This is a genomic window from Sulfitobacter sp. R18_1 (assembly GCF_017743915.1).
Classification (GTDB): Bacteria; Pseudomonadota; Alphaproteobacteria; order Rhodobacterales; family Rhodobacteraceae; genus Sulfitobacter; species Sulfitobacter faviae.
Window position 1 is genome coordinate 54,578 of the sequence record NZ_JAGHRG010000001.1, and the last position, 51,138, is coordinate 105,715.

76 protein-coding genes are annotated in these 51,138 nt (G+C 49.7%); 33 read left to right on the top strand and 43 right to left on the bottom strand.

The annotated features are described in order from the left end of the window. The first annotated feature begins 145 nt into the window (after window positions 1-145). Window positions 146-448, top strand: a complete 303-nt coding sequence (locus J7392_RS00345; RefSeq protein WP_247744441.1) for a helix-turn-helix transcriptional regulator — start codon at window positions 146-148, stop codon at window positions 446-448. Here J7392_RS00345 and J7392_RS00350 read toward each other — a convergent pair. The 3 genes from J7392_RS00350 to J7392_RS00360 form a co-directional block, all read right to left on the bottom strand. Continuing rightward, window positions 432-962, bottom strand: coding sequence for a hypothetical protein (locus J7392_RS00350; RefSeq protein WP_209215591.1), 531 nt, complete (start codon window positions 960-962; stop codon window positions 432-434). The genes J7392_RS00345 and J7392_RS00350 overlap by 17 nt on opposite strands. Before the next feature lie 8 nt (window positions 963-970). Then, window positions 971-1,432 carry a hypothetical protein gene (locus tag J7392_RS00355; protein WP_209215592.1) on the bottom strand — a complete coding sequence of 154 codons (462 nt, stop codon included), beginning with the start codon at window positions 1,430-1,432 and terminating at the stop codon, window positions 971-973. A 173-nt stretch (window positions 1,433-1,605) separates the two neighbouring features. Continuing rightward, entirely contained in the window at window positions 1,606-1,902 is a 297-nt protein-coding gene (locus J7392_RS00360) for a hypothetical protein (protein ID WP_209215593.1), read from the bottom strand. Window positions 1,903-2,108: 206 nt separating this feature from the next. Between J7392_RS00360 and J7392_RS00365 the strand changes: the two genes are divergently transcribed. After that, on the top strand, window positions 2,109-2,432 hold the full coding sequence (locus tag J7392_RS00365) for a helix-turn-helix transcriptional regulator (RefSeq protein WP_209215594.1): 324 nt from the start codon (window positions 2,109-2,111) through the stop codon (window positions 2,430-2,432). 757 nt (window positions 2,433-3,189) lie between these two features. Here the strand turns inward: J7392_RS00365 and J7392_RS00370 are convergent. From J7392_RS00370 to J7392_RS00380, 3 genes are read right to left on the bottom strand one after another with little or no spacing between them, the layout of a single operon-like run. Next, window positions 3,190-3,450 carry a hypothetical protein gene (locus tag J7392_RS00370; protein WP_209215595.1) on the bottom strand — a complete coding sequence of 87 codons (261 nt, stop codon included), beginning with the start codon at window positions 3,448-3,450 and terminating at the stop codon, window positions 3,190-3,192. Window positions 3,451-3,461: 11 nt separating this feature from the next. Next, complete coding sequence (locus J7392_RS00375; protein ID WP_209215596.1) at window positions 3,462-3,701, bottom strand: hypothetical protein; 240 nt, start codon at window positions 3,699-3,701, stop codon at window positions 3,462-3,464. A 17-nt stretch (window positions 3,702-3,718) separates the two neighbouring features. Further along, window positions 3,719-4,051 (bottom strand): hypothetical protein, encoded by a 333-nt coding sequence (locus J7392_RS00380; RefSeq protein ID WP_209215597.1) that lies wholly within the window; start codon window positions 4,049-4,051, stop codon window positions 3,719-3,721. Between the two features lie 203 nt (window positions 4,052-4,254). Between J7392_RS00380 and J7392_RS00385 the strand changes: the two genes are divergently transcribed. From J7392_RS00385 to J7392_RS00440, 12 genes are all read left to right on the top strand, one after another. Continuing rightward, window positions 4,255-5,130 (top strand): hypothetical protein, encoded by an 876-nt coding sequence (locus J7392_RS00385; RefSeq protein WP_209215598.1) that lies wholly within the window; start codon window positions 4,255-4,257, stop codon window positions 5,128-5,130. A gap of 69 nt (window positions 5,131-5,199) precedes the next feature. Next, on the top strand, window positions 5,200-5,739 hold the full coding sequence (locus J7392_RS00390) for a YgjV family protein (RefSeq protein ID WP_209215599.1): 540 nt from the start codon (window positions 5,200-5,202) through the stop codon (window positions 5,737-5,739). A gap of 73 nt (window positions 5,740-5,812) precedes the next feature. Next, a complete protein-coding gene (locus J7392_RS00395) occupies window positions 5,813-6,793 on the top strand; it encodes a metallophosphoesterase (RefSeq protein WP_209215600.1) in 981 nt (326 codons plus the stop codon). A gap of 309 nt (window positions 6,794-7,102) precedes the next feature. Next, window positions 7,103-7,339 carry a hypothetical protein gene (locus J7392_RS00400; RefSeq protein WP_209215601.1) on the top strand — a complete coding sequence of 79 codons (237 nt, stop codon included), beginning with the start codon at window positions 7,103-7,105 and terminating at the stop codon, window positions 7,337-7,339. Then, entirely contained in the window at window positions 7,339-7,611 is a 273-nt protein-coding gene (locus tag J7392_RS00405) for a GIY-YIG nuclease family protein (RefSeq protein WP_209215602.1), read from the top strand. The genes J7392_RS00400 and J7392_RS00405 overlap by 1 nt, the downstream gene beginning before the upstream one ends. A 2-nt stretch (window positions 7,612-7,613) precedes the next feature. Further along, window positions 7,614-8,030: a hypothetical protein gene (locus tag J7392_RS00410; protein ID WP_209215603.1), complete on the top strand. Its 417-nt coding sequence runs from the start codon at window positions 7,614-7,616 to the stop codon at window positions 8,028-8,030. Window positions 8,031-8,033: 3 nt separating this feature from the next. Then, the gene (locus tag J7392_RS00415; protein WP_209215604.1) at window positions 8,034-8,363 is read left to right on the top strand and encodes a DUF4326 domain-containing protein; all 330 of its coding nucleotides are present in this window, start codon (window positions 8,034-8,036) and stop codon (window positions 8,361-8,363) included. Next, entirely contained in the window at window positions 8,363-8,845 is a 483-nt protein-coding gene (locus tag J7392_RS00420) for a hypothetical protein (RefSeq protein ID WP_209215605.1), read from the top strand. Before J7392_RS00415 ends, J7392_RS00420 begins: the two co-directional genes overlap by 1 nt. A gap of 34 nt (window positions 8,846-8,879) precedes the next feature. Further along, on the top strand, window positions 8,880-9,938 hold the full coding sequence (locus J7392_RS00425; protein ID WP_247744442.1) for a transposase: 1,059 nt from the start codon (window positions 8,880-8,882) through the stop codon (window positions 9,936-9,938). A gap of 82 nt (window positions 9,939-10,020) precedes the next feature. Further along, entirely contained in the window at window positions 10,021-10,413 is a 393-nt protein-coding gene (locus J7392_RS00430; protein ID WP_209215607.1) for a hypothetical protein, read from the top strand. Further along, window positions 10,413-10,673, top strand: a complete 261-nt coding sequence (locus tag J7392_RS00435; protein WP_209215608.1) for a hypothetical protein — start codon at window positions 10,413-10,415, stop codon at window positions 10,671-10,673. Before J7392_RS00430 ends, J7392_RS00435 begins: the two co-directional genes overlap by 1 nt. Before the next feature lie 66 nt (window positions 10,674-10,739). Next, complete coding sequence (locus J7392_RS00440) at window positions 10,740-11,051, top strand: hypothetical protein (protein ID WP_209215609.1); 312 nt, start codon at window positions 10,740-10,742, stop codon at window positions 11,049-11,051. A gap of 60 nt (window positions 11,052-11,111) precedes the next feature. Here J7392_RS00440 and J7392_RS00445 read toward each other — a convergent pair whose 3' ends face one another. Both J7392_RS00445 and J7392_RS00450 read right to left on the bottom strand, forming a co-directional pair. Next, window positions 11,112-13,709 (bottom strand): S8 family serine peptidase, encoded by a 2,598-nt coding sequence (locus J7392_RS00445; RefSeq protein WP_209215610.1) that lies wholly within the window; start codon window positions 13,707-13,709, stop codon window positions 11,112-11,114. Window positions 13,710-13,878: 169 nt separating this feature from the next. After that, a complete protein-coding gene (locus tag J7392_RS00450) occupies window positions 13,879-14,376 on the bottom strand; it encodes a hypothetical protein (protein ID WP_209215611.1) in 498 nt (165 codons plus the stop codon). A 218-nt stretch (window positions 14,377-14,594) separates the two neighbouring features. Here J7392_RS00450 and J7392_RS00455 point away from each other — a divergent pair, with 218 nt between their 5' ends. Then, window positions 14,595-15,137, top strand: a complete 543-nt coding sequence (locus J7392_RS00455; protein WP_209215612.1) for a hypothetical protein — start codon at window positions 14,595-14,597, stop codon at window positions 15,135-15,137. A 380-nt stretch (window positions 15,138-15,517) separates the two neighbouring features. Here the strand turns inward: J7392_RS00455 and J7392_RS00460 are convergent, their stop codons facing one another. The 9 genes from J7392_RS00460 to J7392_RS00500 form a co-directional block, all read right to left on the bottom strand. Next, window positions 15,518-15,823, bottom strand: coding sequence for a hypothetical protein (locus tag J7392_RS00460; RefSeq protein ID WP_209215613.1), 306 nt, complete (start codon window positions 15,821-15,823; stop codon window positions 15,518-15,520). A gap of 62 nt (window positions 15,824-15,885) precedes the next feature. Then, window positions 15,886-16,242 (bottom strand): aminoacyl-tRNA hydrolase, encoded by a 357-nt coding sequence (gene pth2, locus J7392_RS00465; protein WP_209215614.1) that lies wholly within the window; start codon window positions 16,240-16,242, stop codon window positions 15,886-15,888. A gap of 3 nt (window positions 16,243-16,245) precedes the next feature. Next, the gene (locus J7392_RS00470) at window positions 16,246-16,611 is read right to left on the bottom strand and encodes a hypothetical protein (RefSeq protein ID WP_209215615.1); all 366 of its coding nucleotides are present in this window, start codon (window positions 16,609-16,611) and stop codon (window positions 16,246-16,248) included. Window positions 16,612-16,844: 233 nt separating this feature from the next. After that, window positions 16,845-17,318, bottom strand: coding sequence for a hypothetical protein (locus J7392_RS00475; protein ID WP_209215616.1), 474 nt, complete (start codon window positions 17,316-17,318; stop codon window positions 16,845-16,847). A gap of 131 nt (window positions 17,319-17,449) precedes the next feature. After that, complete coding sequence (locus tag J7392_RS00480; RefSeq protein WP_209215617.1) at window positions 17,450-17,653, bottom strand: hypothetical protein; 204 nt, start codon at window positions 17,651-17,653, stop codon at window positions 17,450-17,452. Window positions 17,654-17,723: 70 nt separating this feature from the next. Next, complete coding sequence (locus tag J7392_RS00485) at window positions 17,724-18,398, bottom strand: AAA family ATPase (RefSeq protein ID WP_209215618.1); 675 nt, start codon at window positions 18,396-18,398, stop codon at window positions 17,724-17,726. 20 nt (window positions 18,399-18,418) lie between these two features. Next, on the bottom strand, window positions 18,419-18,613 hold the full coding sequence (locus J7392_RS00490) for a hypothetical protein (protein ID WP_209215619.1): 195 nt from the start codon (window positions 18,611-18,613) through the stop codon (window positions 18,419-18,421). 129 nt (window positions 18,614-18,742) lie between these two features. Then, the gene (locus J7392_RS00495; RefSeq protein ID WP_209215620.1) at window positions 18,743-19,201 is read right to left on the bottom strand and encodes a hypothetical protein; all 459 of its coding nucleotides are present in this window, start codon (window positions 19,199-19,201) and stop codon (window positions 18,743-18,745) included. Window positions 19,202-19,276: 75 nt separating this feature from the next. Next, window positions 19,277-19,489: a hypothetical protein gene (locus J7392_RS00500; protein WP_209215621.1), complete on the bottom strand. Its 213-nt coding sequence runs from the start codon at window positions 19,487-19,489 to the stop codon at window positions 19,277-19,279. 438 nt (window positions 19,490-19,927) lie between these two features. Between J7392_RS00500 and J7392_RS00505 the strand changes: the two genes are divergently transcribed. Together J7392_RS00505 and J7392_RS00510 are read left to right on the top strand one after the other, a co-directional pair. Continuing rightward, window positions 19,928-21,112 carry a hypothetical protein gene (locus J7392_RS00505; RefSeq protein ID WP_209215622.1) on the top strand — a complete coding sequence of 395 codons (1,185 nt, stop codon included), beginning with the start codon at window positions 19,928-19,930 and terminating at the stop codon, window positions 21,110-21,112. A 1-nt stretch (window position 21,113) separates the two neighbouring features. Continuing rightward, window positions 21,114-21,596: a hypothetical protein gene (locus J7392_RS00510; protein WP_209215623.1), complete on the top strand. Its 483-nt coding sequence runs from the start codon at window positions 21,114-21,116 to the stop codon at window positions 21,594-21,596. Window positions 21,597-21,601: 5 nt separating this feature from the next. On the opposite strand, the gene J7392_RS00515 is transcribed toward J7392_RS00510, so the two are convergent. The 3 genes from J7392_RS00515 to J7392_RS00525 all read right to left on the bottom strand — a co-directional run bounded on the left by J7392_RS00515 (window position 21,602) and on the right by J7392_RS00525 (window position 25,005). Then, the gene (locus tag J7392_RS00515; RefSeq protein WP_209215624.1) at window positions 21,602-23,329 is read right to left on the bottom strand and encodes a serine protease; all 1,728 of its coding nucleotides are present in this window, start codon (window positions 23,327-23,329) and stop codon (window positions 21,602-21,604) included. Between the two features lie 540 nt (window positions 23,330-23,869). After that, window positions 23,870-24,592, bottom strand: coding sequence for a hypothetical protein (locus J7392_RS00520; protein ID WP_209215625.1), 723 nt, complete (start codon window positions 24,590-24,592; stop codon window positions 23,870-23,872). 137 nt (window positions 24,593-24,729) lie between these two features. After that, window positions 24,730-25,005 (bottom strand): hypothetical protein, encoded by a 276-nt coding sequence (locus J7392_RS00525; RefSeq protein ID WP_209215626.1) that lies wholly within the window; start codon window positions 25,003-25,005, stop codon window positions 24,730-24,732. A gap of 295 nt (window positions 25,006-25,300) precedes the next feature. Here J7392_RS00525 and J7392_RS00530 point away from each other — a divergent pair, with 295 nt between their 5' ends. Continuing rightward, on the top strand, window positions 25,301-25,699 hold the full coding sequence (locus tag J7392_RS00530; RefSeq protein WP_209215627.1) for a hypothetical protein: 399 nt from the start codon (window positions 25,301-25,303) through the stop codon (window positions 25,697-25,699). 26 nt (window positions 25,700-25,725) lie between these two features. On the opposite strand, the gene J7392_RS00535 is transcribed toward J7392_RS00530, so the two are convergent. The 8 genes from J7392_RS00535 to J7392_RS00570 form a co-directional block, all read right to left on the bottom strand. Continuing rightward, window positions 25,726-26,193, bottom strand: a complete 468-nt coding sequence (locus tag J7392_RS00535) for a hypothetical protein (protein ID WP_209215628.1) — start codon at window positions 26,191-26,193, stop codon at window positions 25,726-25,728. Between the two features lie 22 nt (window positions 26,194-26,215). Continuing rightward, window positions 26,216-26,695, bottom strand: coding sequence for a hypothetical protein (locus tag J7392_RS00540; protein ID WP_209215629.1), 480 nt, complete (start codon window positions 26,693-26,695; stop codon window positions 26,216-26,218). A 91-nt stretch (window positions 26,696-26,786) separates the two neighbouring features. Then, window positions 26,787-27,104, bottom strand: coding sequence for a hypothetical protein (locus J7392_RS00545; RefSeq protein WP_209215630.1), 318 nt, complete (start codon window positions 27,102-27,104; stop codon window positions 26,787-26,789). After that, complete coding sequence (locus J7392_RS00550) at window positions 27,101-27,277, bottom strand: hypothetical protein (RefSeq protein ID WP_209215631.1); 177 nt, start codon at window positions 27,275-27,277, stop codon at window positions 27,101-27,103. The genes J7392_RS00545 and J7392_RS00550 overlap by 4 nt, the downstream gene beginning before the upstream one ends. Further along, window positions 27,270-27,440, bottom strand: coding sequence for a hypothetical protein (locus tag J7392_RS00555; protein ID WP_209215632.1), 171 nt, complete (start codon window positions 27,438-27,440; stop codon window positions 27,270-27,272). Before J7392_RS00555 ends, J7392_RS00550 begins: the two co-directional genes overlap by 8 nt. Before the next feature lie 247 nt (window positions 27,441-27,687). Beyond that, window positions 27,688-28,116 (bottom strand): hypothetical protein, encoded by a 429-nt coding sequence (locus J7392_RS00560; RefSeq protein ID WP_209215633.1) that lies wholly within the window; start codon window positions 28,114-28,116, stop codon window positions 27,688-27,690. A gap of 472 nt (window positions 28,117-28,588) precedes the next feature. Continuing rightward, a complete protein-coding gene (locus J7392_RS00565) occupies window positions 28,589-29,299 on the bottom strand; it encodes an OmpA family protein (RefSeq protein ID WP_209215634.1) in 711 nt (236 codons plus the stop codon). Beyond that, a complete protein-coding gene (locus J7392_RS00570; RefSeq protein ID WP_209215635.1) occupies window positions 29,292-30,245 on the bottom strand; it encodes a hypothetical protein in 954 nt (317 codons plus the stop codon). Before J7392_RS00570 ends, J7392_RS00565 begins: the two co-directional genes overlap by 8 nt. Window positions 30,246-30,320: 75 nt before the next feature. Between J7392_RS00570 and J7392_RS00575 the strand changes: the two genes are divergently transcribed. The 4 genes from J7392_RS00575 to J7392_RS00590 all read left to right on the top strand — a co-directional run bounded on the left by J7392_RS00575 (window position 30,321) and on the right by J7392_RS00590 (window position 33,213). Beyond that, window positions 30,321-30,827: a hypothetical protein gene (locus tag J7392_RS00575; protein ID WP_209215636.1), complete on the top strand. Its 507-nt coding sequence runs from the start codon at window positions 30,321-30,323 to the stop codon at window positions 30,825-30,827. A gap of 88 nt (window positions 30,828-30,915) precedes the next feature. After that, a complete protein-coding gene (locus J7392_RS00580) occupies window positions 30,916-31,239 on the top strand; it encodes a hypothetical protein (RefSeq protein WP_209215637.1) in 324 nt (107 codons plus the stop codon). A 119-nt stretch (window positions 31,240-31,358) separates the two neighbouring features. Further along, complete coding sequence (locus tag J7392_RS00585; RefSeq protein ID WP_209215638.1) at window positions 31,359-32,534, top strand: hypothetical protein; 1,176 nt, start codon at window positions 31,359-31,361, stop codon at window positions 32,532-32,534. A 94-nt stretch (window positions 32,535-32,628) separates the two neighbouring features. Then, window positions 32,629-33,213, top strand: coding sequence for a hypothetical protein (locus tag J7392_RS00590; protein WP_209215639.1), 585 nt, complete (start codon window positions 32,629-32,631; stop codon window positions 33,211-33,213). A gap of 91 nt (window positions 33,214-33,304) precedes the next feature. Here the strand turns inward: J7392_RS00590 and J7392_RS00595 are convergent, their stop codons facing one another. From J7392_RS00595 to J7392_RS00610, 4 genes are all read right to left on the bottom strand, one after another. After that, on the bottom strand, window positions 33,305-33,529 hold the full coding sequence (locus J7392_RS00595) for a hypothetical protein (protein WP_209215640.1): 225 nt from the start codon (window positions 33,527-33,529) through the stop codon (window positions 33,305-33,307). Between the two features lie 59 nt (window positions 33,530-33,588). After that, window positions 33,589-34,137, bottom strand: coding sequence for an exonuclease domain-containing protein (locus J7392_RS00600; RefSeq protein ID WP_209215641.1), 549 nt, complete (start codon window positions 34,135-34,137; stop codon window positions 33,589-33,591). Window positions 34,138-34,146: 9 nt separating this feature from the next. Continuing rightward, window positions 34,147-34,464, bottom strand: coding sequence for a hypothetical protein (locus J7392_RS00605; RefSeq protein ID WP_209215642.1), 318 nt, complete (start codon window positions 34,462-34,464; stop codon window positions 34,147-34,149). Window positions 34,465-34,574: 110 nt separating this feature from the next. After that, window positions 34,575-35,699, bottom strand: a complete 1,125-nt coding sequence (locus J7392_RS00610) for an RNA ligase family protein (RefSeq protein ID WP_209215643.1) — start codon at window positions 35,697-35,699, stop codon at window positions 34,575-34,577. A gap of 131 nt (window positions 35,700-35,830) precedes the next feature. On the opposite strand from J7392_RS00610, the gene J7392_RS00615 reads away from it, so the two are divergent. The 5 genes from J7392_RS00615 to J7392_RS00635 all read left to right on the top strand — a co-directional run bounded on the left by J7392_RS00615 (window position 35,831) and on the right by J7392_RS00635 (window position 38,210). Further along, window positions 35,831-36,181: a MazG nucleotide pyrophosphohydrolase domain-containing protein gene (locus J7392_RS00615; protein WP_209215644.1), complete on the top strand. Its 351-nt coding sequence runs from the start codon at window positions 35,831-35,833 to the stop codon at window positions 36,179-36,181. Window positions 36,182-36,328: 147 nt separating this feature from the next. After that, window positions 36,329-36,652, top strand: coding sequence for a hypothetical protein (locus J7392_RS00620; RefSeq protein ID WP_209215645.1), 324 nt, complete (start codon window positions 36,329-36,331; stop codon window positions 36,650-36,652). Window positions 36,653-36,723: 71 nt separating this feature from the next. Then, entirely contained in the window at window positions 36,724-37,029 is a 306-nt protein-coding gene (locus J7392_RS00625; RefSeq protein WP_209215646.1) for a hypothetical protein, read from the top strand. Window positions 37,030-37,173: 144 nt separating this feature from the next. Then, the gene (locus tag J7392_RS00630) at window positions 37,174-37,992 is read left to right on the top strand and encodes a hypothetical protein (protein ID WP_209215647.1); all 819 of its coding nucleotides are present in this window, start codon (window positions 37,174-37,176) and stop codon (window positions 37,990-37,992) included. Between the two features lie 65 nt (window positions 37,993-38,057). After that, entirely contained in the window at window positions 38,058-38,210 is a 153-nt protein-coding gene (locus J7392_RS00635; RefSeq protein ID WP_209215648.1) for a hypothetical protein, read from the top strand. A gap of 158 nt (window positions 38,211-38,368) precedes the next feature. Here J7392_RS00635 and J7392_RS00640 read toward each other — a convergent pair whose 3' ends face one another. From J7392_RS00640 to J7392_RS00655, 4 genes are all read right to left on the bottom strand, one after another. Then, on the bottom strand, window positions 38,369-38,614 hold the full coding sequence (locus J7392_RS00640; protein ID WP_209215649.1) for a hypothetical protein: 246 nt from the start codon (window positions 38,612-38,614) through the stop codon (window positions 38,369-38,371). Window positions 38,615-38,803: 189 nt separating this feature from the next. After that, window positions 38,804-39,919, bottom strand: coding sequence for a glyoxalase superfamily protein (locus J7392_RS00645; protein WP_209215650.1), 1,116 nt, complete (start codon window positions 39,917-39,919; stop codon window positions 38,804-38,806). Window positions 39,920-40,160: 241 nt separating this feature from the next. Next, a complete protein-coding gene (locus tag J7392_RS00650; protein ID WP_209215651.1) occupies window positions 40,161-40,529 on the bottom strand; it encodes a hypothetical protein in 369 nt (122 codons plus the stop codon). Between the two features lie 131 nt (window positions 40,530-40,660). Then, on the bottom strand, window positions 40,661-41,038 hold the full coding sequence (locus J7392_RS00655; RefSeq protein ID WP_209215652.1) for a hypothetical protein: 378 nt from the start codon (window positions 41,036-41,038) through the stop codon (window positions 40,661-40,663). Between the two features lie 130 nt (window positions 41,039-41,168). Here J7392_RS00655 and J7392_RS00660 point away from each other — a divergent pair, with 130 nt between their 5' ends. Further along, on the top strand, window positions 41,169-41,465 hold the full coding sequence (locus J7392_RS00660; RefSeq protein ID WP_209215653.1) for an HU family DNA-binding protein: 297 nt from the start codon (window positions 41,169-41,171) through the stop codon (window positions 41,463-41,465). Here the strand turns inward: J7392_RS00660 and J7392_RS00665 are convergent. Continuing rightward, window positions 41,462-42,130 (bottom strand): hypothetical protein, encoded by a 669-nt coding sequence (locus J7392_RS00665; protein ID WP_209215654.1) that lies wholly within the window; start codon window positions 42,128-42,130, stop codon window positions 41,462-41,464. The genes J7392_RS00660 and J7392_RS00665 overlap by 4 nt on opposite strands. A gap of 572 nt (window positions 42,131-42,702) precedes the next feature. On the opposite strand from J7392_RS00665, the gene J7392_RS00670 reads away from it, so the two are divergent. After that, window positions 42,703-42,882, top strand: a complete 180-nt coding sequence (locus J7392_RS00670) for a hypothetical protein (protein ID WP_209215655.1) — start codon at window positions 42,703-42,705, stop codon at window positions 42,880-42,882. Between the two features lie 105 nt (window positions 42,883-42,987). On the opposite strand, the gene J7392_RS00675 is transcribed toward J7392_RS00670, so the two are convergent. Next, window positions 42,988-43,314, bottom strand: a complete 327-nt coding sequence (locus J7392_RS00675; RefSeq protein WP_209215656.1) for an H-NS histone family protein — start codon at window positions 43,312-43,314, stop codon at window positions 42,988-42,990. Window positions 43,315-43,640: 326 nt separating this feature from the next. Between J7392_RS00675 and J7392_RS00680 the strand changes: the two genes are divergently transcribed. Then, complete coding sequence (locus J7392_RS00680) at window positions 43,641-44,531, top strand: hypothetical protein (RefSeq protein ID WP_209215657.1); 891 nt, start codon at window positions 43,641-43,643, stop codon at window positions 44,529-44,531. A 140-nt stretch (window positions 44,532-44,671) separates the two neighbouring features. After that, entirely contained in the window at window positions 44,672-45,232 is a 561-nt protein-coding gene (locus J7392_RS00685; RefSeq protein WP_209215658.1) for a hypothetical protein, read from the top strand. Between the two features lie 217 nt (window positions 45,233-45,449). On the opposite strand, the gene J7392_RS00690 is transcribed toward J7392_RS00685, so the two are convergent. Then, a complete protein-coding gene (locus J7392_RS00690) occupies window positions 45,450-45,821 on the bottom strand; it encodes a hypothetical protein (protein WP_209215659.1) in 372 nt (123 codons plus the stop codon). Between the two features lie 153 nt (window positions 45,822-45,974). Between J7392_RS00690 and J7392_RS00695 the strand changes: the two genes are divergently transcribed. After that, window positions 45,975-46,355: a hypothetical protein gene (locus J7392_RS00695; RefSeq protein WP_209215660.1), complete on the top strand. Its 381-nt coding sequence runs from the start codon at window positions 45,975-45,977 to the stop codon at window positions 46,353-46,355. 211 nt (window positions 46,356-46,566) lie between these two features. On the opposite strand, the gene J7392_RS00700 is transcribed toward J7392_RS00695, so the two are convergent. Genes J7392_RS00700 through J7392_RS00715 form a run of 4 tightly spaced genes read right to left on the bottom strand, consistent with a single transcriptional unit; the run spans window position 46,567 to window position 49,925 of the window. Continuing rightward, window positions 46,567-47,352, bottom strand: coding sequence for a hypothetical protein (locus J7392_RS00700; protein WP_209215661.1), 786 nt, complete (start codon window positions 47,350-47,352; stop codon window positions 46,567-46,569). Window positions 47,353-47,402: 50 nt separating this feature from the next. Then, on the bottom strand, window positions 47,403-48,260 hold the full coding sequence (locus tag J7392_RS00705) for a protein phosphatase 2C domain-containing protein (RefSeq protein ID WP_209215662.1): 858 nt from the start codon (window positions 48,258-48,260) through the stop codon (window positions 47,403-47,405). Between the two features lie 16 nt (window positions 48,261-48,276). Further along, complete coding sequence (locus J7392_RS00710) at window positions 48,277-49,158, bottom strand: hypothetical protein (protein ID WP_209215663.1); 882 nt, start codon at window positions 49,156-49,158, stop codon at window positions 48,277-48,279. A 20-nt stretch (window positions 49,159-49,178) separates the two neighbouring features. Continuing rightward, on the bottom strand, window positions 49,179-49,925 hold the full coding sequence (locus tag J7392_RS00715) for a DUF262 domain-containing protein (RefSeq protein ID WP_209215664.1): 747 nt from the start codon (window positions 49,923-49,925) through the stop codon (window positions 49,179-49,181). Window positions 49,926-50,108: 183 nt separating this feature from the next. Here J7392_RS00715 and nadE point away from each other — a divergent pair, with 183 nt between their 5' ends. Next, window positions 50,109-51,098 carry an NAD(+) synthase gene (gene nadE, locus J7392_RS00720; protein ID WP_209215665.1) on the top strand — a complete coding sequence of 330 codons (990 nt, stop codon included), beginning with the start codon at window positions 50,109-50,111 and terminating at the stop codon, window positions 51,096-51,098. Window positions 51,099-51,138 lie beyond the last annotated feature (40 nt).

Below are 51,138 nucleotides of genomic sequence, written 5' to 3' on the forward strand. Positions count from 1 at the left end.
GCTTTGGCGTTGGAGGTTGCCGACTGGCCTTGCAAGCTAACAATAAAATTGCACTCAATAAGTGGGCGCAATACGCAATAAATTTATTGTGCTCCCCATGAAAGGGTGAAAGAATTTCATCAGTAATTGGACCGGAGTAATGTGTATGACTAGGCTTCTAGTAGATCAGAAGAATGATGACAGCACTGTCGTGGTCGCTGAGAGGCTTAAGGCTATCCGCACGGTGACTGGTCTGAATAAGAAGGGTTTCGCGGAAAGGGCTGGCATTACCGAGCAAACCTACGGCCCGTTTGAGAATTCGAAGCGTGAGCTATCACTCTTGGCAGCTAAGAAGCTTCGGAAAACGTATGATCTGTCCTTGGACTTCTTATATTTTGGCGTAATCTCAGATTTGCCATCTCGATATATCGAATCTTACTTGAAAACAGAAATTACGGACGATCCTTAGTCGGAGGCTTTGGAAGTGTTTCGTAGTCCACGAGAATTTTCGGAACTTCAAGTACGGTCTGCATAAAGTGATCCGTATCCTTGAACTTCGGGATAACGCTCCATTGTGAGATTTCACCAATCTCCACCGTTGGGTTTCTATCAGCTTCTTCATCGAGAACGACCGGGTAGTTCAAGAAGTCTTTGATAAGCTGGCGCATCCAATATCGGGCTCCATAATTGCTATCAAAATATGACACGTCATGAGGCGCCCAACCCTCTGCGGAATCCGACCTGTATCGGGTCCAGATGCTGCCCTCTTCGCTAAAGACAACATCGTAGAATTCGTCTTCGCTCTCGACAGCTGGGTCATCCCGCAGTTGAATTTCAACAGACATGAGAACCGCCTGACGTTCTTCCGGGTCACCAGCTAGAAAGACCTCATAGGAAGCCTTCAAGCTCTCTACGAGGTCTTCGATCTTCTGATCTACATCTTCTATGCCAATTGGCTTCAGAGGATCCTTATGATCAGGCATCTCCCACATTAGGGGGACGGAAATGAAGCCGTGTTGTCAGCTTCTTCATCAAGCGTCTGGGACACATCCATGAAGTGAGGATTCATCTTCTTCTTGATGGTCCACGTCATGCTGTCGCCCATCGAACCGATATGATCGGAAATATCGGAAACATCATAGGTGTCGCCCTCGTAATCATATTCTGTTTGGACATAGGACAGGACGATTTTCTCAGCTTGCTCTTCAGTAGAGGCGACATCCACAATGATCTCGTGATCAACGACCATGGCAACCACATAGGTCTCCACGACCTCATCCAGCAGGTCTCCGAATTTCTTGTTAGCTTCCGAAGCCAGGTTCGCCGCTTCATGACGAGCGTCACGGTGACCAAGCTTATACTGTTGGGAAGCCCCATCCATATTGATGTTGACGATCTTGCGGTGTAGGTCATTTGAAATGTCTCTTACGCGACCGTGAATTTTGTTTGTCATATTTTCTGCCTCTATAGATTACTCTAGCTTGGTCTAACCATGCTTTCTGATCATCATATCAATTTATGATTGCTTATAACAACCATATTCCGACCTCCAAAACAGGCCTTAGTCTTCTGACATTATCAAGAAGAGCACGCACAAAAGTGTTAGAGATATTGCTCCGACTATGGTCATTGTCGGGTCTCGCAACCTTCTTGGGCCAGGCGCTCAGCTTTAACCCGAGCTGCTATTTCACTCAGGTTCTTGTGTCTTACCTCATCGGTCAGCTCGTTACGTCTTGCTTTTTCGGCATCCCGTTGGGCTTGAATACGATTTCGTGCGAGTTCAAATAGGTAGTGCGCGAACATGGTTGCAGCGATACAAGATAGTGCCGCCAACATGAATGGAGCACCCAAAGCAATCGCGATGTCAAAAATAACGATTATGCCTACTGTATATAGGCAAGATACAATAAATCTATCAAGCATATCGCGTCCTTTAAAAATATGGTAGGAAAACTGGCTTTGACATACAGGTTCCCTGTGATCGTAATTGCTTACGATCATCATAGATGTGGCCGCTTAAGACAGAATTAAGACGATGCCATTTCCGGAGCTTTCAAAGAGACTTCTTGAGAATATGAGAAACTCAAGATAGCTTTCCTCAAACACTCTTGGAAGCAGGCGCCGAGACGATGATGTTCAAGTCGACAGATACGATGGCCATAGGAGCGCGTCTTAAAGCGATCCGCGTTGGGCTCTCCCCGCTTTCGCAGAGAGATTGGGCTCTTAAGAATGGATTTTCATCGACCCAGTACAACAACTGGGAGACCGGGATCAGGCGCATTCCGGTGGAAGCGGCCGAGCGCCTTTGTGATTTATATGACCTGACATTGGATGCGATCTATCTCGGACGCCTTGATGGGCTCTCTATACGAACGTTGCAGGTTCTCCAAACCGCTGCACCTGCAAGCCCTTTAGGCATCAATCAAAGCAATCCTCAACCACAAGAGCGATGATGCGCTCCATGAATAGAATAACTGGTGACGAAATTTATCCTTGAGGTCTTCGCTCGATCCTTTTAGAAAGGTCACAAGCAAGGAGACTGGTACTTATAAAAGGGAGATCGAGAGGTTCTTAAGCTGATGATGGTGCCAATTTACAGAGCTTGGGTGGCTACTAAAGTTTGCAGACGAGGCAAGTCTTGCCATGGTACAGCTAACCTGAATTTGGGTGGCTACTACAGGATACCCAGAGGGCGGCCCGCAGGCCGGGGGATTCAGCTACCCTGAGTATGGGTGGTTACTACAGGATCCGGGCCAAAGTTTCGAAAGTTGGATTGGATTCAGCTACCCGGACTATGGGTGGTTACTACAGGTTATAATCCGTCGCACAGCCCTCCCTACGAGATGCAGCTATCCTGATATTGGGTGGTTACTACAGGTAGTCTCTGCGGTGATGCTGACGCTGAATCGATGCAGCTACCCAGAATATGGGTGGCTACTATAGGGGTAAGCATCCACGTCGCTTTGATGGTCATGATGCAGCTACCCGGACTATGGGTGGCTACTATAGGGTGCCAAAAATCTGGTACCGTGGCCTAAACTGATCCAGCTACCCTAGATTGGGTAGCTACTACAGATGATACCGCAGGGTCTCTGTATCGATTTTAGTTGCAGCCATCTTGACTATGGGTGGCTACGAATAAAATGAAGTCTTCCCGGGTTCGATCCAATGTTGCTATCTGAAATGAGTTGCAGCATTGGACGCCCGTGCTTACTTGTTAATTTCAGCTTTCAATTTCTTCTCAGAGGCATCCGCCCAAAGCAGGAGTGCATCGGCCGCCTCTTTGGGGATCGTGGTTTGCGCCATATGCTCGGCCGCATCCCGAAGCGTCTTGATTTCGATCTCTTTAAATTTTCTGGAGAGCGTGCTCTCGCGGATAAAAGCAGGGGCGCCGTTGTCCTCAAGACTGATAGCAACCTTGCCATCAGAACATTCGCTGGGATCGAGATACACGGTGTTGCGGGCGTCCATGTCAGTATGCATTAGGAACCCGACGCAGGTTTAGACGAAATCCAAGTACATTCGTCCCCGCCGTTTTCGCAATCACATTCAGCACAGCGCTGGGCACCTTCAGGTGCGGACTTCTCGGGGGTCATAGCAGCAAAGATCTCGTTCAGTTGCGGGGCCATCTTGCGACCTACAGCGACCAGGATCGGGTTCTCTTCGCGCACCTTGCGGGCTACCCGTTCTGCTTCTTGGTTCAGGCTTTCATCGTTCATCATCTAGGTTCCTTAGGTGTTTAGGTGAGCAGGTGGATTAAGAGAGAAACCATCAAGCCAAGGACGAAGCCCAGCGCGATGAAAAGCGCGGCGCCGCCGGGGGCCTTTTCGTGACTTGCTCCATTGACGAATTGGCTCATTGTACGATTGGCGGACAAGGCCTTCATCCGGCGCTCAACCAGGTTGCCTTGACCATTAGCATCTGGGGAAGTGGCCGGTCTCGCGCAGAGGATCTCTTCACGACGCTTGCTGAGTTGAAGAATGCGGTCCATCGCATTCCTGTCACCGTCCATTACTCTACCCATGAGCGTCCTTGTCTCACGGCTGATGTCAAAAAGCTCCTGCTGTGACATAGCACCCTCCCCGTCTCGCAATACTGTGCATGTAAATACCCTACGTTTCAGCAAGCATAAAGTAAAGAATAAATGGAAACAAAACGATAGAAGATGTCGCCAATCATTGTGGCACGCCGATTAAAGCATAAAAATATGATACGTAAAACTTGACAATGCTTTCTTGTCAACAATATCCCTTAAAACAGACAAGGATATTTCCAATGTCAGACAGTAAGGTAACCTATCAACTTCTTTTTCGCTCCAAGCAAGCGATGGTAAGTGATCGACCTATCACCGAATTTGTTGGCCATGTAGAACTGCCCCGAGGCCAAGCGCGTCACGGTACGGTAACCAGCATGATGCCCTGCGCAGACGGCGCCGGTAACAACCTGCGAGAATTCTACGAGATGGGTGAAAAGATCCCATCATCTCTTTTCTTCGGTCGCGCAGTACCAGAGAACTGGGATGCTGATAATATCCTGGAGCACGTCAACTTTCGCTTGGAGACCATGGGGGACTCTGCACGTGCCATTATGATGGCCTCAGATCTTCCCGCCACGGCGCCAGACCGGGAAAGCTATCTGATTGTAGGTCAGATGGCGTCCAAAAATATGAGAATTGCCACCGGCAGTGTGCAGGTGTTCGAAGGCAAGGGAGGTCCTGATGATGGTGTTCGCTATACTGGGACTGTGGGAAGAGAGCTAAACACTGGATGGGATGTGCCCAGCCCTATTATGCTGGCGAACTCCACTATGGCTCGTGTGATCTCCACACCGATTTGGGGCAATCATGATGACCCCTTCACTTTGGGCCCCTATTTTTCGCCTAAGATCACACGAGCACTACGTGAGGCCGCCGATCATGTAGCGCGTGGCTATGAGGTTCACGAGATTCCAGAGGCGGTCACGCACCACCTTCCAGAGAACTTCAAAGCTCTGTTCTCTGATTGCGATTATGCCGACCACCTACGTGCGGTTCGGGATCACGATGAGCAGCTTCTTAAGGTTCCTTTTGGTCCCTCCTCAAGGGCTGATCTTGAACGCTACGACGAGGCCGTAGAGCTTCATCGCAGCCAGCAGATGGCAATGCCTGCCTAAGTTAATTCAGGTTTAATTAGGGCGCGGTAAGATTACAGTCTCGCGCCCTAAGCAGACTTGAAAGCAATCATGACCCTCGACCAAATTCCAGCTTTTGATCCCATCGATCTGATCGTTGTGGCGGTCTATGGTCTGATGATCGGTATGCCGCACTTCAAGTCATCGAAGGCGCTCATTCTGGCCAACGTATTCACGAACTTGATGACGGCCGTGTATTTTGGTGTTGCAGGCGCGAACACCGGTATGGCCCTCTGCCTGATCGCAGGCTTGAGCAGCCTTTCTCAATATTTCATACCGATTTCAGATCGACCCCTTATTCGCAGGATCCGACTTACTCTAGGCCTCACCGCTGGGACCATCGCAACCGCCATGTTTTATGAGGGCGCGGCTGACCTTCTGATCTGTGCTGCTATCTTTTCTCTGCGCATTTCGGAAGCAATCGCCTCCATAATTCTGCTGCGGGCTTCTATCATGATGAGCGCATTCGCCTGGATGCTTTATGCGGTCGATCATGAACTGTATTGGCTGTGCCTTGCGGAGCTGCTGACCTTCCTGTCTGCGTCCTACGCCATTTTCAGGGCCCGTAAACCGTCAGTGCAGCCAACCTAGGTAGCCGTAGAACAGAGCAGACCTTGCAATATTTCGCATATATAGAACCCAAGCATATTTTAGGAGATTTCAGATGAAGCAATTACCCGAAGGCACAATGGACGGCGTCGATGAACAGATTTTCGCGATTGGAGACATTCACGGCGAGCTGGCCTCAATGGAAGCAGCACTGGAGTATGTTCGCGAGAACCGAGACCCCTCCCGGACGTCTCACCTGATATTTTTGGGGGACCTTGTGGATCGCGGTGCAGATGGCATGAAATGCATGAAGATGGCCTGGGACGCCTGTGAGCGCACCGGTGTCGACAAGCGTACTGTCCTGATCGGCAATCATGAGATGATGATGTTCCACTCGATCACTCCGCTTGCAGATGGAAGTTATGACGATTTCATGGGGATGAACTGGGTCAAGAATGGCGGCGCCTCCGTTATACGAGAGGTGACGGAAGCCTCAGGCAGCACCAAAGGTATCGAACAGCAGGTTAGGGATGCGATCCCCGAAGGCATGCTCGAGCACATGGTAGCAAACACCCATCATCGCGCTGGTAACCTGATTTTTGTCCATGCTGGCTTAATCGCGGGCCTGGACAGTGAAGATGACCTTGCGCGTTATCTCGCCCGCCCACCAAAGATGGAGGACGGCGATAAAACACATTGGGCATGGGTTCGGGAGGACTACTTCTTGGAGTATGGTCGGGTAACTGGTTGGGGCCCTGATCGAAATCTTATCGTTGTGCATGGTCACACACCGGTCGGCACGGATCCTCAGTCCTCCGCATACACTTCCTATGTCAAAGCACACAGAAGCGGCCAAGTTTTTGAGAAGAGCGAGACCGAAATGGCACGAGCACTTCTGGAAGCACTTAATAGCTCAGATCACCATGACCTGGTTAACGAGTGTGGTCGCATAAATATGGATGGCGGATGCGGGAAGTATAAGAAGCATGCGGCGCCTGTGCCCGTGCTCCAGCTTAAGGACAACCAATATCACATTGAGATGACGCTCAGGAATGACCTGGAAAGCAAACCTCAAGCTGCGCCTTCACCATCCTGATGGGTATCCTAAGTGCCATCAGCAAAACACTCCGCTCTAATCTGCAAAAATATGACGACCACCATAGGGACAGGCTTAGGCATCAGATCGAGGAAGCGGATATCGAGAGAGGCAAAGGCGTGATGGCCAGCCTTTCTCGAGGTAGTGTCCTTGTTTCACAGGAGAAGGTTTTCCTTGGTCGGATGCTGAGATAGAATTCCATACCATGAATAGTTGACAGGATATCTTACACCGTATAATGATTAGACATACTTAAATTATTAAGCTCGCTATGGGCTTACTGATTACCGCTTGATGGAGAATGAATAGATGTTTGCGACGATTTGGCTTGCTGGAGTAGCTGTAGGCGCCTTCCATATGAATGATAGCGGCATCTGTGATGACATGATCGCAATGATGCGCGCTGATACCGACACGGCTTACGCGGAAAGCGGTCAGTTTGGATTGGCGACTGATACAGGCGCGATTTACCGTGCTGGCGACTGGTCCTACACATGTGAGGAAAACGGCGTGGAAGTGGGCGCGCTGATGGAAGCCTCCAGCTAATGAGTGATGACCGTCCTGCATATGTCTATATGCTGGCGACCTGTGATAAGGGACGCAGCAAATCGTATGTGGGGTGGACCTACGATCCGGAAGCGCGTCTGAAGGCACACAACACCGGCCGTGGAGCGAAATCCACGAAGGGTCGGGACTGGCGAATAATACACCTGGAAACCCATCCGGGTAAGTCGGAGGCAATGTCCGCCGAATGGTATCTGAAAAAAGATAAATATCGCCGCCAGAAATTGATCGCGGCAGCACGCAAGAAAGCATAAATATGAAAAAGCTCATTCAAAGCGAACGCGCCCACTCCATCCCTCCGTATTACCGCGCCACGACCTTCACGGTGAAGGTGAACCTCGACATGGTTCCTGGTGCCATGCACACAGTTGAGGATGCTGCAAAAGCAATCTTGAACACCTGCAACTACCTTCTCGCGGCAGTGGTCGACACCGCAGTAAAGCCAGGCTCCAAAGGCGTTGAGATTCAAATTTTGGGTGCGATGGACAGTGTTCGTGGAACCTGTCACCAGCCCGAGGATCACGTCAGCTTTATTAATGCCGGTGGCTACCAGCACTACATCAAGGATGTAACCTTCGATCCTGAATTCGCGCACGCCTATGTTATGCGCGGACGCTTCAATGAGATGGCCGACCAGGGCGATCTTTTCAGTACAGATGAGATCACTGGATAAGATATGTCCGCTCAGCTGCTAGACTTCTCCCAAAAAGCCCGTGCGGTCCACCTTAAGCGCCATGAATATGACGTTCGCATTGATCGTCGGACGCGCTGGGGCAACCCAGAGCCTATGGCGAACCAGTCGGATAGAGAGCGGGATCGAGTAATTGCAGTCTACCGTGATTACCTCTGGGATCAGATCAAAAAGGGGAAAGTCACCCTAGAAGACCTTGCCGCCCTTCATGGGAAGCGGCTGGGTTGCCACTGCGCGCCTAAAGCATGTCATGGCGACGTCCTCGCGAATGCTGCTCAGTGGGCCTATGCCAAACTTTATCTGGGAGCTGCCTAATGAGACGGATTTACTTAGACTGTGATGGAGTTCTGGCTGATTTTGATCGGGCCTTCCGGGAGAAGTTTAACTGCTGTCCGGTCGACTACCGTAAGAGCGTCGGCACCGATAATTTCTGGGAAGATATTGTAGATCTGGCGCCTGATTTTTATCGCAATCTTCCGCTTATGCCTGATGCCATGGAGCTTTATATGGCAGTTAGTCACCGGCGACCGATCATTCTCACGGGATGCCCTACGGGTGGCTGGTCTGAGCTACAGAAGATCCTGTGGGGACGAGATCGTTTCCCCGGCGTACCAATGATTGTATGTGCTTCCAAAGATAAGGGCATGTATTGCCAGCCTGGCGATGTACTGATCGACGACCGCACAAAATATGCGTACCTGTGGCGCGATGAAGGGGGCGTATTTATCAGTTGCGCCGCAAGACCCCTTCCTTCAGGTGGGGGTTGTAAGGCGCGTTTCCATAGAAATAAATCTTGAATCCGGTGAATTGTCATGTATATTTGCATGTAATATGACAAAGACCAAGACTCTTAAGGTTCGAATTAAGGATCGCCACGCCGCACGTCTGCGGGACATGGCGAGGTCCGTAAACATGGTCTGGAACTACATCAACGAGCTTTCTGAGAGATCCATCAGAGAGCGTGGCAAGTTTCTCTCGGCTTTCGATTTACATCCATACACCAAAGGTGCGGCCAAAGAACTAGGGTTGCATTCGCAAACACCACAGCAGGTGGCCGCTGAGTATGTACGACGCAGAAAGCAATTCAAGAAGCGGCGTCTTTCATGGCGCAAAAGCTTCGGATCGAGGCGAAATCTCGGTTGGATTCCGATCAATACCAAAGCATCGTCGTGGAAGAAGGGATGCGTTTACCATAACGGAAGGTACTACCAGGTTTGGGACAGCTATGGATTGAAGCAATATACCTTCCGATCTGCATCGTTCAGTGAGGACGCGCGGGGGCGTTGGTACTTCAACGTTGTTGTTGAGTTTGAGGCTGAACAGAGCAAAGGCACCAGATCGGTCGGAGTAGATTTGGGGTGTAAGGATGCCGTAAATACCAGCGATGGTGAGAAACTCACCGGCCGATGGTATCGAGAAGAAGAAAAGAAACTGGCCGTTGCACAACGTGCCAAAAAGAGAAGGCGTGTCGCAGCTATTCACGCAAAAGCTGTCAACCGCCGAAAGGATGCGCTTCACAAGCTGTCGCGCAAATTGGTCGATACAAATGCCGCAATCATCGTTGGCAACGTATCGTCACTTAAAATGGCTAAGACCCGTATGGCCAAGTCGGCGCTTGACGCTGGTTGGGGCATGTTCAAAACAATGCTGGAATATAAATGCGATCACGCAGGTGTTGTTTTCGAAGAGGTCAACGAAGCCTATACTTCCCAACGTTGCTCGAGCTGCAAGGATATTCCCATCAGCAGTCCGAAAGGTATGGGCAATCTTGGAATAAGGGAATGGACATGCAGCTCTTGTGGATCGGTTCATGACCGAGACACAAACGCAGCGCTAAACATTCTCGCGCTCGGGCATGAGCGTCTCGCAGGAGGAATCCCCGTCCTTTAGGGCGGGGTGGATGTCAACCACCATACTTGTGCCCAGCAATCCATCGAGCAATTGAAACAGATGAATATTATTTGAGGGTTTTATGAAAGATACTGTAGATACACCTGTCGACCTTACTGAAGGCACTCTTCCTAAAGACGCTGATGCTCGCTTTGAGGAGCTGAACGGCTCCTGTGTGGTCATCCCCAAAGGGCACTACTGCTACACAGCGCTGGGCTTTAAACGCGACGAGGCCGGTGGCCCTCCCCGCATGAGGATTAAAGCATGCCCCTATCACGCGGTTGATCCCGACCAGCCTGAGCAGCGCTCTGGTTATTGCGCCAAGCTGAAGGCTGGCGACTGGGAAGAAGAAGGGACCCGCCTGCTTTGGGACATGACCAAAGAATGTGATGTGAACTATCCTGACTGGGAAGAGGATGACGAGCTGGAAGCCGACCTACAAAAGCTCCGCACCGAAGTATCCGGAGAAACCTGATGTCGGGTGACGATCAGACGCTTCTGCCTAACAGCCGAGCAAAGATCACCAAGGGGGACGACATCTTTTTGGTGACCCTACAATGCGACAGCGAAGAGCAAGCCGAAGAGCTTAGCCACAAGCTCGCTGCTCTCATGTTCAAGGACGCCATCACCGGCCGATCCCGCGTAAAACGCCTGACACTGAGAAAGATGAACTGGTTCAAGCGTCTCAACTTCCTCTTCCTATGGAAGAAATATGAAGTTCTGAAGGTCCGCTGAAGGAAGCGATTGAATTTCGATAAGAAATCATCCAGAAACATTCGTGACCACCAAAGGAATTAATTCATGCAAGAATATAAGACTCCAAGCATCGCCTATGTCGAGAGCCGTAAGATCGTCAAATCCCTTACCAAGAAGGTCTTGATCCAGGTAGCCATTTTGGCGCTATGTCTCGTGAACCTGTATTTTATGGTTGATATCGCCAATTTCGGGTCGATGACGGATTACGTGCTGGCTGCTCTCATCTTCGCTCAGGTAGTGGCACTTGGCATCAGTCTGACATCTTGGGTGAGTGTCCGACGGTCGTCCGCTAGAATTCGAGAGTATTGCATTCGCTATGAGGAAGATCGCAACCGGGCTCTAGGGATCAAGCACTAGTCTCGGTATCGGTTGGAAGAAGAAGGGCTCGCTCACCGCATGGTAGCGAGCCCTATTTTTTTAGTAGACGAAATCGTGGATGTCGATGTTGTTGGAGTTCTGGCCAACAAGCACACACATCAGGTAATCATCATCTGGGGTCGACTGGTTACCATTGTAGGTAATTTCGACATCACTGCCAGCTTGAGAGATGCTGAACGTTTGATCAGCAATGGGATCTCTTGCTGCGGAGCCAGAAAGAAGTCGAGACACGTCGATCTTGTCGGAACCATCCAGGAAGTCCATAATTTTGGCTACCGACTTATCCCAGTGATCCATGATGAACTGGTCGTTGCCTGAACCACCATAAAGGACATCTTCTCCACCGCCGCCGGAGATGTGGTCATCACCACCCTGCCCCCGGATGACATTGGCTGAACTGTTGCCCCAGATCTTGTTGTGGCTCTCGTTCATTGTCAGAGAAGATTCACCGGCACTCTCGAGCAATCTTGCATACTCGATGTTCTCACCAGACTGGAACGCACCAAGGGCATCATACATGACAAAGTCATTGCCTTCCCCGGCATTTTCTCTGGTCTCATCATCGACATGATCGACAACGTAAACATCATCACCGATGCCACCATACATGTGATCAGAGCCTTCGCCGCCATCGAGACGGTCGTTGCCAGCATTACCAAATAGGATATCCCGGCCCGATCCGCCATCCAGTGAGTCACGACCGAGACCACCGGTCAATACATCGTCGCCAGAATTGCCGTAGATCCGGTCATCGCCCTCTTGGCCGTGCATGATGTCTCGATGCGCACCGCCAGAGATGAGATCGTTGCCCTCACCACCTTTGATGTAATCGCGACCGTAGCCTCCCGAGAGGTAATCGTCACCTCTGCCGCCTTCGATATGATCGTTGCCGGTGCCACCCAGAACATGGTCATCCCCATCGAAGCCAAACACAGTGTCGTTGCCTTCATTGCTGGTGATTTGGTTGTCACCATTCGTCCCATAAAGGCGATCATCACCACGCCCCGAGATGACGTTCTCGATACGGTTTCCGGTCACTCTGAACTGGGTACCCTCAAAGATGCTTGTGCCGCCAGCAAGAGACACTGTGACGCCCTCTGAGGTGGCTGTGAGGTTCAATGTGTCCTCACCCCCATCATGATCGCTGATGATGCCGTCAGAGGCCCCAGTTTCGATCATGCGGCCGATATCTGAGGTCACGAAGTGCATGTCGCCATTTGATATCGCATCACCATAGACAGTCAGTTCCACGTCCTTGACGGCAACGTTGGTAGGTTTATCCATCTTGGGGAGGTTGAACTCAAGGCGCCATGTACCAGCGCTTTCTTCGCCCCAGAAGGCATTTGATGTGAAGGTGAAATCAAGCTGCTTACGATTGTGGTCGATACCACTTATCAAGGCGGATCGTGTACCTTCCGGGGATATGAGAGTTGCCTCGATGACCGAGAATGCCCAGCTCCCGTAGTTCATGTTCAGCGTAACCTTGTCGATGCTGATATTGTCTTCCATGACGATATTAATGCTATCCACCCGATCCTCGAAATCGATCAACTCCGGTTCCAGATCGGAAACGACCGTTGAGCCTGTGCCTTTCATCATATTTTCTGAGGTAGACTGCTTATGCCAGTACGCTGCAAGGTTTGTAGCCGCTGTCACATCGAGAAGCCCGAAGCCATAATCGTTGCTAAAGACCATGCCTCCACCATTCCAATTATCGGCGCCATTTTCACGCCAGACATTGCCTTCCGACGCAGCAGCATCGCCAGCCATTATGTCTCCTGTGGCATCAACCTTACGAGAGCTGATCGCTAGGATTTCCTGTACATCGCGCCAGCCCAGGTCTGGGTTGGCTTCCAGCATTAGAGCTACAGCTCCTGATACCTGAGGGGCGGAGAACGAGGTGCCACGAACTGCTTCAGAGCCACCGTTGTCGCTTCCTCCATAAACATCTAGTCCGGGAGCTGATACTAGGAGATTGGACCCTTCCGAGCTGAAATAGGTATAAACACCATCCTGATCAGTGGCTCCAACGGTAATCGTACCAATGTCATTTTTAAGGTTACTGGTGTTGGACGCACCATCCTTGTTTCGTTCGTTACCGGCCGCGAAAACTACGTTCACACCCAGCCCATCACGACCTTCCGCCAGTGCCTTGTCTAGTTCGTCACCCCAGCGCGTTCCCCAGCCATGATCGTTGAAATTGTCGACGAAAGCTTTGCTCCAGCCCCAACTATTATTGAACACGTCCGACTGATGAAGACCGGCAATCCATGCTTCGTGCGTCCCCTTCCCTTCGCCAAAGGAAACACGGTTCGCGATCAGTCCAGCTTCATAGGCAACTCCAACGACACCCGTGCCGTTCGCTGCGCCCAGGGCAATTGTCGAAGTAGACGTACCATGAGCTGTGTCAGAGCCATATTTTCTCACATCGCCATCGTTAAAGGCATAGTCCCAGGAGCTATCCAAGATATTGTCGGAAATATCTCTATTGCTCGTGTTAAAGCCATCGTCAAGAAAAGCAATACTCACGCCTTTACCTGAATAGTTTTCCCATGCTCCTTCTACATTGATGCCATTCTCACTATGGAGATGCCACTGCTTACTGTAATGGGGATCGTTCTTTGGATTTCTTGGCATGTGCGCCCTTTCTCTGGTTATAGCCAAAAAGGTAGCACATACTCATTTATGAAATAGTTACGGCTCGGGAATAACGAATGGGGTGGAGAAGACAAAAAGGTCCCCGATCAATTAAGTTCGGGGGCCTTTTTGTGAGTTAATCTCAAATAATATTAAGCGAGACTTATTATTAGTCCCACTTGTCCACGTCCATGGACATCATCGGTCTCGGCTGAAGCAGAGGGTCCGTAGCCTTATCATAGACGTAGTTGCCATTCCCAACATGGCGGTATCCAGGAACCAGTGGCCCCTCAGAAACAAAGTGCTTCATGCAAGATGCTTTAGCCAAGGGTTTGCCGGGAGGGTTCAGGATCAGTGTCCAGCTTACCTGACCACCATATGTGGCTCGGGAGTACTCACAGTTCGTCTCTGGGTCAGTCCACCACTGATTAGTATAGCCCACTGGCGGAACAGCGCCCGATTTGGTTTTTGAGCCTGGCTTCAGGTAAATGTTTTGCACAACACCTACTCCCAGGCCAGTTGGCACGGCCGGGCTAGGTTTGGCACCTGAGCTGTAGTTATTGTCGGTGTAGGTCTCGCCTACCATGTCACGTACGGTATCGCTTCCAGAACAAGCACTCAATGCACCCGCTACGGCGATTGCCGCGAAAATCTTCATAGCCTTCATATTGAACTCCAATCTATCAATAATACTGAAGTTAGCGGCATTCTATTAAATCTGAGTTATGTTTACCGAGAAGAAATAGATTGTTTCAGGTATGATGAGGATACTTGGATTTTTTTAACATTGACGAATAGAATATTTCTATTTCTGTAATATATGAAATCTCATACCCTTTATTGAAAACCTTCAAGCCAACGCTTGTTTACTTGTGAGCATTTCTCATGACCCTATTGGATCGCTTTTTCGGGCCCAAAAAGTATATTTCTGTCGTCTATACCGACGAGACCCAGCGCAATCTGCGAAACTGGTGTCTTGATCACGGCATTGATTTGACGGTGAACTATGATGGTAGCTCCATTCCCGCCGAGAAATTTGTATTCCATACGACATTGATGCTCACCAAGTCGCGCCATAAGCATGTGCTCAACAGAGATGTGCCCGTGAGAGCCTGTATGGAGCAGATTGATCTCGCTCGCTTCGGGAAAGACGGCGCTGGGCTAGGCTTGCGGATTACATCAAAGCAGCTTGATCGCATGCGCCGTATCTTCGAGGTTAACCACCACATGGTTGATACCTGGTCGACCTTCGATCCCCATATCTCTCTGAGCTACAGCCACCCCGGCCAGATCCCGAGTGAGATCCCGAAGTTCCCTCTCGTGCTGAAGTCACTCACTGTCGAGGATGTCTGTCCTAGCAAGAACCTGTTCTCCTCCTTCAAGCTAAAGGATGCAGATCGTTCAATGGCAGGCGCCCATCCTGCATAGTTAACGCATAGTTTCACTTGGCATCTACACTAATTGACATGATCAGTTTGCGTGCAGTATTTGTTCTATGGGTAACCTCGATATTGATGAGGTGACTATGGGAGCAAAAAATATGACTACCAAAGAGCAGGTACTAGGGTGTCTTTCGACTGAGGGTGAAGGCATCCATGCCAGTGCGGTCTATGAGAAATTGGCCATCACTCATTATAAATGATCGCCACAAGCGGGTCGAAGTTCGCACCATCCTGAGGAATGCCTTGGATCGCGGTGAGATCACGACAGATGTTAGGTTTGCGCTTCATCGAAAGAAGCCGGTAGACCAAAAGCAAAACGCCCCCGTTTAAGGAGGCGTCCGTTCTTACTCTAAGTGGTCAAAATCATTAGGGAGATGGGGGATCATACATCTCAATCTGGGTGTTCACATAGTCGACGTAGCCAGCGCGCGTGTCGCCATTCTGGACCTCGTAGCTCCAGTCCGCCACCGGATATTCTTCGAACTCCTCATTCCCTTCTGGGGCCCAGTGTTCATATTCTCCCTGATCGGTAAGCTCGTTTCCTAGGCGTTCTTCCAGCCAGTTGATGTAACCAAGTCGCGTCTCGTCACGGACCACTTCTCGCTCCCAATCGCGAGCAGGGAATTTTGGGTGATCGTCCCAGACGGATTCAATCTCTGAGTTTCCACGCATATTAGTTCTCCTCTTTAGATTTCTCTATCAAAGGTAGCGGTCTGGGGTGCAAGCCACTACACTTAGCGCAGCTTCAAATGCCCAGTGATCGGGTCCAGTTCATCACGTTTCGCCGGGCCAAGTGCCACACAAGTCAGGGTCTTCACTCCATTAAACATGGTGCGACCTTCATCAATGATCTTGGCCGTATGAATACCAGCCTCTACAGCCTTCTCTGCTACTGCCAACAGTTCATCCTCACTGTCGACCGAGACAATGATCTTGGCTTGCGAGTTGTGATACCACTCCTGCACTACTGGATCACTGAGACGGGGGACGATGCTATCCAGAACCGCATGGCCTACCTGTCCAGACTCTTTGCCCCGCGTCATTTTTAGATCGCGCCGGACCACGATAACTTGTCGCAATTCACTTGTCATAGGTCAGCCTTTCCGCATTTCGCGCTGGATTTCACCAATCAGCAGAGCCAGGTTAGCACTGTAGTGCATATGCGCCTCAACACCCTGCGAAACACCGCCCTGATGCGCGACCAGCTTGCTTGTGAGAGAATTCAGCACGGATTGAGCACCATCACCTGCCTCAGCGGCCTTGCGCGCGTTTTCGAGGGCATAGCCGATGGCTTGGACGTTTTGCTGGACGTCGATGGCTACACGAGAACGATCCGTGACCTTTGGATTGCAGGGATCCTTCGCAGCAGCATCGACTGCATCTTCCAGAGCGCGATAAAGACGTTTGGTCTCCTGCTCAAAGTTGGCGTCCAGAAACTCGATCAGCGAAGCGATATCCATATCATTTCCTTATTAGGCATCAATCAATACATGAATATGTCGCATCTATATCATGTATTGTCAACATTATATCATAATAGATAAACGACAAAAAAGGCCGCCCCATCCCCTGGAGCGACCTTTCTTCCTGTCCCGATAGATTTCTGACCGTTGTATTGGAGCTCCTCGGCTCCCGTGTCAGTCATCGAGATACGATCTAGCAGAAGGTTCCCATAAACGCCCTGCCCTAATTGTTAAGAACTTGTAAAGATTCTGGCGATCTCGCCGTCCGAGAGTGTGGACTTCCCCGCCTCTAGAATGTCTTCACAAAGCTTTTCTACGGCCTCGGGGCCCTCACCAGCGGCTGCCTTGATGGCGGAGCTTAGCATCGTAGCAGTGTTCGTTCCAACATCGATTGCTTCCTTACTGGTCGGTGCATCTTCCTCACCCCCAACCAGCGGAACATCCTCAACCGACTGAGTTGGAATGGAAGACAACGATGCGACAAAGAGCTCGGTCAGGAAATTGCCGAAGACTGTCGTATAGACACGCAAGCGGTCGAACTCTTCCTGAAGGTTCTTGGAAACATGGGGTTTGCCGAAGTCTGCGGGATCGACACATCCGAAGTGTGTAGGGGCGCCATCGACGAAAGCCAAGTCGCTCACTTCAATGTCTGTAGAGCATGCTTCACAATACATCCAAATCTTATTTTTCTGCTCAGTAACCATGATGCCCTCTGCATTGAATAAGGATCACAATGCATACTTAACCATGTATTGTCAACTTTTATGCATTGAGTAAAAGAAAACCCCCGACGCGATTACATCGAGGGCTATCAAAACTGTATTGTCGGCAATATCTAGGTTTCGCTGGCCATCGAGAGCAAAACGTCCTTGGCTTCTTTTTTGAACTTAAAGGTAGTATCTGCCACAACGATTTCGCCCTCCGCAAGTCCGCTGGCGACCTTTTCTTTGACCTGTTCGCTGACGGCATGCACCACCGTCTTATCGAATTCTTGTGCGCCCAAAGTTGTAACAATGGCGATGTTGTTTTTGTTAGTCATATTCTTAAATTCTCCACTGAAATAGCAATGCGTTGCGCATACTATGAGTTGGTTACAGGTACGTCAAACCTCAGAGACCATAGGTGTTTTGTTCACGTTCAGCCTTACGAGCTTGCACATATCGATCAGCTTGAAGCTGGCCATAATTGTGAGATGCATCCAGGTAATCTTTATAATTAAGGTACACGCCATTTGGCAGCTGTAGAACGCAGCCGCCAAGAGCCTCCATGACCTTATCACTATGCGTCGATACGATGAACTGGTCATCCGGACGTTCGCTCACAATCTCCTTCAAAAGCGCCGCTAGGACCCATTCCTTAGCGGGCGAGAGGCCCCGTTCGGGTTCATCAATGATGTGGAGGCGCGCTTTGGATCTCTGCATGATGTCTGACAGCTGAATAATGGAAGCCTGCCCCGCAGATTTTTGCAGCACCTTGAGATGAACATCAAAGTTAGCCTCATCCATATCACCTCGGAAACCCATGTGGTCCGCAGCGAGATCAATCGCGTTGATCTGTTCTCCTGAGGCGGGCTCCGGGTGGACTACCGCCGCACTCTCTGCTGCGTTCGTCAATGACGATGGCGTCCAAGTGGATTTGAACTGGCTACGGATCAGACCAAGAAGCGTACTCTTTCCAGCCCCATTGTCTCCAACAACGACGGTTACCCGGTTCTTGAAGTCGACAGTAAACCCTTTTGGAAAGGACCGATAGGGCTCCTTGAGGGTCACAGATTGCAAGATCATATTTTTAGGTCTCAGATGATTTACAGGAAGCCGCGAGACATCACTTCTTCCAGAGTGATCTCTTTGGCATTGGTGACAGCCAGAGCAAGCTTGTCATCGAGAACATCCATATCAATGGGCTCGCCCCCAATCTTTGATGGGTTGATGGTGAACTTAATGTCCGCCACTTTACAGCCAGGATGGCGTGCTTCGAGAGCGTCAAAAGTCTTCTGCATGATTATCTCCTTTGTAATCGAACAAATATAACATGGAATCTGTAAATTTAATCATAAGCATACACGTAAAATTAAATAAGGCCACAAGAATTAACCTGTGGCCTTCCATAATTATTATGTCGTTCTATATTACGGCTTGGGCGCGCTGGGCTTCATCTCGTTCACAGCATTCTCTAGCGCATCCATCAGGCCGTGACCACAGGACCACTCGCGGCCGACACGCACGATAAACTCACGCGTAGCATCATCTTCGCCAACTTTCAGTACCTGACCGGTCTCGGTAGCAATGGCAAACAGTTCACACAGGTTATCGAAAGCCTCAGCTTTCTCGTCGATCATCGTTGCTTTGAGTACTTGGGCGTCAACTTCGTAGTTGCTCAGAGCTTCTGATAAGGTGGCGCCCATGACTGAACGGTTCTCACCACTAACCCGGACCTTCGAGAGGTCTTCAGTCATCTCGATCTTGATCGTCTCGCTCGTGCCGTTACCGACATATCCACATGCATTGCTTAGGTTTTCATAGCCCAGCGCCTTATGGTGCATCTCAACCAAGCGTGCGGTATGGGTGTCCAGATTGTCTTCAGTCATAATACTTCTCCTAAAATATGATAAATATGATCCCTATCAGAGATAGAGATACCACCCCGGCCGCAAGCTTCCAGCTCAGCTATGAGAGGTTGCCTGATTTCGCATCCATTGAGATGCCACGGCTTCGTTCTGGGCCTGCACGTGACACAAGCGATCCTGCATCGCCATGATAGACTGCGCCCAGAACGAGAAGCTTCCTGTCACCATCAGGATCAGTGCCCATAGGGCTCTATCAGTGACGAGAAAGACTTCACCCATCTCCTTTATGAACATGATCTCTTTAGCCATTAGGAGAAGCCCTAAAGCCAGAAGAATGGCCCCAATAACACTTATACTGGGAATCCGTTTTTTGTTGCTCTGCATCAAACCTTGCCGTCTTGTCTTGTATTTTTGCTCTATCTACAGTTCTGAGACCTGACTTCAAGCACAAATGTGCAGAAACAGGCGTTATCAATTGACCTAGGCCAACTTTTGAGGTATATAATCTTCACTCGCTTTGCTGCGGGCCAGGGGGTCGCGCGAGCCTATGGCAATCACCATGGAGCTTTGAGAGTCTAAACGAGGGGTAAGGTCTTCATGGACCTTACCCCTTTTTAATGAGGGAGCTTTCAATCGGTCGGACGCTCACTTTCAATCTGTCGCCAGCAGCCGGAAGTTGATGTTTGATTATTGCTTCCAAGATATGATTTAACCATCAACATCATATAAAATTAGCGGATCACAACTATGGCCAAGCGCTCAATATCTCAAAGACTTAAAGAATTCCTCTCTCGTCCTCCGCAGACGGACAGCGTTGTGATGTCGAAGTCGGCCCCTAATGCGATACCTGAGGACACCGCAGGTGACCAAGCCAGCCCTGAGAGAAATCTGATCACCGAGACCTATCATTTAATCAAGAAAGCGCACTCAGATACGTTATCTCTCGTTTTGCTAAAAAGAACGCTCAAAGAACAGTTTGACCGTCAGAAGTCGGGAGGGCATCTGAGGCACCTCGAGCTGGAAGATTTCGAGACCACTTGTGCTGTCTCTAAGATCACTGGGCACGGAAATGATGCTGATCGCTATGGTCTAACTGAAGGCGACATCCGCCTCGAAACAAAGATGTCGGGGGCAGGATGGTACGCAGAGCTATCCTACAAAGACACCAAATTGCTTAAAGATGATCTCGCCGCATGGCACCATGGTGGACCAGCCGTAATGAAGCTCTCGGGCATCAATCCAAATAATGAGGTAAGAGCACGCATATTGGACAAAGTTTTCATTCCACTTTGTGACAAGCTGAGCCTTCAGGTCGAGGGTCTTCGTGCGGTGACTGAGAAAAACAACGGTTTGATCGCTAAGGCCGACCTTACCTGGGCAACCTATCGTCTTCGCAAGACCGAATACGAGAAATTATCTAAACCGGACTATGTGCGACGAGAGGACGCGACGCCTGAGATCCTTGCCGATAAACTAGATGAAATGATGGATCTTCTTCAGGATATACCTGAGGATAAGAGACCTTTGAAAATTGATACTGAAGGCAGCCATCTTTTTCCAGCCACGTTAAGGGATACCTATCATATTGACGTGGCTGGAACGGATGTTTCGATTGAAATTCAAGGCGGAAGGTCTTGGCGAGAATCTCTCTATGTAGGAGCGGCGTCGATAAAATTCTCAGGCCATACGATCTTCGCAATGGAGGTGCAGAACAATAATATACCTGAAGATCAGGATACTGAAACCTTGTACAAAGTCAAAAACGACGTAATGGCGGACGCAGATTTTATTCGACAGGTCATGGATAAAGTTTTGGCCCCTGTTGCCGACTCCCTCAAGTCCACTCGCGACATGTACGATGCCGAGAGTGAGGCAGCCATCGAAGCTGCGGCAGAAGAGCTTTCCTCGGCTCCTTCGTTTGGTGGACCCTAAGATGGAAAATATGAAAGAGCCTTCCTCCACGGCTATCGCCGATGTCGTGTTAGAGGGCTTTCGGGCCTTCGAGAGGGAGTTCACACGCAACCCTGAAGACATGTACATCAATGGCGAGCCGATGTGCCATATCGCTGAGACGACCATGTATTCCAGAGGTAACAACCCAATCAGGATTGCGATGGTTTACCGACCTGACAACACGATCTTCATGCAGTCCAAATTCAATAATGGGACAGCCTACCCCACCGGTCGGCGCCCGAGCTTAGACAGCCTAAAAAATGCTGTGGTAGCTTTTCTGCAAAGGGAGATCACCCAGGTTGGAGGCTCCAATTACATTCTGGAACAGCCCACCTTTCAAAATGTAGAAGCCAACTTCCAGATTGTAAGAAAACCAACCGGTGGGTTCAAAGAGAACCTCATGTCGGTATCCCCTGCCCCTACCGAGCGACCGCAGCCAGGAACTGGTCTAATCGCCCACTAAACCGGTTATGGCGCGCACTCGATTAGATGGGTCGCTGACTGCAACATCTGTGCCAGATCCTCTACGCTTTTCTCAGTGCCACGATTGGCTTCTGTGTAGTTGATACCATTAGACATCAGGAAGACCTTAGCGAGATCACCACGAACGGCAAAATTGACGTTCTGAGCGATGTCCCCGGTAAGGTCAGCAATCTCCACAGTATTAAGCTTGGATACCACCACACCCACAACGTTGCCGAACCGGTTAACGGCCGGTCCCCCGCTATTGCCTGGCTGTACGGGGGCTGAGATCTGAAGATTGGTTTCATCTCCTCGCAGGCCCTTGAGGGCAGATATGGACCCCCTGCTGACATTCAGGCCACCAAGAAGGCCATGTAGAGGATAACCGGCAATAGTGATGTCCGCATTCAATCCAACACTGTCTGAGGCAAACCGTAGAGGCTCGCCAAGGTCCACTCCCCTGACAGACACGGCGGCCAAGTCAAAAATATTACTGGAGACTATTAGATCGGCGCGGTGACCATTTACATTGATAGAGGAGCACTCCTCCACCACGTGAGCATTGGTTAGAAGCACGCCATCCTCATTGATGAGAAATCCGGTGCCAGTACCGCCCTCCCGGCTTTTCGGCTCGGGTTGGCTTGGTGACTGGGAAACGCCCACCTGCGGCTCAGGTTCAGTTTTGGATTCCTCAAACTCATCCAGAAGCTTCATGGCATGGGTCATCAGAGTGCTGTTTTCAGGGGGAATAAGGCTTCCAAACGTATCCGTGGAGATGCTGGATACCATCAGATTAAGCTCATTGCTGCTATCTGACCCTCCTGTGATGAATACAGTCGACCAAGTTCCTCGGATCAGCTCGCTTCTGACGTAGACAGACAGACCCCTGGGATCCGTCGTCGAAGTAACCCACCTTGTGCGCTTGCGTACCTTATAGATGTCACTTGGCGTCACGCTCTTGCTCTCAGCAAAATTATGAACCGATACGAGCTCGCTATTTATAAGGTCGTTAGCGATTAGTTGCAAATTGAGATCGCTATGATCCCACTGCTTATACAAACCGTCACTTTCCGTGAGCCTCATCTTTTTGACGGGCATCATCAAGTTCATTGCAAGGCCTTCCATAGGGATTTGCTCCCAACCTTCGCTATCGATAGCAACGATGAAGTCTATTACGAGAGCTGCGGCATGAGAATTGGAAGGTTCTTCGTTGAACTTATCACGCGTGAACGCCTCTAATGAAGATTGGCTGCCCCTGCCCCAGGCACCATCCAAAAGTCCAGAATAGTATCCCGCTAGAGCCAGACTGCCTTGCAAGAAGCGTTTCTCGACAACCGACATGGGACGCGCATCAAAATCACCCCACAGGTCGGTAGATGGTGCCCCTGACGACGCTGTTCGCCAGTTGATCTCCTTTAAGAAGCTGGAGCCGCTGGTGCAGTAGGTGTCTGAAGGCATCGTGGCTCTCCGCACACCGTTTGAGATGATGCCTTCAGATGCTGATTTTGCGACCACACCAACTGTGATCGCAAACCAATTGTTAGAACTGAGAAAGACCCGGGCGCGTTCGTGATAGCCATTCTCCGATATCCACGCTCGCGCCTCGGGCAGTGTGGGCCTGGCAGCGACAACGACAGCGCAGTTTTGTGAACCAAATAGGGGTTCGGACCAAGCAGGTACTGAAGATACCGCAAGGAAAACAGGTAGGGCTACAGAGGCGGGTCTAATGAACATGGCTGAAAGCCTATCAAAGCTTACAGCCATATCAAGTGATTATCGATGCCCCAGAATAGAAGTTGCTATTAAGCTGCGTTTAGCTCAGAGCTTCTTTTCTTATAGGTCGTGAAAACAGTTCGGGCGGTATCCAGTCCTACTTGGAACTCTTTAGTTGTGAACTCTCTAGACAGGAAATGCGTCCTCTTTTTACCGTCGCTGTCTACGTGTACGACGTAGGTTTCCCATCCCGCCAGATAGTCATCCTCGGTTCGCACCACGAAGAAGCATTCGTCTGACCCTTCTCTGATTGAGCATTTCAGGGTGGCATGGTCATTATCAAGATGGAAGCAGTCTGCCATAGACTCGAACTTCCTGAAGGAGTTCAAGATAACGCGATCCCGAGCCAGTTTAATCCGGGCGGGTCGCAACCCTATTAGGAAGAGAACTAGGAAAACAGAAAATCCGGTGAAGAATAGTAATAGCAGGAAATCCATAAATTCAATTCTTAACAGACCTCTTTTACCATATGCCTATTGCAAAGATATTTCAAGTTGTCGATCAAGCCGCAGCTGCTTCCGACGCATCATCGCGGGAACCATTCAATGCGCGCCAGAGCTTCGAAAAATATGATTTCTTCTCGGCATCATGGGACATCTTAGCTTCTGAGGTGAAGACACAGTGAGGTCGTTTGTTAACGATCATTTGCGCGCCCATTTCAGAAGCCCTCTCACCAATCATGATGCTGAGGTCATGACCAAGTACTTGAACGCCACAGCCAGAGACAATCGAGCAGAGATCGCGCTTGTTTGCGACCCGGACGTTTGGGGTCAGCTCAAATACAAATCTGACGCCCTGCTGCTTACCTAGTGCAAGCATCAAAGAAAGGGACGTGTTGTCCACTGTGAAGGCCGTCAGAGGGCAGATCACCAGGATCCGGCGGCCGGGAATATTCTCGGCCTGCCTCATGTAACGATAGAGCGCCTTTACCGGGTTCTCGCCTTTTGGCGCCGGGATCGCATCTGTGATGCCTAGGGCGGCTCTCACTTCATGCTGATCAGCTTCCGTAAGCTCTTTCTTCTTTCTGAGATCGATCTTTGTTACGACGCCGCCTGCTTGGCATCGCAGAGCGCTGTTCCAATCATGCCAGAGGGCAGCGGAAACCGCCCCTTTAACCAGTCGGCTTGCTTCATCGAAGGAATTGGCTGCTACCAGGATATGGTCGTCGCCTACAAAGCGCGACCGAAGCCCCTGAAGGTGATACTGCTTAGCTCGTTGCCCCATCTCATCATCCTCATGTTATGCAGCGCATTAGTACATGCGACAGCTTTCCACAGGGTTAAACAGAAGTGTTTTTGTGCCCTACTACAGATGAGGTGAACACAGACTTGCGAGTATCTAGTCCGCCGCCCTGTCTGGCTTCAACCGGCCTCAGTGCGCAATGTCGAAAGGACCTCAGCGCGATAGATCCAAAGCAGGATCGCATTCGTGACAAATAAGACCCCTGTGACCTTACCGGACAAGAGCGCCAGGTGAGCAGATTCAGCACTTGAGTTCAGCAACCAGCTCACGCTGTGGTAGATCCCGCACCAAGCCGCCATTCCCATTGAGAATAGAGATACGATAAGGCAGATTGCCTGGACCAGTTCAGTTTTCTCGGACTTAGAGGGCAATGAGGGTGCGTTGAAGCGAAACATGCAGAATCCTTAAGTTTGGTTTATGGCGCCTTTTACCGAAGAACCATGAATAGATGCAAGCAGTAATCTGATATTTCATGGGCGCAGAATCGCTCGCCTTGCTTGATCATCAATAGGGTCTTGCTATCCAGTATTTTCGCCAACGAAGAAGGATGGTTCGTTGGCGTGGTACACACCGTTAGCAAACTGTAAATATTTACAGTTTGCTAAGTTATGCCGTTCAGGTAGCCTGCCCGCACGCAGCAATTTCGTTGCATCGAGTGCAGATTTTAGAAGACGTTTTTGAGGTGAGAAGATGCCGATTATTACGCGTAAGGCTATCCAACGTCAGGATTTAAGAGCTAACCCTGATCGCATCTATCTGTTTCCCGACAATGCAGTCCGGAAAGGCTTCTATGGTTATGCAAAGCAGATGCGTGGCGCCAAGAACGCGCTGGGGGTTGCTATCAAGCTAGGACCTGGAAGGGCAGCAGGAGCCCTTTTTAGCGATGCCGAGTATGGTCACAACGTTGCCATCATCGAGAACGACTTCGCGCCTATTATGCAGGCCTTAGAAGAAGGGAAGATCGTCATCATTCCTGAAGGTGGACTGCTGCCCGACCGAGAGCATCTTCAGGCATCTGCCCCGAGAACTATCGCGTTCTTAGAGCAAAAAATCGAGAGCATGATGAACTACGGAAAGGCAATGGCCTAGTTTACCTTTTGGCCATCGCGCGCCGGTCACTTGGTAAAGTAGGGATTGTTTCCTGAGCTCAAAATACTCAAGCGGAGTTCATCTGCGCTCCGGCTGACCTTGACCGACATATTCATGCCAGTCCAGATCATTCCCGAGCTAAGTGCAAAATAGCAGGCGGACATGATTGAATCTGTGATTGTGAAGTCGTCGAGCATGTACCTGGCAGGGGTGCTGATCAACAGGGTGGAACCTAAGAGAAGAGCCATTTTCGGGCTGAACTTGCATTCATGGTCGACGAAAAGTGTAACGATTGATGAAATGATCATCAGCGCGGCGTAGATCACGCCAACCAGTGAGAAGGAGTATTCCACAATAAACGCGGAAAATCCGTACTCTGGATGAGGAAAGAGGAGCTTTGTGATTGCGGCAAAATTGGTCATAATGCCTGCGAGCGAAGCAATAATGACCATCGCCTGCAAGCCAGAAATCGGTTCAATAAATCGCTTCAGCATAATCATATTTCCTGCGTAAGGGTTACTTGTCGACAATTGATGCGCGGATACCATCGCTGTCGTGCTTGATCGAGAGCTTCTTTTTGACCCCCACTCCAAGCATGGCGACACTCAGCCATGTGTAACCGGCAGCCAAGATGAGCGACACGAATGTGATATCGTCTGCAAAAAAGCAAATCCACGTGGTGATAAGGAGAGTGCCTCCAAGTACACGGAATAAGTTCGCGTTGACAGACCGCTCGTATCCGTATGCCGGAGTTAGAATAGCCGCAATAATAAGAACTGGGAAGCTCGCCATGCTGAGAGACTTGAAAGCAAACGCGAAATACACGATTGTCTTTTCATTTACCGAGCTAACCATATCGACAGCTTCAGAAAAATCAGCCGTTCCCATCAAAAAGAATGTCGAAAGGCCGCTGAGCTGGGACATGATCGCACCAAATGCTGCGATACAAAACATCAACTGAACGCCTGACATGAATTTTGCGATCCGCTTAAACATAATAGCTATCCATCCAATTAAGTTACAGATACCCTACGGAAGACACCAAGCATTGTCAACATTAGGATCAAACTATTCATAGATTGCTGATCTATTTCTGCGATGTTTTCCCGACGCGCTTTTGGATTTCCTCTAGAGGCAGGATTTCTCTAGACTTCTCGATCTGCTTTTTCCTTTGATGCCGCAGCCAGTTGGCAGGAAACAGAATTGCTTTCTCGGAGGCCTCCAATTTTGGCGCGATCCAAGCTGTCAAAAAGGCTAGCACGAAGAACGGGAACGCCACGATGATCGAGGGGATCGCAAGAGCGATATAGGTGATGCGTAATGCAATAGCCCATCCGACGCTTTGACGGATCTCAGGGCATTTCCACCAGACGCGAGCCTCTCTGTATAAGATAGGCGCCTTCATTGAGCACCCCTATCGGCGCGCAGTGAAACTAATGCGTCCGCATGGCTACGAGGAAGCTTTCCAGATGCATCATATTCCAGCAACGCCATGGCATAGCTGTCGGCATGCTGATCCGGACGCTCGTCTGCCATCTTTTTCAATCGATCAAGCCGTTCTCTAGCTGACTCAGACATGCTCATTCTCCTTTTTTTCGTGGTTCTCCACCGCTTCTAAAATCTCTTTGCCGGTATCGTCCAGTGCCCGGACAAAGCGGTCACGTGCGGCCCCTCTCGGTGCGATCAAAAAGGCCAGATGAACAAGACCGTCCGTAATGAACCAACGAAGGTTATGGATCATGATCAGGAACCCTTCTCGCTGTCGACCTGCGCCAAGACAATCTTCTGCGCCTCCGTCTCGTTATGAGCGTTAGCAGACTCCAGCAGGTTCAGGGGTCCATCACACAGGGCTCTCTGGAGTACACACTCGTTACCGCTCAGTAGCGCCCTCAAAGCAGGGGCGCACCCCATCAAAGCGCTGTCGCCGCGAATGAAAACTCCGGGCCAGTCATCACCGATCTGAAGCTTTCCGGTTTCAATGCGTGATGTCATACGTTTTCCCCGCGCGGCTGCATGCGTTCATATTTTCCGTGGCTACTCACATCATCCATATTTGCGGTACGCATGTCTTCAGTGAAGCTCTCGTTCGGCTTATTAATTTTGTAGGCGAAGCGGCCGCCGAAGTACACTAGGTACTCGCCTGTTTGATGGGAGCTCAAGATGACAGTATAGGCGGTTGTCATAGATGCCCCGCCGATACCTCCAAAACCTAAGGCAGTGGACCCCCAAGTTTGGGGAAACATAGCCACAACTTCAACTTCCCACTCTTCATGTCCGCGCGTCACGTCAGCAAATACGTCTTCACCCTGAGATTGCGAAGCGGCCCAGTCCTTCTGTTTATACTTAATTTCGGAAAAGCCGACATGGATGGCATGTCCCATACAGCTAGACAAAATACTTACAGGGTTATCATTCATGATATGACTCTCGATTAAGGCGACACCAAGGTAAACCATAAATACTTTTAAGTAAAGTCTACTTATACTTGATCGATATCGTTTTATTAAACTTGATTAAGCTTATACCAGTAGGTTTTAGCCACAAACTACATATGGCTGAATTTCCGATCCGCTCCCGTATAAAGGCCCGTATCTTTAGTAACCACGCTTTAAAAGCATGGCTTTATTCTGGATTTGACGAGAAATCCAATGCAGAGATCCCGCAGTAATCACCTAACGTTAAGATGGCTTGCCCGTCATGAGATTGCGGGTGGCCTTACGGAAGAAGACTGATCGCCACGGATACCGGGTGACGTGCATCCAAGCCCGAAGGTAGGCCACAAACTTGAACGGGTAGACGCCAAGCAGGAATGGCGCTGGGCTGGTGGATTTCCAACCGCGTTGCACCAAGAGTGCGTATCGTGGGATAAATGGATTTCGTTTCATATTTTTAGCTCGCAAATGGTGTTTCTAGATGGAAGCGTATCTCGATCCTGCGGTTCTCGTTATCTGACACAGGCTCGTCATGCTCGTTTACCGGTCTGCTATCGCCAAACCCGGCGGCATAGACAGGCTGACGGCCTTCAGAGTTCTCCCAACTAGATATGACCGAGTTTTCCTTCAGAAGGCGGACAATGGTTGCCGCACGCAAGGACGAGAGCGCCAGGTTGTCTTTGACGCCACCACGACCCGAGGAAGGAACGTTGTCCGTGTGCCCTTCCACGCTGACAGAGCGGATCTGGCCACTTTGGTCAGCAGAGCATCCAAGACTGCTATAGGAGCCCTCAGGAATGTTCGTATAACAGGTTGCAGTACCTGCCAGGACGCGCCCAAGCACCTTCAGGCGCTCTTCCTGGCGCGCTGAGAGATCATAGGCGCCTGGGGCGAAGGCTAGCTCATCAGAACTGATACGGATCACCCCAGCGCTCTTATTGGCCTCATGAGCGATACCGTAGCGGTTCAAGGCATAGCTGACATCACCCACTATCTGGCTTTGCTTAAGCACAATCTCGGAAAGGTGCTGGCCCACACTACGATGCTCAATCTGGTTGCCCGAAAAATTGATTACATATGCCACCAAACCGATGATGAACACAAAGAGTGCGCCGCTCATCAGGTCCGTTTGCGAGGACATAATGGAGCTATCATCAATCTCACGCATCCTCGAACTCCCGATCTTTGGTGCGATCAGCGGCGGCAGGAATAGCCTTCTCAAGGTGATCGGACATTCCACTGATCCCACGCCGGATGTTTTGTAGTTCAACTTCAAGCGGTGAAGTCATGCTAACCATTGTATGCCGGGTATGGCTGTCCTCTTTCGCAAGCTTATTGCCAAGCTCTTCGAGGTGATCATTAAGGTCGCCAAATCGGGTGTTCACCGACGACACCACCATCATCGGGTCAGATACCACGTGAACCATCTCAGAAATGGCGTCCTGAAAGACTGTGATTGTGTTCTTCAACCGCTGTTGCTGTCGCCCAAGGATCCAGTTCAGGATGGTCCCCATACCAAGACCGAAGAGAGAGGTCACAAAGGCGAGCCCTGCCCCATCCAGAAGATCAGTCAATGCAGCTCTAGCGATACGTACATTAGGGCTAGCCAATCCGCTTGCTGCTTCGTTCACGCCAATAGCCAGACCCAAGAAGGTACCCAACACGCCGATAGAGATCAGGAAGGTAGAGCGGCGGCCGATACGGATAGGAATGCTGTCCCGCTCAATGTTCTCGGCACCAAAGAAATCAGCGAGGAAGGAACGCGGCATACTGAGAACGCCGGACCCGCGATAGGTAATGATGTTGGATCGGAAGGCGACCCAATGACGCTTCATTTTATGTCGAGAGAAGGACTCCTCCCACGCATCTTTGATCTCGTCCGTCATTGCTACGCGCTCAAGCTCATCAGGCTTAAGGCCCGCACTCTCGATCATCTCTTTGGTCAGCTTTTTAAAGCGGCTAGTCACCGAACCGTAGGCATGAAAAATCTGAAAGATCGACAGGACGAACCACAAGGTCATGAATGACAGGAAGCCAACCAATACAGGGTCACCCATAAACATCTGCATTGTGCGCTCTGTCTCGCTGATAACGAGAACGTCCACATCTTCCATTCGAAATCGCCTTAATCAATTTATATACCAGACAACATTAGGCTTTAGTTTTACGGAGATCAAGGCGATTTATTCATGTACTACTCCAATATGTACATGTATGATGACTATCAAATAAAGAGAGAGATCGATATGAGCGCCCATCAGACCTGGTCCGTAAAAACGGTTGAAGGAAAACTTGAGATCCACATTGGCGATCATTGCGCCATTTCAGCCTTCCGAGATCGTAACGACGGCCTTCCCATGATCGCCGCTCGTGCCGACCTCCTCGAAGATGTTTGTAAGGTCGTAAATTCTCTGGGAAAGGATGACTGGTCTGAAGGTATGGACCCCGATACGGCAGGTGCCGTAAAAGAGGCGCGCAGCAAGCTCGCATCAGGGGAATGGGAGCTCTGGACCTCTTGCAGCTACCTGCGAATTGTCGCAACTGATGTACTTCAGACAACTGGAATGGGCCTCGAAGCCGTCGCCGATGGCAAGGGCGCCCGCCTCATGGCAGACAGAGACGAACTCGAAGCTCTGTGCACCATTATGAACAATGTGAAGCTAGAGCCCCAGCCTCACGTGGGATATGCTCCCTAACAAATATTCAATCTTTGATTTATTCATGTTGACTGTTGTTTTATCATGAGTATGTACACGCTTAGTGAATGACTAAGGCAAGCATACCATGAGAAATCCTAGAAACTACCAGTGGGAAGAGCAGATCGCCCCTGCCCCGTCTAAAGATGCTGAGATCTTGCGCGAGTTGCGGCTTGCGCGACAAGCTGGACAGGTGAGCCTTGGCTATCAGGTTTCGAATAAAGGGGCGAGCAAGCCCAAAGGACTAGGACCGATGGCGCGTGTGCTCACTAAGCTTGCCGTAGCCGGTGTGGCAGTAGCGGCCGCCACTACCGCAGTGGCCATCACCACTGATGTGGATACGGGTGCCTTTACATCCGAGGTCGTCGCTCAAGTAACAGAGTTCACAGAGAACGTTTTTGGCCCGAAGTAAGATATTTCCTATCTATTTTCGAGATCGACCTCACTTGAAGGAAACCTCTAACCCACCGGGTAAATTGGTGGATTTCATAGATCAGCGCAACATGATGTTTATAAGCCTTGGAGAATAATATGAAAAAGCCAACAATACTCGATTCATTGAAACGTATAGTCGGAATTAGTGATCCCTATCAGGACATGACAATTTCAGCCCCAGAGGGGAAGGCATCCGCTAGACTGAAAGAAAAAATAGATATCTCCGCTCCAGAGGGAAAAGTTGCTGCTAGACTGAAGGAAGAAACCGCTCAAAAATCAAATAAACAGCGGGTTAATGTAACTGGCGCCATGCAAAGCTTGGAAAGCAGAAATTACATGATTTCAAAGCTTGCTGAGCAGAAGAGCTTAGCCGCAGAGTTGGGTGTCGAAGGTAAACTGAAAGAACCAGATGTTCTAGAAGGCACTAGCCTTAGTATTAACAAACCCCTCCGTGCCACTGAAGCGAAATTTAACAACAGAAGCTTCACTTTGGAGCTTAAAACGGGACAAGTTGATACTATAAAGGTCAAACATCAAGGAACCTTGATATTCAATGAAGATAGCTTCTTCGTCGATGACGAATATGACACTATCGAACCGTTCCATGAAACCGACCATCTAAACCTCTCGAAAGATGATCGAGCGAACCTTCTTACTAAGGTTGTGACCCCACTTATCGAAGGCCTTAGCTGCGACAATAGAAACTTGCTCGCGGCTGTAAGACACAACGACACAATAATCTCTGAGGTCAGAGCAAATATCGCTGAAGAAAATCTGGTTGAATTTGACCCCTCCTTCAATGAGGTCGCGAATGCGGAGGTATCGTTGGAAGAGTTTTGCCTGAAGGTTGATGCGCTAGTCGATAACATAGAAAAGCTCAAAACGATGACACCTGAGGGAACCGGACAAAGCTTCGTCTACGAAATGGAAGATGGAACCGTTGAGCATTCTGTCCCAGGTAAACCAATATCGGTAGAATCTCGCAATACTGAAGCTGGTCGCCAGACCGCCCTAATGCTAGGGAATATCGAAACCGTGGTATACGGACACCGCATGGTCACGGAAGCAGGTGTGGATGAGGATGACTATGTTATTCTCTCCAAGTACACCCATGAAAGTGGCAGTGAGGACTATGGAAAGATACTGGCCACCGTAGTGAAGAAGGCGGAAGTCGCTATAGAAGAGAAGCGCATAGAGCTGGAAGCTTACCTCTCTTCGGCAATCCGTGCAGCTACTGCTGAGCTATCAACACCCGCGCAGCCAACGCCTTGATAGCACCTCAGACAGATAACAGAGGTCTTTAACTCTCCTTTGGTTGTTTGAATTTCTGGTTCACGGTAAGTTCCTGTAATCTACAGAGGAATTTATGATGAATTTTTTTAGAACTTTAGCGAAGATCACGGATCTAGAAGGTGCGAAGTGGTCCTATCTCACCGGCGTGGAAAAAGCTGTCGTTGTACTTGCCGTTGGTGTGTTTGCCACGACAGTATCGGCTGCTACGATTGACACGGTTGAGAACACTAAGGGCGGCATGGAGCTGCGCGACAAATCATTGGTAGCTCTCTCCAGCAACTTGGAGACGGATCACTTTAGCGAGGCCCCGATCAAGGATCTCAGATATCCCGCCTCCGAAAAAGTAATTAGCAATTCAGGTAGGTCCCTGTATTTGGCTCGGGTGTCTAAGCTGCCCTCACATGTTCTTAAGGACGGCTTTGGCCGAGATCTTCTGGATATCGATGGCATCGTACACTTTACTGAAAAGCGAACTCACGAACTGTTCGTGGCATGCATGTCTGATGGAGATCGGGTGAAGCCATATTTTGCGAATATTCAGCTAGAGAAAGTCTTTGCAGGTGAAGTTATCTCGGATGAACTGATTGATATCGATATTGCCACGAAGGGCGGCCAATCCATGCAAGGCATGTGTGAGCGCGTTGTAAAGGCAGCCTGAGTGCCATCGTCACTGATCGGCCCGTGAACACGCCAAAATAGTTTGCAAAAGGCGCTCTGGAAAATAACCTAGGGCGCCTTTTTAGTTGGTCTTATTTTGCTGTCCGTACCTTCTTCTCGAGTTCGCGCAACTTTGCCACGGCATCCTGTGCAGACTTCAATTCATCGAGCGCGGTTTGCAGCTGCTCAGCAATCTCATTGTACTCAACATGGTTCAGGCGCTCGAGTTGGGCAGCTACAGTCTCACTGCGAGCAATGGCGTCATCCACTCGGCTCGAAACGAACAGAAGTGGCCTGAAAAAGCTAGGTCGTGGCATTCTAGGAACCTCAATGTTTGCCTAGACCTTATCGCAAATAGACGGATAATTCCAAGTGCTTACATTCCTGGAACACGTCGCTGAGCACGACCGATGATCTCTGAGTGATCTAGACCAGCCTCTCTCTCGGCCGCCAAGATCATTTGGGCAGTTACCCTGACATCTACAGCCGGATCATGGTGACCAGTAAGGTCCAGATCAAGGAAATCTGCCATGCGCTTCAATCCGTACCCCGGTTGTCCGGGCCAGGCGTGCTTTGCCAAGGTCTGGCTGTTCTTCCAGCTCCACGGAGGCGACGTAACTTCATATTTTTCGCAAGCAGCCGACATAGCTTTGAAATCATCTGGACCATGACCGTAGACAGTGCAGCCGTAAAGACGCGGCCCAACAACTTCCAGAAATTGAGGAAACAGCGCCTGCCCTTTTAGGTCTTCATCTGTCAGGCCCAGCATCTTGGCGTTGAAGGCATCCAGGGGCTCCTCGGGATTAAGCAAAGACGACGAGGTTTGGATCTCGTCACCATTTACATAAGCGATGCCGACCCAGCAAATGCTTGCCGGGTTGCCGTTCGCTTTCTCAATGTCGATAACTGCAAATCTTGGGCTCATTGGATTTCCTTACGGGGATGGAGCTGCGGCAGGCTCTTCATACCATTCAGGCAGCTCATCAGTGGCGACCAAGCCAAATTCAGCGGGCTCATCAGGGGCTCCATTGGCGTGAACAACACTGTCCTCAAGGTCTTCTATGTCTTCCCAGGTTAGTTTATGCCATGCACGTTCATAGAGGGCATGCGCACGAATGATTTCCCCCTCCTCCCTATCGTAGACAAAGCGGGTTGGCATCAGCCTGTCACCATCATCCGTACCAATGAAGTGCTCCCAAGCCTCGCTGCCATCCATGTCCGGGTCTGCGATTAGGTATCTTTTGTCTGTCATCTGGAAAGTCTCCTGTTTCTCTCTCAACGAAATACGGCGGCTGGTTGCAAGTGTCCCGGCCGCCGTATTCATGTCTCATATCGCCCATAGTCGAGCGAAAATATGATCGCTTACATTGTCATGGTTGCTGCCTCAGGAAGATCCCGCTCTTCGCCCTTGTAGGCAAGCGTATCCATCCCGCAGGCTTCCTCACCTACGTCGGTGCGCACGCACTTATACACGGGCTGGTAGAGCGAACCACCGCGATTGGCATTCATATATTCCACCTCGATCAGGTCACCTGGTTTAGGGATATCTGCATTCGATGGGATCGTGACATTGCCCACATCAGTCCAGGCTCCGTCTGCATTCATCATCTCGAGGGAAACGCTGCGTTTCGTACCGTTTCCCCCCTTCACGCGAGCCGTGCAGCTCGCGATGAACTTGTACTTGCGGGCCTGACCGCCTGAGCTGGGACGACCCGGCTCGTAAACGCTGTCGGCATGACGCGCCACAAACCCTTCACCGCCAGACTTGAAGATCTCGTTGTGACGTTTTTCAAAGAACTCGGAAGCTGGCAGTGGAACCTCCACACGAAGTGCTTTCATATTTTGTCCTGCGGCGTAGTCGCGGAGGCCCTCTAAGATATCTGATCGCTCCGCAAAAGTGGCACTCTCGTCCATTTGGGGGTACTTGATAACATCGAAGATCACGATGTGATCGCCCATGTCCTCGCCATCAAGAATGACCTCTTCGCCGTCGCCAATGTCGAGAGCGAATTTTGCGATGTCATCAGCAATCTTCTTGTTAACGCCAACCTCCAGACCATTCCGGTTTGCGAACTGGATGCCCTCAGGTCCGATCACTACCCCGCGTCTCTCGCCATCATATTTTTCTCCGATCAGCCAATCGTCTCCGAAACCACGTGCTTCATTAGCTTCGACTGTGTTCAATAGCTGTGGCCTGAATGCTGTCTTGCGGCCTGCATTTTCAGCCGAGGAGAAAACTTCACCGGAAATCTCTGTCGTATAGCCTTTTCGATCTCTCTTCTCTTTCAGGGCTTTGTTGTAGGCCTTCAGTGCTTCTTCGTATGGAACAGGCCCCTTGGTCTTCTCGCCCTCCCTCAGGGCCTTACCCCGTCTACCATGCTGAGTGAAAACACGGTATCCATCCCCATCTCGCTTTAGCTGCATGCTGTATTGCTTGTCAGACGATCCCTCAGTCAGAAATAGATCGATGCTCAGTTCTTCGCTCATGACGTTCTCCTTTTGTTCTCTTTATAGATAAGCCTAATTTCGAAAGCTGCGCAATAAGTTTTAGCTAACCTCGAAGCAAATATTTAAACATCTTCATGATAAGGTTGGGCATCAATAAACTGGATTTGATTATGGATCATTATAATAAACTCACCCCGGCTGAAGCCGAACGCCTTGCAATGCTTTCTGAAGAAGCAGGTGAAATTGTACAAGCGGTATCAAAGATACTTCGTCATGGATACGCCAACTATCATCCTGACGATCCGACTACCGACAACCGGGATCTCTTGTCCGCCGAAATCACAGATATGATGGCTGTTCTAAGCATCATGGAAAACAATAACGACCTCACCACTGACTTTGATCTGGACTTTGATGACAGCAATGAAAGCATCAAAAAAGCTATTGCAAAGAAGATGCGGTATGCTCGCCACCAGAACGATGAAACCATCAAGGCTGGTGACGCAATAGAGTACAAATAAGCTATCGACGCTATACCTGAGATATCAATAGTTGAAATCTCGTAAATTTCTACAAGTTAACTAAGATACTAGGAAAGATATCTAATGACTTGCAGAACAGCGATCATTCATAGCGCTTCGGTCCTTCCGCACGGAAAGAACTTCACAATGCGACTGATCCTGCCCGGAGATATCTCGGGCGGGCCCTCCTCCGGGATCCATAATGGAGATCCTGTGGTGGAATTTTATGATGCAGACATGAAGGGAAGCTGTGTCGACGGAGAATGCTACGGAAGATTTGTAGCAGACTACTATATGACAACGCTAGAGAGCGCCTTTGAGAGGTCAGAGACAATGTCCCTTCATGATGCTGCCGGTGTATGGACCCTGGATGCAAACGCGACAGAAGATGCCTTCAAAACACTCGCGGATTGGAAGCTTGATTTGATTGAGTTCGATCCGGAACCCGCTGAAATGGGGATGTCTTTCTAGGTAATTAATTCAGCCTTCGTTTGTCAATTTGCAAAGCGGTGCATATCTAATATGCATTGGAGGAATTCCTTATGCAAAACGAATTTGTCGAAGACGCACCATTTATTCATATCGAAGGCGATGACCTGAAAGAGAGTGACCTTTCATCTGGCACATATCGGAAGCCGGTAACGAACATCGTGCTAGCGAGAATCCCAAAGAAGGTTTGGAATTACTTTGATGACGCTGCGGTTTCCGTAATTAAATCCTACAGGGCAGCTGATAAGAAAGTAGAACAGATCTTCGATGGCGAGATTGCCGGGGGACCGCTTGGTCGTATGATGTCCGCCTTGGGTCGCGACGTTGAAGTCAACAAACAACCTGGCATGGGTCGCTAAACCTCTTGGGGATCGATCTCCATATATCTACAGGATATTACGAGATCCACATGGTGCCTGGCGTAGCGGCTGCGCTATATGTTGCGTATTTCATACTACCTTACAAATAATAAATGAAACACAAAATTTAAGTGAGGCTTAATCATGTCTGCTCCAGAAAATAATAGATCAGCAAGGGAAATTACGAAGGATTTTCGAACGCATAGAAAAATGCAGGCTACTCAAGAAAAGTTTCTGGAGGATAACATGGAACGGTATAGAAAAGCGTCCTCTACTCTTAATTCTTCAACACCCGAAGCAGCTCATGCTCTAAATCTCCAAGAGATTGTTGACCATGAAGCGGTTCTGGTTATGGAAACTATTGATAGAATGGAGCAGCATAGACAGCAAAAGGTCAACTCTTTTGAAGAAGGCATGCACCTAGAGGCTGTAAGCGACGTCAATAAAAACCAGCACAAGAGATCCCGTGATAGATCAGCCCTAGACGATAACAGATCACTACTTAGAGATCACAATGGGGTCATTGTGCGGTCAAAGAAACAGAGTAATTTCTATGAGGACCAGAGTTTAATCGTAGCAAGATTGAGGAGCAAAATCGATGAATTGCTTAAAGACCAACCTCTAGGCTCAGACACTCATAGTCGCTTGATGGAAAGGAGGCAATATTTTGAGAATACTAGGAAATATTGCCATGAGCAAGTGGACCACCATACTGGCGTCAAAAATGAAGCAAAAAAATGGTCCGAAGAAGTAAAGAAAGAGATCTCCCATCTAAAGTCTGATGGATCGGTACGTGCCATGCTCAGTAAGTTCTTCGAAAACGTAAAAGAAACTTTCGAATCCGGTATCAGTGGAAAAGCCCGCCCTACCGTAATACTCTCTGGTGGTCGCCTAGGATTTGAAGTGGATCCGCATGAACCTGATGCGCCTCAGGGCCACGGGAATAACCGTTCACCGAAATAATATCTTAAGCGCTCCTGTGGTATTACCATTTCAGACATACGCGATTTTTCCACAGGAAACCCACGATGTTTAACAATCAGATGACCCCACAGGAAATTATCAAAGCTTGGCAGAGCCAGGCAAGGTCTGACCTCGAAGCAGCTAGAAGCATGCGCAATCATTGGCAGAGTGAAGTTGAGCGCCTTGAGAGGAAGATCGACAGCCTAGATGGCTCCTGAGGTCGCTTCAGAGCCAAAGAAGGTCCCCAGCACCCAATCAAACAGCTCTTGGTGGTCTGAAAACCCTGGATGAGTATAACGGATAACACCATATAAACAGAATGTTCCCGGCATACTAAACATTGAGCGTTGGGAACATTGCCTACCTGATGAGAATGTCAGCGCCGTGTCGGCACGAAGATCGGCTCCGGTCGCGGGCCGTAGGAATTGAAATCTTCCATAATAGCTTTGATTTCTTCCATCTTCTCTTCAGGAACGTGTTCCCACATCGCCTCGATGGCATCTGCAAGCATCTCACCTTGCTTGCAAGAGAGAGGAGCATCGAGTTCCCGATCTTCGTCGATTTTGCCAACCAGAGGATGCCAAATACGCTCCCGGAGATAAATGCTGATGGAATTCGCCAAAATAAAATACCTCTATACTTAACCAAGCTCTGGATTTGCAGACACCATATTAGATCACAGCCATTAAGTCCATATCAATTATACGCAGCCACAATACAACTTTGAACTATCAATACTCAACCATTACCCCAAATTAAGATGAAACTATAGGGAGCTGTAATACTTCAGCGCCCTATAGTAAGTGCACATTTACTGTTTAGCACGATGAACCGTGATCACTTCACTGTTTCTACAGTCGAGAATACTATCGACGCTATCTCTTACTCTCAACCATGTAGATTTACTGACCAGTCCACAATCGAACCAAAGACAGACATGGAATCCAAACGATCTCGCTTGAGATAACACCAACTCAAGCGTTCCGATTCCAAATTCAATATCGGAGATCTTTACGATGACGGGCCTAGGCTCCCTAGAATTCCTTCCGAGATTTTGCACCCCAATAAGACCTGAATTTGAGTGCATATACATGCTTAATAGCCAGCTAAGCGCACTAAAACCGTTCCCAAATCCAGATTGCGGGCAGGAGAGACGCAAATCATCCGCCAGAGATTTTGGGTGAACCCACCCATCCTGCGATAGGTTTACAAAATTTTCGTGTGTCTCTTCCAGCATCGAGATGTTACCGCCCAGAACGATGCTATGTTTCCTATCGAAAACATCGCGGCCCAATTTTTTGCCCGCTTTGTGGTCGCGTGTCTGGGTAAAGACACCCTTCTGATCTATAAGCACATCATTCTCAGTTAGGGCATGTGGATCATCAATGGTAAACGTATAGGGATCTTTCGGGAGGTAGCTTGCCAACTTAGCGATAGAGACCCTTGCAGTTTCGCACGTATCCCATGAAGCCATCTTCTTCTCAGCCTCTAGAAGCTGCCCCAAGGTAAGATTTCTAAATAGGCAGTTTTGGTCGAACATCATGCGAATACTATTGCCTTCAACCTTAGCAAGGATGTCACCTAGATGCCTTGCTTGTTGGCTACTTAATATTTCGCCTGTAGATCTTTCCTTCCAAAACTTAAAGAGAGCCACGATTTCTCGTGTATAACTGCTTTCAAATAGAACCCTGTCGTATCTGATTGGAGGCCCTGAAGAAGGTGATGGCGTATCTACAGAGCGCTTCTCCTTGAGGCTTAATGCGCTTCTTAGATGCCCCCAGCTTTCGAAACCGTGAATTTTGGAGATCAGCTCGAGACATTGACTGTGACCCAGGGGAGTGGTCCCCTTCAGTGCATAGGTTAGGCGCCGGGCCTGTGATTTTGCAATGTCTAGAGTTTCAGGCGTACCTGGTATTGTATGGTTCATGATAAATTTCCTTCATGTGAAGGGGTTCAGTTGGAAGCTCGACCCATGACAACCTAAACCCCATTATGAAAGGAGATTTAATGGTATAAGAGTATGCGCATATTCTTCTTAGGCAGATGCCCGGGCCGGAAAGGCTATGCGCGGCACAAGATCAATGTACCGCGCAGCAATAATAAATTCAATACCTAGATGAATAGATTCTCAAGAAGAAGATCGTGAGACTAGACGCACAAGCAATAATTCAGGCCGCGTCTTGTGCCTCCATCAGCGCCTTTTGGAATACTGCCGGAGAGATCGGCTCAGAGAACCCAATCGCGTCCAGATTAATGTATGTACAATTCTTCTTTAGAGAGAAGGCGCAGAACATCGCACGGTTGAGCTGGGTCGGGAAGTCCTTACTCGATGGAGTAAAGCTCACCGCAACGGAGTTAGCCCAGCGGTCAAAATAACCGTCGCCGATATCCAGCTGAGGTTTGTCAGTGTGCGTCAGGTAGCGGACTTGTCGACCCAAATACCTACCATACAGGTGCGGACACTCACCGTTATCAAAGGTGCCGACACGGTCACAGTTGCGAACTAGCCAGGCGAGAATTGGATCGGTAATGTTCATAATAATACATTTCTATTGATGGTTCGTTATGTTTATAATCATAACTAACTTTGATATCAATAACTAAATATCGCCTAGGCCATGGTTAATCACCATCAATCTATGGTGGCCACCTGACAGTCGAAGGTCTCCTACATAGCCATCCCAGGCGTCTGATCATTCTCATAGGTTGCCTGAACCTCACGCAGCATACCAAGAAGGCGACTGCACTGTGACTTGCTGAGTCCCCACTGAGGTACATTTACAGTAGTCGATAGATCGATGCCTGCTTTGGCCTCTTCGAGGCGATCTATGAGGTCACCTAGAGGCTCTGACAGCAACTTGTGGCCGTACGCGTTGCCATCGCGGTCAACATGCCCTCTGTAGTCGGCATCAAATATCTCAACGAGAGGCTCACCTTCTACCTGTTCACTCATGGACATCATTGTAGCGGCCGTCCACATTCCTGGCTCCACAACACGAGCCGTCAGCTTTTTGCCGAGCTCACGCTTAAAATTCATCTGGTTCATTCCGACACCCTTATTCGCTCTTATGCAGATAAGGTTGCTCTGAACCTGAAATCCGCAACTCGCGCTTCTCGGTCTTTTCATATTTCGGAAATGAACTATCATGCCCTCTCAGGAAGAGAACGAGGACAGCATGATCAAATCAGAGTTGGTAAGTCGCATCGCAGAAGAGTTCGCGCTTTCACGCAAAGTGTCCGAACGTGCGGTAAGTCAGATTTTCGACGAGATCATTGAGCAGATGGCATCTGGTGGGCGTGTCGAAATTAGAGACTTTGGTGTCTTTGGCACATCGGAATATGATTCCAGCGTAGGACGGAACCCACGCACAGGAGAGAGTGTAGAACTCCCCGCCCGAACGCTTCCTAGGTTCAAGGCGGGAAGAGGGTTGAGTAAACGGCTCAATCAGGACTTCGAAAAAGAGAACTCTTAAGCCACACCGGGAGACGACGATGGTCCCGTTAGCCTATCGTACTCCGGATCATCTGGTGACAGAGACTCGCTTAAATCGAAATCCTTGCATCCCCTATAGAAGCCATCTTTGATTTCTTCCCAGTTTTGGAGCAATCTTTCTTCACGCATCTTCGAGGGTGGCGTGTAGCCTTCCTGAAACACAGCAATCAGATCAGCAGGCATGGCTGGGTTCGCTTCGTCCGCAAAAGCTTGCTGGATGATGGACCACTGGATATCCGCATCACGAAGTGCAATGCGCTCTTCCAGACTGCTCCGTGTGATTTCAATCATCTCGCCCAGATCGTTCTCGATGGATACCAGGTGACCAGCCTGCATTTCGGGTAGCTTCGACAAGTCCAGGGGATCGAACTGAAGATCTTTAAGGGGCTCATCGGTGGGTCCGAAAGCAACGTTCCCACTTGATAGGGCTGCCTGATACTTGTGCTTCAGCTCGTCCCACATCTGGATAATCACTTCATCGCTGAATCTCACAAGGTGAGACATGTGAGTTTGTAGGGCCTGAACCCCAGGATTGCGTACACCTAGGCTGATCGCATGGTTTGCCATATGTGTGATTACATCACTTTTTGGGACGCGGATCTTTTCCCCATCAAAGGTCTTAATATCAAGTTGTGTATCGGTCATAGTTTTCTCAAATTTATATGGTTACGCAGTGATATTTACTCATAGATCACGAATGTATCCAGTATTTCAGTTGGCAACCAAGACCCTTAAGGTTCGCTATATGCTGAGCTTGAACCAGATAACTACCTATGCTTGTATGCGGGCTCAATATTCAATTCTGGTGAACACATGTTAAAACGAACGGCTTTTGTTATCTCCTTTTCCTTTTTCGTCCCCATATTAGCAAACGCGGCTGATCTCTCCCCTGCGCACATATCGCAGTCTTGCTTTGCATTGCCGGTTTCCAAAACGAAGGCCTTCATAAGCTGCTCAGACGCCCGCCTGACGTACACGCTGGCTGACTGCGAGGTATCGCTGGGCGGAGACCGAAAAATGCGCTGTAGGGGCTCTAGGAGCAAAGACGTGAGAGCGACCTGCATTGCCAGAGAAAGTGACGACAGGATGCTCCCCCTCACCTGCAAATAAGGGCGCGAGACAAAATTCTGATCTTGTTGCAAAAATGTATTATCATGTATTGACATGGTTAGTGGGAGCATGGTTACATGGATAGGTAATCAAGGGAAACTTATTTCATGTCCACTACCCATACTTCCAGCTACAAGACCAATGTTTCGGCCGGTATCACAGCCTTGACTGGAGATGCTGCGGCCTTTGAGACGCAGGTGAATGCATTCTTTTCTAAACATCCTGATGCAGAAGATCTGCTGACAGCAAACGAAGCCGCAGAGCAGATCGTGCTCGGTGTGATCTAAGAAGAACCCTCCAAACGAAAAGATGGCCCTCTGATAAACAGAGAGCCATCTTTTGCTTGCATCATTGACGCTCAACAGGACGCCTATTGATCCTATAAGCGCAGTTTAGATAGCGAGTTCTTCTACGTTCTTACCCGCTTCTTCGTGCTCTCTGATCCAAGTCGGCTTGCGACCCTTACCAGTCCAGGTTTTCTCAGGGTTTTCCGGATGGCGATACTTAGGCTCACCTTTGGTCCCCTTCGTTTTGCTCAAGGAGCCATCGCCCATTAGGTCTTTGAGGGACATGCCGTGCTCAGCCGCAGCAGCTTTAGCAGCGTCCAGGGCTTCTTTGCGGCGGCGTGCTTCAACTGTCTTCAGAGCCTTGTCGACATCCTTGCGGTGCGCGACCAGTTCATCGTGAGACATCTTGTCGAGATTAATGTCGTTCGCCATTGAGTTCTCCTTTGCTCGTTACAGCGTTTCTATAAGCCTTAAAAAAGGGTTAATGCAAAGGATGTCAACTTCCTTTTGAAGTTTTTTACAATTCTTTATCCGATTTTCTGGTATCTATGTGAAAAAGGACAGCATTTTTTCTCGTAACTTTCAGACATAAATCGCACGTTAACTTGTGTAAGGTAGTCTTACCTCTGAGCCTGAGGCTCTATTGTGTGTGTCCGAGAAGGGGAGTGAGGTGAAAGCTTTACTCCCCTTTTTCGTCTCTTTCATAAAGTTCGCGTACATGAAGCTTAGCGACATCCCAGCATAGGTGAGTTGAGGTAATGAGTTCTGAGATATCTAATTTCGAGACCCTTGATGGTTTTGTTGGCAGCGACAGCATCGGTGTCTCTATACGCAGTGACGCGACTCCAATCCCGACATCGGCTGAGCGCATTCGGGATAAAATCAAGTCAGTAAACGAAAAATCACGCACGGTCGGGAAGAAGATCGGGGAGATCTCTATCAAGGCCTATGTAATGACGACAGTCATCCTTATGAGCGGGAGTGCTGGCCTCGTATATGATCGCATGGCCAACCCTAACTATCAGGAAGTTTCCCCATCAGGTGCTCTTTTGGAAGCTGCAATTGCCGTTGGAGGGCAGCTTGGTGTTGTGGCACTTCGGGAAGCTGAGCAGATGAATTCTCGTGAGAGTAGAAGTGAAGATTCCTCCACATCTCTTCCTGTTCCCAAAAAAGATTTCGACTTAGGCCTGCTAAATCTCATTTCAAGAGAGGGTAGCGAAATTATTACTGGCCCAATTGGCGCAAGCCTTATGGCCTATGGCATGACCTATTCTACTGAAGGTGGCTGGTCCCAGACCGTGGATCCCACGCCTCTGGCTGCCTCGCTGCCAACGCCTGAGGATATCGCCACTCTAATGTACGACACTGCTTCCTATATGGGCGTTGCTTCAGATCACGAGCGGGTCATTAATGTCATTGGCAGTACACTTTCCCAGGTTATCAATATGAGCCAGCTGTGTGGCAATACCGTAGACTGTCCACCAGTGGCGCACCCGATCAAGACGACTGAGGGCAATGGCATGGTTGTCGTATTCCAAGGTGAGGCGCGATCATTCTCCGATTTCAGTGAGGGCGTTTTGTATCTGGAAGAAAGCGGCTGGACCGAAGCCCACGACGCGTCATGGGATGCTTCCCCAGCGCTGCGCTGATACCTTCCAAAAATAATTAAATTTATCCTTGATTACTGAAATCTTCCTGTTATCAGTCCTTTCAGAAGATCATTTATTCTTGTGGGTTGCGCCGGTTGCGGCAAATTTAACAAGGAAAGCAAAACACTTTGAGGCAGATCATGGATATTGAGACAGTAACCCAACCATATTTTTTCACACGTGACGACCTGATGGGTCAGATCAACGACCGCAACTGCAAGACGCGCGCGGTAGGCAACTACCCAGAAGGCACAACTGTTTTGATGCCACTCGAGCACGGCGGATGTGCCCTCATGTTCCTACGCGAAGACGAGGAAGTTGCTGAGTTCATCTGCGCAGGTAATTTCGGAAGCTGGCTCAAGACATATGCAGAAGCCTGGATCGTGAACACAGAAACCCACTATGAGGCTGATGGCGGCCCCGAGGTGGCACTGACCGCTGAGATCTTCCAGGTCGCATGTGAGAATGGCCTGTCTGTCTGCATGGGTGGAAACGAAAAGCCCCTGCTGATGGTGATGTCCGAGCAGGAAAGCTCATTTGGAACCAGCACAGTCCATGTTGAAGCATTCGATATCAGCGCGATCAACGATGTCGTAGGCGAGCAGGTTGTTGATTTCGATACTCTGCCTTCTCCCGAGGCCGATGCGGAGTTTTCAGCCGCCTTCGATACTGAGCCTGAGCAGATGGGTTTCGGCTTCTAAGGAAATCACCTAATCCAAAAATATGAAGGGCGTCCACTTTTGTGAGCGCCCTTTTTCTTTGTCACCTCAAGTGTTCGGTTGGTATTCGCCACACCACTCGTCGACATTCTTAGGATAGCGACGGCACCTTCCTAGGGTCGAACCCTCGCGCACCTCCAAGAAAAAAATCGGCAGTTACCGCACGCCTCTTGCGCTTCAGCTTTTTCCTGATTCCGTATTAGAAATTGATCCCATCAATTTTAGGGAGGACGGCGCCTGCTTCGAATTTGGTGGCATCAAGACCGACAAACTCACCGCTCAGCGTCGAGAAGACAAACACCACATGGGCGGCATCATGTTTTGCGGAGAACGTCGTCTGGCAAGGGCCCCGTTTCTTGGACACCTTCTCAAATCCGTTCTCGGTCAGGTATTCCATCATATCAGTCGTGTCGATCTCCGCCTGGCGTAGATACTGGCCGGTCACCGGATTAATGACGTTCAGGCAGCGCGACGGATGCGAGACTTCATTGCTGATTACGAAGGTAGGAGCAGACGAGGCCGCAGTTGCTGTCACGAAAGACAGCACGGTAGCTACAATGAGCTTTTTCATTAAATGATACCCTTTATTTGGATTTCCTTATGGATACCAAATACAGAACCAAGAGTAAACTAGATACCGCCTGCACTAGTCATGTATTCAAATAAATAGATTGACCTCATAATCATGTCGAAATAGTATTTAAGCAATAAAGGAGGCGACCCAATGAAACTCAAAAAGAATATCGAAGGTATCCTTGTTGGTACCGGCTCCACAAAGGAAAAGGTCGCCGCCATCACAGCAATGATCCCTGATTTCTTGTTGGAAGACTGTGGTCGAAATCACGTTAAACACCCCGTCGGTTCGGGAACGCGCCAGTTCACATCTCACGACGGATCGAGCGCCTCTCCGACGAAAGGAGACCATTACGGCATTATCGCCATCGACCGATGGGGTGTGGAGCACGCATCCAAACAATGTGACATCCCTCATTCCGCTTGGGCCTGGGAAGATATCACCCTATGGCGCTATGATGACCCTACAAACATCGAAATGATGGCCAACCAGATTGCAGAATTGCAAGATCAAGCGTCAAAGACCGCATAGCATCATGCTCAAGAAAATTCTCAACCTTATGCTACCACGCGAACCCGGAACTACGTACTTCGGTGAAGCAGAAGGCGCACTTCGATTTCTTATTCTTGGCACAGTAGCTTCTGTATGCGCTGCTGTGTATTATTTCACGACATAGGATAGGGAAGTTTTGGCTGAGGGCCCTTTCTCGCTATCTCCAAGATGAAGGCCCCCAGCGCCCATCTCAGGGGCTTGGAGACGTAGCTTCCTGATCGGACACACGCTTATCCATCAGCTCTTTGATAGGAGCTGTTAGATCTTCCATCTCATCTTCCCGAATTGGCATTTTGCCACCCTCAGGAATTCTCTTCAGGCTATCGAAGTCCGGCTTCGGATAGGCCAATTCTAGCATGCGGTTGTAAACCTTCTCGAAGAGAACGGCATCACAGATGAATGTAAAATCAGGCTTCGACTTCCTGTAGGGCTTGTACTGAAGCGCAAAAGGCTCACCCTCGTAGTAGACAACACGAGTCCCGACTGGCGTATCGGAACAGAGCCATGCGCTCACCGATTTCGTGGTAAACCAATCCCGCAGCCCAGCTTCGGATGGCAGATACTCGAATTCAGTTCCATCACGGAAGCCCATTGCTTCGGCAAGATAGTAGATATCAGGTTCACCTTCGACTTCCTGGTCCACTAGCGCCTCGAGAACCTCAGGCACTTCAGGGTTTCCTGCTTTGGCGTAGGCGATCAGCTCATGGTACGCGGGGCGATCCTCGGCCACCAGATATTCGTGGCCATCCTCACCTTCGACAAAGCGCCACTCGATATTATCGAAGACGAAATGGGTAATGGAAGAACTCTCAATCACCTGCAAGTCGTGCTTCTTGCCATGCTCGATGTAAGCCGCCCAATCAGCGACAGGATCGCCAGTCATGAAGCGCACTTCATTGTCCGGACCCTTGAGAACGATGCCTCTATAGGTATCTCGGACGCCTTCATCATAATCAATCGAAAGGTTATACGTCATAATTTCGTTTCCTTATAAAATTGGCTGGTGACCCTCAGGGCCAAAATAAATTAGGCGATCTTCAGCAGTACGGCCGTGGCATCGTCGTATTGCTTCGTGCGGGGCGCCTTGCTCAGAAGTGCGTCCTCATCCTCAAATTGTCTCAGGGAGCGAATAAGCTCTTCCGGATCGCCGTTCTCCAACTTACTGACAGCGGATGCGACCGTCTCCAGGCCATAGCTCTCGAACAGAGCATAGAAGCCATCTGAGGCCAAAAGAACTCGATCACCACTTTTGAGTTTCATGTCTCGCCTCGTCGCGAAGATCCAGGGATCATCATTCGGCGTAAGAGTATGGTATCCGGTTGGGGTGTTTGCCCGAGACCTATTTTTGCGGATCGTGGGCAATGTCAACTCGCGGGCCTTGGCAACATCTCCAGTCTTGCGGATGTTCTCACTCATTTCTCTGATAGCGATCTGGTCGAGCTGCTCTAGGACGTCTGGCTTGAAGACCTTTTCCGTCGAGCCGTCACGACGAACAATATAGGCCTGGCAGTCAGCAAGCTGATAGAAGCTATAGAGGCCACCTCCGGCGGGCTCGATAAAGACCATTCCCGATGATGGGATTGTATGAGGGGCGTGGTCCGGCCTGTCGTAATTTTCGCCAACCTTCTTTACGGCCGCACTCAGCTTATCGATAAACGTATCGCCTTCTGCCCCACCCAGATGAAAGAAAACCTGGGACAGCAACCAGTTTGCGTCCTGATAGCCAGTCTCGGCACCACTAACCAAACCTGTGGCACCATCGAAGACCCCTACCCCATCACTGGAGTAAAGCACGCGGTCCTCACTGATCATCTTTGCTGGGCTGGTGGTTGTCACAGTCCTCAGAAGCTGCAATCCGCTCTTCGTGGTGCTGGATGTGGTCATATTAGGTTCTTTCTACTTATGGGGTCGGGGAAGATGGCTCTTCATCCATCTCATCGCGCTCGTAGATGCGCCGACCGACTTCATTGATCTCGCTCATAAGGTCGACAGAGAAATCGTCGGAGGCCATCATCTGAGGCGCATACTGGATTGCCATAGCATCCATATTGGTTTGCATGATCATCATCTCAGCCGCCGCTTCGATCATGTCCTTGAAACGAGGCTCATCGATATCATGGCCATTTTGAAGGCTTACAGTGATGATACCCATAATGCTCGCTGGCGATGGCCCTGTTTGCCCATGAACGCGCACCGAACCACCCGAGCTTGCACTGGCAAACCAGAAGTCCGCAGATTTGCTTGCGGGGTCGGTCACCTGTTCAAACGGTTTAAGCTCCGCCCGCTGCAAGCAATAGGCCCGGATTTCTTCCGCCATTTGTGTTGGTGTCTTTTTCTTGCCAGGCATGAAGGGCGCGTACTTGGATTTCACCATCAACTGATAGGCCTTCTCATGCATTGCCATGAGACCCACAGAAGCATCTTCCCGATGAAGGTGGTTCCGGTACATAGGATGGTTATCTGGAAGCTTTAGCTCTCCTTTGGACACCGCCCTAAACACGGCCTCCAAGGTAAGCTCATCATCATATTCTTCTTCCCAGAACTCAGACAGCTCCATAAGAAAACGATCAATGCGCCAGTCGCCCTCCTCATCACGAGGATAGAAGTCGGTGTAGTCCTCGTAACTCATCGGGATCGGAAAGCTGATGGGCGCCCAGCTATCAGTCGTATGCAGGAACCCGGAGGGGTGTTTGGTCTCGCTCACCGATTCACGCAGGAAGATCACCCGCACAGGCTGGAAGCTAAGAATCGGCGTACGCGTGATCGCACATGTCATATTCATATTATTGCTCTCGTCTGAGGTTATGGCGCTGGGGGCGTGAGTTCCACTTCAGGCTCAATGGACGCGAATACATCAAATTTTGCAGCAGCATCTTCGCTCTTTGGGCGGCAAATATTGAGATAGGCATCCTTCGCCTCTAGAGGGCTCACACCACGAACTTCCGTCACAGTCATCCTGCTTTCACGGAACATGTTTGCTGCCTTTTCTTGAGCCGCGATGCCAAGGTCGATGTCGGCTCGGGAATGACCCGCCGCTTCCATGTTGTTCGCCCACTCTCGCATATAGGCCATATCATCATTGATGAAGACGCTTGCAGGGATCAGGAGCTTCTTACTCTTGCGAACCTCAACCATGTCATAGAAAGCGAACTGCTCTGTTTTGGGATCAAGCATCAATTCGGTGCCATCGAGCCAGGTTTCTTTTTCCATTTCGGATGGAGCCCAGACATCGCAGAGCCCATGACGCATCCAAAGTAGAGAGGTGAACCGGTTAATGCCATCAAGCAAATACGTATTGTGACCAGACGAGGGAAGGAAATTCAGCGGCCCCATAGACGGGAGAACACAGACACCGCTTTTGTCTTCGTCCTTAGGATGCCAGACAACGACGTTGCCCATCGGGTAGCCCTTAAAGATGTTCTCGGCAAATGAGATTACATCACTTTTCGACCACGAGTATGGCTCCTGAAGATCTGCGGGAATGACTTCCGCACTGCTGATGTCGTCAAGGACTTCTTTTAGGCTACATGTGAAGAACTTGGGTTTCATATTTTATGCTCTCTGATTACTCGTATGAAATGCCTGCTGCGGAAGCTTTAATCAAGTTTACTAGGATTTGCCACAGATTTATTCATGATAACGGAATTTATATTGTAGACGATCAAGTAAAGCAATGTGTATACCTTATAAAAATGCAGATAGCATTTTACGAATAGCCATTAGGAAAACGAAATGACAACAGAATTGCGCAATGACATCCTCGACCTTTCTCGGCAGGATAACCTAGGGGAACTCACCCCGTGGTTTTCCTGCACTCTTGATAACTATGTCCAACAGGGCCGGTATATGAATATCGATGGCCTTGATCAGCTCGGCAATGCGATCATTGAAGATCTGACCTGTTACCGTCGAGACAATCGCATTGAAACCGTCACCCTAGGCATGTCCGGTGGCGTTGATAGCGCTTTGACAGCAGCCCTGTTTAAAGCTGCGGGATGGCGCGTTATCGGTTACACGCTTCCGATCCTTCAAGATCCGGCAGAAACTGAGCGCGGTGTAGAGGCATGTAATGCGCTGGGCATCGAGCATTTTCACATCGACCTCACTCACCAGTATGAAACCATGCTCGTAGCGCTGAGTGGGCACGATCAGCGCCCTGCGGAAAGCACAAAAGAAGCCTCGAACATCCAGCGCGGTAATATTCGGGCGCGGCTAAGAATGACCACTCTGTACGATCAGGCGCATCGTTATGGCGGGCTGGTTGCTTCCACAGATAACTACTCCGAACTCGCGGCCGGTTTCTGGACATTGCACGGTGATGTCGGCGATCTCGCCCCTATTCAGTCTCTTTTGAAATCATGGGAGGTACCTGCCCTATCTCGTGCAGTTGGTGTTCCCGAAAGCACTTGGCGGGCGACCCCTACGGATGGATTGGGAATTTCAGATGGCGATGAGGCTCAATTGGGTGCGACCTACCTCCAGTGGGATCTTATGCTGCTGCGACTGACTGAGGCAGCAGGCAACCTCCCAGATGGCGGCAGTAAGGATTCCCTGGCGCAAGCGCTAGAGGTTGATGCAGACCCCAAAGCCCGAGAGGTATTTGAAGCAGTTACCAGCCGCATGGGGAGAACATGGTTCAAGAGAGCCGGGACCATCTGCCTGCCCCACAGTGTTGAACCAAGATTTGCGGATTTGCAAGAATTGGACAGACTACTTCGATAAAATCAGGGTTATTCGATCCCACTAGAAGACTTATGCATGA

Coding starts and splice junctions, on each gene's coding strand:
- nadE (WP_209215665.1), top strand. CDS start 50,109: ATGACAACAGAATTGCGCAATGACATCCTCGACCTTTCTCGGCAGGAT.
- J7392_RS00585 (WP_209215638.1), top strand. CDS start 31,359: ATGAAAAAGCCAACAATACTCGATTCATTGAAACGTATAGTCGGAATT.
- J7392_RS00425 (WP_247744442.1), top strand. CDS start 8,880: ATGACAAAGACCAAGACTCTTAAGGTTCGAATTAAGGATCGCCACGCC.
- J7392_RS00630 (WP_209215647.1), top strand. CDS start 37,174: ATGTCTGCTCCAGAAAATAATAGATCAGCAAGGGAAATTACGAAGGAT.
- J7392_RS00545 (WP_209215630.1), bottom strand. CDS start 27,104: ATGAAGGCGCCTATCTTATACAGAGAGGCTCGCGTCTGGTGGAAATGC.
- J7392_RS00590 (WP_209215639.1), top strand. CDS start 32,629: ATGATGAATTTTTTTAGAACTTTAGCGAAGATCACGGATCTAGAAGGT.
- J7392_RS00570 (WP_209215635.1), bottom strand. CDS start 30,245: ATGGAAGATGTGGACGTTCTCGTTATCAGCGAGACAGAGCGCACAATG.
- J7392_RS00600 (WP_209215641.1), bottom strand. CDS start 34,137: ATGAGCCCAAGATTTGCAGTTATCGACATTGAGAAAGCGAACGGCAAC.
- J7392_RS00685 (WP_209215658.1), top strand. CDS start 44,672: ATGGATATTGAGACAGTAACCCAACCATATTTTTTCACACGTGACGAC.
- J7392_RS00385 (WP_209215598.1), top strand. CDS start 4,255: ATGTCAGACAGTAAGGTAACCTATCAACTTCTTTTTCGCTCCAAGCAA.
- J7392_RS00520 (WP_209215625.1), bottom strand. CDS start 24,592: ATGGGGCAACGAGCTAAGCAGTATCACCTTCAGGGGCTTCGGTCGCGC.
- J7392_RS00620 (WP_209215645.1), top strand. CDS start 36,329: ATGCGACTGATCCTGCCCGGAGATATCTCGGGCGGGCCCTCCTCCGGG.
- J7392_RS00380 (WP_209215597.1), bottom strand. CDS start 4,051: ATGTCACAGCAGGAGCTTTTTGACATCAGCCGTGAGACAAGGACGCTC.
- J7392_RS00535 (WP_209215628.1), bottom strand. CDS start 26,193: ATGCTGAAGCGATTTATTGAACCGATTTCTGGCTTGCAGGCGATGGTC.
- J7392_RS00710 (WP_209215663.1), bottom strand. CDS start 49,158: ATGAATATGACATGTGCGATCACGCGTACGCCGATTCTTAGCTTCCAG.
- J7392_RS00670 (WP_209215655.1), top strand. CDS start 42,703: ATGTCCACTACCCATACTTCCAGCTACAAGACCAATGTTTCGGCCGGT.
- J7392_RS00510 (WP_209215623.1), top strand. CDS start 21,114: ATGGAAAATATGAAAGAGCCTTCCTCCACGGCTATCGCCGATGTCGTG.
- J7392_RS00355 (WP_209215592.1), bottom strand. CDS start 1,432: ATGACAAACAAAATTCACGGTCGCGTAAGAGACATTTCAAATGACCTA.
- J7392_RS00350 (WP_209215591.1), bottom strand. CDS start 962: ATGCCTGATCATAAGGATCCTCTGAAGCCAATTGGCATAGAAGATGTA.
- J7392_RS00660 (WP_209215653.1), top strand. CDS start 41,169: ATGATCAAATCAGAGTTGGTAAGTCGCATCGCAGAAGAGTTCGCGCTT.
- J7392_RS00370 (WP_209215595.1), bottom strand. CDS start 3,450: ATGGACGCCCGCAACACCGTGTATCTCGATCCCAGCGAATGTTCTGAT.
- J7392_RS00430 (WP_209215607.1), top strand. CDS start 10,021: ATGAAAGATACTGTAGATACACCTGTCGACCTTACTGAAGGCACTCTT.
- J7392_RS00365 (WP_209215594.1), top strand. CDS start 2,109: ATGATGTTCAAGTCGACAGATACGATGGCCATAGGAGCGCGTCTTAAA.
- J7392_RS00460 (WP_209215613.1), bottom strand. CDS start 15,823: ATGCGTGGAAACTCAGAGATTGAATCCGTCTGGGACGATCACCCAAAA.
- J7392_RS00500 (WP_209215621.1), bottom strand. CDS start 19,489: ATGGCTAAAGAGATCATGTTCATAAAGGAGATGGGTGAAGTCTTTCTC.
- J7392_RS00675 (WP_209215656.1), bottom strand. CDS start 43,314: ATGGCGAACGACATTAATCTCGACAAGATGTCTCACGATGAACTGGTC.
- J7392_RS00505 (WP_209215622.1), top strand. CDS start 19,928: ATGGCCAAGCGCTCAATATCTCAAAGACTTAAAGAATTCCTCTCTCGT.
- J7392_RS00610 (WP_209215643.1), bottom strand. CDS start 35,699: ATGAGCGAAGAACTGAGCATCGATCTATTTCTGACTGAGGGATCGTCT.
- J7392_RS00525 (WP_209215626.1), bottom strand. CDS start 25,005: ATGTTTCGCTTCAACGCACCCTCATTGCCCTCTAAGTCCGAGAAAACT.
- J7392_RS00485 (WP_209215618.1), bottom strand. CDS start 18,398: ATGATCTTGCAATCTGTGACCCTCAAGGAGCCCTATCGGTCCTTTCCA.
- J7392_RS00595 (WP_209215640.1), bottom strand. CDS start 33,529: ATGCCACGACCTAGCTTTTTCAGGCCACTTCTGTTCGTTTCGAGCCGA.
- J7392_RS00580 (WP_209215637.1), top strand. CDS start 30,916: ATGAGAAATCCTAGAAACTACCAGTGGGAAGAGCAGATCGCCCCTGCC.
- J7392_RS00405 (WP_209215602.1), top strand. CDS start 7,339: ATGAGTGATGACCGTCCTGCATATGTCTATATGCTGGCGACCTGTGAT.
- J7392_RS00515 (WP_209215624.1), bottom strand. CDS start 23,329: ATGTTCATTAGACCCGCCTCTGTAGCCCTACCTGTTTTCCTTGCGGTA.
- J7392_RS00445 (WP_209215610.1), bottom strand. CDS start 13,709: ATGCCAAGAAATCCAAAGAACGATCCCCATTACAGTAAGCAGTGGCAT.
- J7392_RS00530 (WP_209215627.1), top strand. CDS start 25,301: ATGCCGATTATTACGCGTAAGGCTATCCAACGTCAGGATTTAAGAGCT.
- J7392_RS00565 (WP_209215634.1), bottom strand. CDS start 29,299: ATGCGTGAGATTGATGATAGCTCCATTATGTCCTCGCAAACGGACCTG.
- J7392_RS00480 (WP_209215617.1), bottom strand. CDS start 17,653: ATGACTAACAAAAACAACATCGCCATTGTTACAACTTTGGGCGCACAA.
- J7392_RS00455 (WP_209215612.1), top strand. CDS start 14,595: ATGACCCTATTGGATCGCTTTTTCGGGCCCAAAAAGTATATTTCTGTC.
- J7392_RS00705 (WP_209215662.1), bottom strand. CDS start 48,260: ATGACCACATCCAGCACCACGAAGAGCGGATTGCAGCTTCTGAGGACT.
- J7392_RS00395 (WP_209215600.1), top strand. CDS start 5,813: ATGAAGCAATTACCCGAAGGCACAATGGACGGCGTCGATGAACAGATT.
- J7392_RS00435 (WP_209215608.1), top strand. CDS start 10,413: ATGTCGGGTGACGATCAGACGCTTCTGCCTAACAGCCGAGCAAAGATC.
- J7392_RS00650 (WP_209215651.1), bottom strand. CDS start 40,529: ATGAACATTACCGATCCAATTCTCGCCTGGCTAGTTCGCAACTGTGAC.
- J7392_RS00360 (WP_209215593.1), bottom strand. CDS start 1,902: ATGCTTGATAGATTTATTGTATCTTGCCTATATACAGTAGGCATAATC.
- J7392_RS00415 (WP_209215604.1), top strand. CDS start 8,034: ATGTCCGCTCAGCTGCTAGACTTCTCCCAAAAAGCCCGTGCGGTCCAC.
- J7392_RS00490 (WP_209215619.1), bottom strand. CDS start 18,613: ATGCAGAAGACTTTTGACGCTCTCGAAGCACGCCATCCTGGCTGTAAA.
- pth2 (WP_209215614.1), bottom strand. CDS start 16,242: ATGACAAGTGAATTGCGACAAGTTATCGTGGTCCGGCGCGATCTAAAA.
- J7392_RS00450 (WP_209215611.1), bottom strand. CDS start 14,376: ATGAAGGCTATGAAGATTTTCGCGGCAATCGCCGTAGCGGGTGCATTG.
- J7392_RS00645 (WP_209215650.1), bottom strand. CDS start 39,919: ATGAACCATACAATACCAGGTACGCCTGAAACTCTAGACATTGCAAAA.
- J7392_RS00390 (WP_209215599.1), top strand. CDS start 5,200: ATGACCCTCGACCAAATTCCAGCTTTTGATCCCATCGATCTGATCGTT.
- J7392_RS00700 (WP_209215661.1), bottom strand. CDS start 47,352: ATGACGTATAACCTTTCGATTGATTATGATGAAGGCGTCCGAGATACC.
- J7392_RS00555 (WP_209215632.1), bottom strand. CDS start 27,440: ATGATCCATAACCTTCGTTGGTTCATTACGGACGGTCTTGTTCATCTG.
- J7392_RS00410 (WP_209215603.1), top strand. CDS start 7,614: ATGAAAAAGCTCATTCAAAGCGAACGCGCCCACTCCATCCCTCCGTAT.
- J7392_RS00475 (WP_209215616.1), bottom strand. CDS start 17,318: ATGGTTACTGAGCAGAAAAATAAGATTTGGATGTATTGTGAAGCATGC.
- J7392_RS00575 (WP_209215636.1), top strand. CDS start 30,321: ATGTACTACTCCAATATGTACATGTATGATGACTATCAAATAAAGAGA.
- J7392_RS00345 (WP_247744441.1), top strand. CDS start 146: ATGACTAGGCTTCTAGTAGATCAGAAGAATGATGACAGCACTGTCGTG.
- J7392_RS00655 (WP_209215652.1), bottom strand. CDS start 41,038: ATGAACCAGATGAATTTTAAGCGTGAGCTCGGCAAAAAGCTGACGGCT.
- J7392_RS00550 (WP_209215631.1), bottom strand. CDS start 27,277: ATGTCTGAGTCAGCTAGAGAACGGCTTGATCGATTGAAAAAGATGGCA.
- J7392_RS00690 (WP_209215659.1), bottom strand. CDS start 45,821: ATGAAAAAGCTCATTGTAGCTACCGTGCTGTCTTTCGTGACAGCAACT.
- J7392_RS00615 (WP_209215644.1), top strand. CDS start 35,831: ATGGATCATTATAATAAACTCACCCCGGCTGAAGCCGAACGCCTTGCA.
- J7392_RS00400 (WP_209215601.1), top strand. CDS start 7,103: ATGTTTGCGACGATTTGGCTTGCTGGAGTAGCTGTAGGCGCCTTCCAT.
- J7392_RS00695 (WP_209215660.1), top strand. CDS start 45,975: ATGAAACTCAAAAAGAATATCGAAGGTATCCTTGTTGGTACCGGCTCC.
- J7392_RS00680 (WP_209215657.1), top strand. CDS start 43,641: ATGAGTTCTGAGATATCTAATTTCGAGACCCTTGATGGTTTTGTTGGC.
- J7392_RS00635 (WP_209215648.1), top strand. CDS start 38,058: ATGTTTAACAATCAGATGACCCCACAGGAAATTATCAAAGCTTGGCAG.
- J7392_RS00540 (WP_209215629.1), bottom strand. CDS start 26,695: ATGTTTAAGCGGATCGCAAAATTCATGTCAGGCGTTCAGTTGATGTTT.
- J7392_RS00495 (WP_209215620.1), bottom strand. CDS start 19,201: ATGACTGAAGACAATCTGGACACCCATACCGCACGCTTGGTTGAGATG.
- J7392_RS00375 (WP_209215596.1), bottom strand. CDS start 3,701: ATGATGAACGATGAAAGCCTGAACCAAGAAGCAGAACGGGTAGCCCGC.
- J7392_RS00665 (WP_209215654.1), bottom strand. CDS start 42,130: ATGACCGATACACAACTTGATATTAAGACCTTTGATGGGGAAAAGATC.
- J7392_RS00470 (WP_209215615.1), bottom strand. CDS start 16,611: ATGGATATCGCTTCGCTGATCGAGTTTCTGGACGCCAACTTTGAGCAG.
- J7392_RS00420 (WP_209215605.1), top strand. CDS start 8,363: ATGAGACGGATTTACTTAGACTGTGATGGAGTTCTGGCTGATTTTGAT.
- J7392_RS00715 (WP_209215664.1), bottom strand. CDS start 49,925: ATGAAACCCAAGTTCTTCACATGTAGCCTAAAAGAAGTCCTTGACGAC.
- J7392_RS00625 (WP_209215646.1), top strand. CDS start 36,724: ATGCAAAACGAATTTGTCGAAGACGCACCATTTATTCATATCGAAGGC.
- J7392_RS00605 (WP_209215642.1), bottom strand. CDS start 34,464: ATGACAGACAAAAGATACCTAATCGCAGACCCGGACATGGATGGCAGC.
- J7392_RS00560 (WP_209215633.1), bottom strand. CDS start 28,116: ATGAATGATAACCCTGTAAGTATTTTGTCTAGCTGTATGGGACATGCC.
- J7392_RS00440 (WP_209215609.1), top strand. CDS start 10,740: ATGCAAGAATATAAGACTCCAAGCATCGCCTATGTCGAGAGCCGTAAG.